At 69.3% G+C, this 55596-nt stretch carries 57 protein-coding genes (1 of these 57 only partly in view); 26 read left to right on the top strand and 31 right to left on the bottom strand.

Going from position 1 to position 55596, the window contains the following annotated elements:
* Positions 1-712 carry the 3' portion of a R2-like ligand-binding oxidase gene (locus QMK34_RS25270; RefSeq protein WP_326416824.1) on the top strand. 263 nt of this gene lie to the left of the window's left edge, so 712 of the gene's 975 nt are visible here — the last part of the coding sequence; the start codon falls outside the window, past its left edge; the stop codon is at positions 710-712.
* A gap of 78 nt (positions 713-790) precedes the next feature.
* Here the strand turns inward: QMK34_RS25270 and QMK34_RS25265 are convergent, their stop codons facing one another.
* The gene (locus QMK34_RS25265; RefSeq protein WP_326416823.1) at positions 791-2449 is read right to left on the bottom strand and encodes an AMP-binding protein; all 1659 of its coding nucleotides are present in this window, start codon (positions 2447-2449) and stop codon (positions 791-793) included.
* A gap of 119 nt (positions 2450-2568) precedes the next feature.
* On the opposite strand from QMK34_RS25265, the gene QMK34_RS25260 reads away from it, so the two are divergent.
* Positions 2569-3315 carry an ESX secretion-associated protein EspG gene (locus QMK34_RS25260; RefSeq protein WP_326416822.1) on the top strand — a complete coding sequence of 249 codons (747 nt, stop codon included), beginning with the start codon at positions 2569-2571 and terminating at the stop codon, positions 3313-3315.
* Here the strand turns inward: QMK34_RS25260 and QMK34_RS25255 are convergent.
* On the bottom strand, positions 3312-3563 hold the full coding sequence (locus QMK34_RS25255) for a hypothetical protein (RefSeq protein ID WP_326416821.1): 252 nt from the start codon (positions 3561-3563) through the stop codon (positions 3312-3314). The genes QMK34_RS25260 and QMK34_RS25255 overlap by 4 nt on opposite strands.
* A gap of 320 nt (positions 3564-3883) precedes the next feature.
* On the opposite strand from QMK34_RS25255, the gene QMK34_RS25250 reads away from it, so the two are divergent.
* From QMK34_RS25250 to QMK34_RS25230, 5 genes are all read left to right on the top strand, one after another.
* Positions 3884-4426 (top strand): DUF3558 family protein, encoded by a 543-nt coding sequence (locus tag QMK34_RS25250; RefSeq protein WP_326416819.1) that lies wholly within the window; start codon positions 3884-3886, stop codon positions 4424-4426.
* A gap of 103 nt (positions 4427-4529) precedes the next feature.
* Positions 4530-5015, top strand: a complete 486-nt coding sequence (locus QMK34_RS25245) for a hypothetical protein (RefSeq protein WP_326416817.1) — start codon at positions 4530-4532, stop codon at positions 5013-5015.
* Between the two features lie 35 nt (positions 5016-5050).
* Positions 5051-6538: a hypothetical protein gene (locus QMK34_RS25240; protein ID WP_326416816.1), complete on the top strand. Its 1488-nt coding sequence runs from the start codon at positions 5051-5053 to the stop codon at positions 6536-6538.
* A gap of 64 nt (positions 6539-6602) precedes the next feature.
* Positions 6603-7364: a PhzF family phenazine biosynthesis protein gene (locus QMK34_RS25235; RefSeq protein ID WP_326416815.1), complete on the top strand. Its 762-nt coding sequence runs from the start codon at positions 6603-6605 to the stop codon at positions 7362-7364.
* Positions 7364-7738: a YccF domain-containing protein gene (locus tag QMK34_RS25230; protein WP_326416814.1), complete on the top strand. Its 375-nt coding sequence runs from the start codon at positions 7364-7366 to the stop codon at positions 7736-7738. Before QMK34_RS25235 ends, QMK34_RS25230 begins: the two co-directional genes overlap by 1 nt.
* A 1-nt stretch (position 7739) precedes the next feature.
* On the opposite strand, the gene QMK34_RS25225 is transcribed toward QMK34_RS25230, so the two are convergent.
* The 7 genes from QMK34_RS25225 to QMK34_RS25195 are packed head-to-tail and all read right to left on the bottom strand — an operon-like array spanning position 7740 to position 12986.
* Positions 7740-8546, bottom strand: a complete 807-nt coding sequence (locus QMK34_RS25225; protein WP_326416813.1) for a metallophosphoesterase family protein — start codon at positions 8544-8546, stop codon at positions 7740-7742.
* A 37-nt stretch (positions 8547-8583) separates the two neighbouring features.
* Positions 8584-9378 (bottom strand): HAD-IIA family hydrolase, encoded by a 795-nt coding sequence (locus QMK34_RS25220; protein WP_326416811.1) that lies wholly within the window; start codon positions 9376-9378, stop codon positions 8584-8586.
* Between the two features lie 9 nt (positions 9379-9387).
* Positions 9388-10467, bottom strand: a complete 1080-nt coding sequence (locus QMK34_RS25215; RefSeq protein ID WP_326416810.1) for a sulfate/molybdate ABC transporter ATP-binding protein — start codon at positions 10465-10467, stop codon at positions 9388-9390.
* Positions 10464-11231, bottom strand: a complete 768-nt coding sequence (locus QMK34_RS25210) for an ABC transporter permease (RefSeq protein ID WP_326416809.1) — start codon at positions 11229-11231, stop codon at positions 10464-10466. Before QMK34_RS25210 ends, QMK34_RS25215 begins: the two co-directional genes overlap by 4 nt.
* 46 nt (positions 11232-11277) lie before the next feature.
* A complete protein-coding gene (modA, locus tag QMK34_RS25205) occupies positions 11278-12072 on the bottom strand; it encodes a molybdate ABC transporter substrate-binding protein (RefSeq protein ID WP_326416808.1) in 795 nt (264 codons plus the stop codon).
* Complete coding sequence (locus QMK34_RS25200; protein WP_326416806.1) at positions 12069-12473, bottom strand: TOBE domain-containing protein; 405 nt, start codon at positions 12471-12473, stop codon at positions 12069-12071. Before QMK34_RS25200 ends, modA begins: the two co-directional genes overlap by 4 nt.
* A 33-nt stretch (positions 12474-12506) precedes the next feature.
* Positions 12507-12986 carry a MarR family winged helix-turn-helix transcriptional regulator gene (locus tag QMK34_RS25195; protein ID WP_326416834.1) on the bottom strand — a complete coding sequence of 160 codons (480 nt, stop codon included), beginning with the start codon at positions 12984-12986 and terminating at the stop codon, positions 12507-12509.
* 119 nt (positions 12987-13105) lie between these two features.
* On the opposite strand from QMK34_RS25195, the gene moaA reads away from it, so the two are divergent.
* The 4 genes from moaA (at position 13106) to QMK34_RS25175 (ending at position 16536) form a co-directional block, all read left to right on the top strand.
* The gene (moaA, locus tag QMK34_RS25190; RefSeq protein ID WP_326416805.1) at positions 13106-14170 is read left to right on the top strand and encodes a GTP 3',8-cyclase MoaA; all 1065 of its coding nucleotides are present in this window, start codon (positions 13106-13108) and stop codon (positions 14168-14170) included.
* A gap of 3 nt (positions 14171-14173) precedes the next feature.
* Positions 14174-14434 carry a MoaD/ThiS family protein gene (locus tag QMK34_RS25185; RefSeq protein WP_326416804.1) on the top strand — a complete coding sequence of 87 codons (261 nt, stop codon included), beginning with the start codon at positions 14174-14176 and terminating at the stop codon, positions 14432-14434.
* A gap of 137 nt (positions 14435-14571) precedes the next feature.
* Positions 14572-15444, top strand: a complete 873-nt coding sequence (locus QMK34_RS25180; RefSeq protein WP_326416803.1) for a phosphatidylinositol-specific phospholipase C/glycerophosphodiester phosphodiesterase family protein — start codon at positions 14572-14574, stop codon at positions 15442-15444.
* A 456-nt stretch (positions 15445-15900) separates the two neighbouring features.
* Positions 15901-16536, top strand: a complete 636-nt coding sequence (locus tag QMK34_RS25175) for a transglycosylase family protein (RefSeq protein WP_326416801.1) — start codon at positions 15901-15903, stop codon at positions 16534-16536.
* Positions 16537-16643: 107 nt separating this feature from the next.
* Here the strand turns inward: QMK34_RS25175 and QMK34_RS25170 are convergent, their stop codons facing one another.
* On the bottom strand, positions 16644-17567 hold the full coding sequence (locus QMK34_RS25170; RefSeq protein WP_326416800.1) for a molybdenum cofactor biosynthesis protein MoaE: 924 nt from the start codon (positions 17565-17567) through the stop codon (positions 16644-16646).
* Positions 17564-18040, bottom strand: a complete 477-nt coding sequence (gene moaC, locus QMK34_RS25165) for a cyclic pyranopterin monophosphate synthase MoaC (protein WP_326416799.1) — start codon at positions 18038-18040, stop codon at positions 17564-17566. Before moaC ends, QMK34_RS25170 begins: the two co-directional genes overlap by 4 nt.
* Before the next feature lie 82 nt (positions 18041-18122).
* On the opposite strand from moaC, the gene QMK34_RS25160 reads away from it, so the two are divergent.
* A complete protein-coding gene (locus QMK34_RS25160) occupies positions 18123-18389 on the top strand; it encodes a type II toxin-antitoxin system Phd/YefM family antitoxin (RefSeq protein ID WP_326416798.1) in 267 nt (88 codons plus the stop codon).
* A complete protein-coding gene (locus tag QMK34_RS25155) occupies positions 18377-18787 on the top strand; it encodes a PIN domain-containing protein (protein ID WP_326416797.1) in 411 nt (136 codons plus the stop codon). Before QMK34_RS25160 ends, QMK34_RS25155 begins: the two co-directional genes overlap by 13 nt.
* 75 nt (positions 18788-18862) lie before the next feature.
* On the opposite strand, the gene QMK34_RS25150 is transcribed toward QMK34_RS25155, so the two are convergent.
* Both QMK34_RS25150 and QMK34_RS25145 read right to left on the bottom strand, forming a co-directional pair.
* Complete coding sequence (locus QMK34_RS25150; RefSeq protein ID WP_326416796.1) at positions 18863-20254, bottom strand: NAD-dependent malic enzyme; 1392 nt, start codon at positions 20252-20254, stop codon at positions 18863-18865.
* A gap of 100 nt (positions 20255-20354) precedes the next feature.
* A complete protein-coding gene (locus QMK34_RS25145; protein WP_326416794.1) occupies positions 20355-20537 on the bottom strand; it encodes a hypothetical protein in 183 nt (60 codons plus the stop codon).
* A 91-nt stretch (positions 20538-20628) separates the two neighbouring features.
* Here QMK34_RS25145 and QMK34_RS25140 point away from each other — a divergent pair, with 91 nt between their 5' ends.
* Complete coding sequence (locus tag QMK34_RS25140; RefSeq protein ID WP_326416792.1) at positions 20629-22869, top strand: helicase-associated domain-containing protein; 2241 nt, start codon at positions 20629-20631, stop codon at positions 22867-22869.
* A gap of 426 nt (positions 22870-23295) precedes the next feature.
* Here the strand turns inward: QMK34_RS25140 and QMK34_RS47910 are convergent, their stop codons facing one another.
* The 6 genes from QMK34_RS47910 to QMK34_RS25110 form a co-directional block, all read right to left on the bottom strand.
* Entirely contained in the window at positions 23296-23889 is a 594-nt protein-coding gene (locus QMK34_RS47910; RefSeq protein ID WP_442785210.1) for a DUF742 domain-containing protein, read from the bottom strand.
* 408 nt (positions 23890-24297) lie between these two features.
* Positions 24298-24720, bottom strand: coding sequence for a roadblock/LC7 domain-containing protein (locus QMK34_RS25130; RefSeq protein ID WP_326416790.1), 423 nt, complete (start codon positions 24718-24720; stop codon positions 24298-24300).
* A gap of 387 nt (positions 24721-25107) precedes the next feature.
* On the bottom strand, positions 25108-25713 hold the full coding sequence (locus QMK34_RS25125; RefSeq protein ID WP_326416788.1) for a GTP-binding protein: 606 nt from the start codon (positions 25711-25713) through the stop codon (positions 25108-25110).
* Positions 25694-26470 carry a DUF742 domain-containing protein gene (locus QMK34_RS25120; RefSeq protein ID WP_326416787.1) on the bottom strand — a complete coding sequence of 259 codons (777 nt, stop codon included), beginning with the start codon at positions 26468-26470 and terminating at the stop codon, positions 25694-25696. Before QMK34_RS25120 ends, QMK34_RS25125 begins: the two co-directional genes overlap by 20 nt.
* A gap of 24 nt (positions 26471-26494) precedes the next feature.
* Positions 26495-26959, bottom strand: coding sequence for a roadblock/LC7 domain-containing protein (locus QMK34_RS25115; protein WP_326416786.1), 465 nt, complete (start codon positions 26957-26959; stop codon positions 26495-26497).
* Between the two features lie 2 nt (positions 26960-26961).
* On the bottom strand, positions 26962-30102 hold the full coding sequence (locus QMK34_RS25110) for a sensor histidine kinase (RefSeq protein WP_326416784.1): 3141 nt from the start codon (positions 30100-30102) through the stop codon (positions 26962-26964).
* A gap of 659 nt (positions 30103-30761) precedes the next feature.
* Here QMK34_RS25110 and QMK34_RS25105 point away from each other — a divergent pair.
* The 5 genes from QMK34_RS25105 to QMK34_RS25085 are packed head-to-tail and all read left to right on the top strand — an operon-like array spanning position 30762 to position 34736.
* Positions 30762-31784, top strand: coding sequence for an ABC transporter substrate-binding protein (locus QMK34_RS25105; protein ID WP_442785207.1), 1023 nt, complete (start codon positions 30762-30764; stop codon positions 31782-31784).
* Position 31785: 1 nt separating this feature from the next.
* On the top strand, positions 31786-32553 hold the full coding sequence (locus QMK34_RS25100) for an ABC transporter permease (protein WP_326416782.1): 768 nt from the start codon (positions 31786-31788) through the stop codon (positions 32551-32553).
* A complete protein-coding gene (locus tag QMK34_RS25095) occupies positions 32553-33371 on the top strand; it encodes an ABC transporter permease (RefSeq protein ID WP_326416781.1) in 819 nt (272 codons plus the stop codon). Before QMK34_RS25100 ends, QMK34_RS25095 begins: the two co-directional genes overlap by 1 nt.
* 16 nt (positions 33372-33387) lie before the next feature.
* Positions 33388-34245, top strand: a complete 858-nt coding sequence (locus QMK34_RS25090) for an ABC transporter ATP-binding protein (protein WP_326416780.1) — start codon at positions 33388-33390, stop codon at positions 34243-34245.
* 56 nt (positions 34246-34301) lie between these two features.
* Positions 34302-34736 carry a VOC family protein gene (locus tag QMK34_RS25085; protein WP_326416779.1) on the top strand — a complete coding sequence of 145 codons (435 nt, stop codon included), beginning with the start codon at positions 34302-34304 and terminating at the stop codon, positions 34734-34736.
* Between the two features lie 21 nt (positions 34737-34757).
* On the opposite strand, the gene mdlC is transcribed toward QMK34_RS25085, so the two are convergent.
* From mdlC to QMK34_RS25070, 3 genes are read right to left on the bottom strand one after another with little or no spacing between them, the layout of a single operon-like run.
* Positions 34758-36347: a benzoylformate decarboxylase gene (gene mdlC, locus QMK34_RS25080; RefSeq protein WP_326416778.1), complete on the bottom strand. Its 1590-nt coding sequence runs from the start codon at positions 36345-36347 to the stop codon at positions 34758-34760.
* A gap of 20 nt (positions 36348-36367) precedes the next feature.
* On the bottom strand, positions 36368-36547 hold the full coding sequence (locus tag QMK34_RS25075; protein ID WP_326416777.1) for a DUF397 domain-containing protein: 180 nt from the start codon (positions 36545-36547) through the stop codon (positions 36368-36370).
* Entirely contained in the window at positions 36544-37392 is an 849-nt protein-coding gene (locus QMK34_RS25070; RefSeq protein ID WP_326416775.1) for a helix-turn-helix domain-containing protein, read from the bottom strand. The genes QMK34_RS25075 and QMK34_RS25070 overlap by 4 nt, the downstream gene beginning before the upstream one ends.
* A gap of 88 nt (positions 37393-37480) precedes the next feature.
* On the opposite strand from QMK34_RS25070, the gene QMK34_RS25065 reads away from it, so the two are divergent.
* Positions 37481-37891 (top strand): hypothetical protein, encoded by a 411-nt coding sequence (locus tag QMK34_RS25065; RefSeq protein WP_326416774.1) that lies wholly within the window; start codon positions 37481-37483, stop codon positions 37889-37891.
* Here the strand turns inward: QMK34_RS25065 and QMK34_RS25060 are convergent.
* Both QMK34_RS25060 and QMK34_RS25055 read right to left on the bottom strand, forming a co-directional pair.
* Positions 37881-38555, bottom strand: coding sequence for a copper homeostasis protein CutC (locus QMK34_RS25060; protein WP_326416773.1), 675 nt, complete (start codon positions 38553-38555; stop codon positions 37881-37883). The genes QMK34_RS25065 and QMK34_RS25060 overlap by 11 nt on opposite strands.
* Positions 38556-38602: 47 nt before the next feature.
* On the bottom strand, positions 38603-41473 hold the full coding sequence (locus QMK34_RS25055; RefSeq protein WP_326416772.1) for a sensor histidine kinase: 2871 nt from the start codon (positions 41471-41473) through the stop codon (positions 38603-38605).
* A 201-nt stretch (positions 41474-41674) separates the two neighbouring features.
* Between QMK34_RS25055 and QMK34_RS25050 the strand changes: the two genes are divergently transcribed.
* Positions 41675-42634, top strand: coding sequence for an ABC transporter substrate-binding protein (locus QMK34_RS25050; protein WP_326416771.1), 960 nt, complete (start codon positions 41675-41677; stop codon positions 42632-42634).
* Positions 42635-42680: 46 nt separating this feature from the next.
* Positions 42681-44120, top strand: a complete 1440-nt coding sequence (locus QMK34_RS25045; protein ID WP_326416770.1) for an FAD-dependent oxidoreductase — start codon at positions 42681-42683, stop codon at positions 44118-44120.
* Positions 44121-44174: 54 nt separating this feature from the next.
* Here the strand turns inward: QMK34_RS25045 and QMK34_RS25040 are convergent, their stop codons facing one another.
* Entirely contained in the window at positions 44175-44852 is a 678-nt protein-coding gene (locus tag QMK34_RS25040) for an LppU/SCO3897 family protein (protein ID WP_326416769.1), read from the bottom strand.
* 85 nt (positions 44853-44937) lie between these two features.
* Here QMK34_RS25040 and QMK34_RS25035 point away from each other — a divergent pair, with 85 nt between their 5' ends.
* Entirely contained in the window at positions 44938-46596 is a 1659-nt protein-coding gene (locus tag QMK34_RS25035) for a DNA repair helicase XPB (RefSeq protein ID WP_326416768.1), read from the top strand.
* A gap of 129 nt (positions 46597-46725) precedes the next feature.
* Here the strand turns inward: QMK34_RS25035 and QMK34_RS25030 are convergent, their stop codons facing one another.
* Positions 46726-47571, bottom strand: a complete 846-nt coding sequence (locus QMK34_RS25030) for a patatin-like phospholipase family protein (protein WP_326416767.1) — start codon at positions 47569-47571, stop codon at positions 46726-46728.
* Between the two features lie 154 nt (positions 47572-47725).
* Between QMK34_RS25030 and QMK34_RS25025 the strand changes: the two genes are divergently transcribed.
* On the top strand, positions 47726-48487 hold the full coding sequence (locus tag QMK34_RS25025) for a DUF4253 domain-containing protein (RefSeq protein ID WP_326416765.1): 762 nt from the start codon (positions 47726-47728) through the stop codon (positions 48485-48487).
* Positions 48488-48903: 416 nt separating this feature from the next.
* Here QMK34_RS25025 and QMK34_RS25020 read toward each other — a convergent pair whose 3' ends face one another.
* The gene (locus QMK34_RS25020; protein ID WP_326416764.1) at positions 48904-49107 is read right to left on the bottom strand and encodes a hypothetical protein; all 204 of its coding nucleotides are present in this window, start codon (positions 49105-49107) and stop codon (positions 48904-48906) included.
* A gap of 47 nt (positions 49108-49154) precedes the next feature.
* Positions 49155-51719 (bottom strand): AfsR/SARP family transcriptional regulator, encoded by a 2565-nt coding sequence (locus QMK34_RS25015; RefSeq protein ID WP_326416763.1) that lies wholly within the window; start codon positions 51717-51719, stop codon positions 49155-49157.
* Positions 51720-51795: 76 nt separating this feature from the next.
* Here QMK34_RS25015 and QMK34_RS25010 point away from each other — a divergent pair, with 76 nt between their 5' ends.
* Positions 51796-52734 (top strand): o-succinylbenzoate synthase, encoded by a 939-nt coding sequence (locus QMK34_RS25010; protein ID WP_326416762.1) that lies wholly within the window; start codon positions 51796-51798, stop codon positions 52732-52734.
* A gap of 68 nt (positions 52735-52802) precedes the next feature.
* On the opposite strand, the gene QMK34_RS25005 is transcribed toward QMK34_RS25010, so the two are convergent.
* From QMK34_RS25005 to QMK34_RS24995, 3 genes are all read right to left on the bottom strand, one after another.
* Positions 52803-53693 (bottom strand): M23 family metallopeptidase, encoded by an 891-nt coding sequence (locus QMK34_RS25005; RefSeq protein WP_442785209.1) that lies wholly within the window; start codon positions 53691-53693, stop codon positions 52803-52805.
* An 83-nt stretch (positions 53694-53776) separates the two neighbouring features.
* A complete protein-coding gene (locus tag QMK34_RS25000; protein WP_326416759.1) occupies positions 53777-54577 on the bottom strand; it encodes a transporter substrate-binding domain-containing protein in 801 nt (266 codons plus the stop codon).
* Positions 54577-55344 (bottom strand): nucleotidyltransferase domain-containing protein, encoded by a 768-nt coding sequence (locus QMK34_RS24995; RefSeq protein WP_326416758.1) that lies wholly within the window; start codon positions 55342-55344, stop codon positions 54577-54579. The genes QMK34_RS25000 and QMK34_RS24995 overlap by 1 nt, the downstream gene beginning before the upstream one ends.
* A gap of 102 nt (positions 55345-55446) precedes the next feature.
* Between QMK34_RS24995 and QMK34_RS24990 the strand changes: the two genes are divergently transcribed.
* Positions 55447-55596, top strand: a 150-nt coding sequence (locus tag QMK34_RS24990) for a PspC domain-containing protein (protein WP_442785208.1), incomplete at its 3' end; no start/stop codon positions are given.

Genomic DNA, 55596 nt, shown 5'->3' with positions numbered 1-55596 from the left:
GATGGCCGCCACCGGGCGGTTCGGCGACGAGATGTACCTGAGCCAGTTCTGTTTCGAGGAGGCCAAGCACTGCGAGGTGTTCCGGCGCTGGATGGACGCCGTCGGGCTGACCGACGACCTGCATTCCTACGTGGCCGACAACCCGCACTACCGCAAGCTCTTCTACGAGGAGCTGCCCGAGTCGCTCGGCATCCTGGAGTCCGATCCCAGCCCGCTCAACCAGATCCGGGCGAGCGTCACGTACAACCATGTCGTCGAGGGCAGTCTCGCGCTCACCGGGTACTACTCGTGGCAGATGATCTGCTCGGAGAAGCAGATCCTGCCGGGCATGCAGGAGCTCGTGAAGCGCATCAGCGACGACGAACGCCGGCACATGGCGTGGGGCACGTTCACCTGCCGCCGGCACGTGGCCGCGGACGACTCGATGTGGGACGCCGTGCAGCAGCGGATGGGCGAGCTGATGCCGCACGCGCTCGGGATGATCCAGTGGGTGCAGGACCAGTTCGACGAGGTGCCGTTCGACAACGACCCGCAGGAGATCATCCAGTATGCCGCCGACCGCGCGCAGCGACGGCTCGGCGCGATCGAGTCGGCGCGGGGGATGCCCGTCGAGCAGATCGACCTCGACTACACCCCCGAGCACCTGGAGGAGACCTTCGGCGAAGAGGACGCGAAGGCGTTCGCCGAGGCCGCCGCCAAAGCCACGAGCTGATTCGGAAGTCCCTGAAGGCCACCATGACGGCGTTTAACGCCGTCATGGTGGCCTTCAGGGACCAGCAGGCATGGGCCGTCAGGCGTGCTGGGTGGAAGCGGCCGTTTCGAGGCCGAGGATGGTGATCGACTTCTCGCGCATCTCGATCTTGCGGACCTTGCCGGTGACCGTCATCGGGAATTCGTCCACGACGTGGACGTACCGCGGGATCTTGTAGTGCGCGAGCTTGCCGGTGCAGAACTCCCGCACAGCCTCGGTGGTCAGCGCGGCCGCGCCGTCGCGCATCCGGATCCAGGCCATCAGCTCTTCGCCGTACTTTGTGTCCGGGACGCCGATGACCTGGGCGTCGAGGATGTCCGGATGCGTGTAGAGGAACTCCTCGATCTCCCGCGGGTAGAGGTTCTCGCCGCCGCGGATGACCATGTCCTTGATGCGGCCGGTGATGTTGACGTACCCGTCGGTGTCCATCACCGCGAGGTCGCCGGTGTGCATCCACCGGGCGGCGTCGATGGCCTCGGCCGTCTTCTCCGGCTGCTCCCAGTACCCGAGCATCACGGAGTAACCCCGCGTGCACAGCTCGCCCGGCTCGCCGCGCGGCATCGTCTGCCCGGTCTCGGGGTCGACGACCTTGACCTCCAGATGCGGCCCGACCCGGCCCACGGTGGACACGCGCCGCTCGATGGAATCGTCAGCGCGCGTCTGGGTGGACACCGGCGACGTCTCGGTCATGCCGTAGCAGATCGACACCTCCGCCATCCCCATCCGGTCGATGACCTGCTTCATCACCTCGACCGGGCAGGGCGAGCCCGCCATGATGCCGGTCCGTAGCGAGGACAGGTCGTGCTCGGCGAAACTCGGGTCGGCCAGCTCGGCGATGAACATCGTCGGCACCCCGTACAGCGAGGTGCACCGCTCGGCGGCCACAGCCTCCAGCGTCGCCTTCGGGTCGAAACCCGGCGCGGGGATGACCATGCACGCGCCGTGGCTGGTGCAGGCGAGATTTCCCATCACCATGCCGAAGCAGTGGTAGAAGGGAACCGGGATGCACACGCGGTCGGCTTCGGTGTAATTGCACAGTTCGCCGACGAAGAAACCGTTGTTGAGGATGTTGTGGTGACTCAGCGTCGCGCCCTTGGGAAACCCGGTGGTCCCGGACGTGTACTGAATGTTGATCGGATCGTCCGCGCTCAGCGTTCCGGCCACCTCGGCCAACAAAGCGGGGTCACCCTTGCGCCCGGTCTCAAGCAGCGAAGTCCACTTCTCGCCGCCGAGTAGCACGACGTGCTCCAGCCCAGGGGACTTCGGCCGCGCCTGCTCGATCATCCCGGCGTAGTCGGAGGTCTTGAAGCTCTCGGCGGCCACGATCAGCCGGATCCCGGCCTGGTTGAGCACGAACTCCAGCTCGTGGGAGCGGTAGGCCGGGTTGATGTTGACCAGCACCGCCCCGATCTTGGCGGTGGCGTACTGGGTGAACGTCCACTCCGCCCGGTTCGGCGCCCAGATGCCGACCCGGTCGCCCTTGCCGATCCCGGCGTCGAGCAACCCCAGCGCCAGCGCGTCCACCTCAGCGGCGAGCTCCCGGTAGGTCCACCGTTGCCCGGCGGCCCGGTCCACCAGCGCGTCCCGGTCCCCGAAGGCGGCGACCGTCCGGTCGAAGTTGTCGCCGATGGTGTCCCCGAGCAGGGGAACGTCGGAGATTCCCGAGGCGTAACCGGGAACGACGGGCGCGTCAGGCATGGTGCCTCCTGAAGTCGGCGGTGACTGCGCCCGAGTCTAAGCGCGGCCGGATGCCGAAACAGGAGTAGCGGTTCGGCTACGCTCGACTTCGGGATACGGGTCACGGAGGGAAGCAAGGCGTGCCGGAGGAATTCTCCCTGAGCTTGACCGAGGTGGACGCCGTCGCCGAGCGTGCCGGCCTACCCAGAAACTGGCACCCGTTCGAGGTACCCAGCGTCGGCACGACCCTGGTCGACCACGAACGCGCGGTGACCACGGCCTGGGACTCGCTCCGCGCCCGGGGGCTCGCCAGGCAGGACAAACTGGACCTCGAAGTCGCCGAGGCACTGGAGACCTGGACCCGTCCCGAGGTGCTGATCATCGTCCGCGCGGTGGAGATCGAGGACAACCTCAAGGTCTTCTACCGAGCGGCGGCATCCGGCAGCGTCGGCGTCTTCTCCGAGCTGGCCGCCGACGACATCCGCTTCCTCCAGCTCCGAGCGGATCGCCTGGTCAACACGGTAATCGGCATGCTCCCGCCCTACGTCCCGGTCCCACTGGCCCCCCTGACGATCACCCGCGGCGGCCGCCCCGACGCCCCGGAAGACTTCTCCGCGATGGCGTCCCAGCGCAGGGCGAACGAGAAAGCCCTGGCCAAGTTCTCGACCTGGCCACCCCACCGCCACGGCACGGTGGAGCTGTCCGTCCGCACGTCCGGCAGGCTCCGCCCGGTGGGCACGGTGAACTTCCTCGACACCGACGGCGGCCGCTTCCTGACGTTCACCGAGCAGCTCCCCGGCGGCGAGACGCGGTACCGGTTCGTTCCCTCGGACGGGTCACACCTGCGCCGCTGGCTACACGAGAGCATCACCGAAGCCCGGAGTTAACCGGCAGGCATCGCTATGGCCTCGATGGTGAACTCGACCGTCGAATCGTGGCGACGCACCGGCAGATTGCCATGGCTCGACCAGTACATCCGGGCCTTCGAACGCCTTCGGGCCGCCGCGCTCGAGCCGGAAGACTCCCGTGATCTCATCGCTATCCCAGCAAACCGCCGCCCCTTCAGCGAGCCGAAAGCCGTGCCGTTCAGCGTGGGCGACGGGCTGGCTTGCCTGATCAACTTCGGCAGCAGCATGCAGTCCCCGCTGACATTCGAGTCCGGGCGCACCTCCGTGGAGATGACTGGCTGGTCGCTCCAGAACTTGAGGGACAACCGCTATCCGGGTCTACACCACTGTCGCGAAACGGCCGCGATGAGACTCGCCGTCAATAAGACTGACACTTCGGCAACGTCCCGCGTGCGTCCTGGCAGGCCAGGACGCCTCGCCACTACAGTGGGCGCACAGGCACACACGGTGGCCAAAAAGGGGCAAAGGCAGGGGAATGAGCACACAGCAAGCACCAGAGGCCACGGGTGAACGACGCTCGTTTCGTGCCCGACCAAGTGGTACCAGCATGACGACCCGCCGCCGTCCGGCCACCCTCACCCTGGCCGCGCTGGCTCTCACTTTGACCGCGTGCAGCTCCGCCGTCGGCGGCTCAGCCACCCCCGCCACTACCCCACCCCCCACCAGCGCCTCCCCCACAAGCCCCACAGACCCCTTCCTCAACTCGAACCCCTGCACCATCCTCGACCAAGCCCTTGCCGGTGAGGGCTACCCCACCGCCGTCCCCAGCAGCGCTGACCCCAAACACGCCTGCAGCTTCAACAAGCCCACATATGGCACGGTTGGCCTCCTGCTTCAAGCAGGCCAGACCATCGACGAAGGCATCCCTGATCCCAGCAAAGCCCGCACCGGCCACGTCAAGGACCGCAGAGCCATCCAAGTACGCGAAAACGTCGGTGCCAAAGGCGACTGCATGAACAAAATTGAGGTCAAACCGAACTCACGTGCCATCGTCGTCGTTACCCTCGTCAGCAGAGACACCGACGAGGCCTGCACCTACGCGAATCAGGCATCCGCCAAGATCGAGATGTTTCTACCCAAGACCGGGTGACCTGCCGCACAAAGCCTCGGTTGGCACGAACCGCTGACAAGCATGTTCCGTCTGGTTACAGTGGTTATGCGAACACGCATGGTACTGAACAGGGGCAGGGGCTATGAGCGACGACGTTGAGTTCGGCAATCAGCCGCCGAGCACGCCCGCAGCAGGTGACGCCGGAAGTAGTTTCTTGTCCGACATGCTCAACGCACCCCTGGACGGCGCAGGCGCCGCCCGGGTCGACCAGGGAGGCCAGCAGCTCAAGGCGCTCGCCGAGAGTGGCGGGTTCGCCATCAACGAGGCCGGATTCCAACGCTATCTCAAAGCCTGCGACCGGTTCCTGCACGAGTACCCGGATCACCTATTCGAGCTGAACGTCCTCACACAGGCAGCCCAGATGGGGTCCCACAAGTATGGCGGCAAGGTCGCGGCCTTCAACGTCGAGGTTGCCAACGGTGGCCCGCAGTCGCTGATCCCCAACCTCGAACTCATGGCGGACGGCATCAAGAAGGCCCGTGAGGCGCTGGTGATCGCGCGTGCCAACTACCGCGAGACTGAGGAAGCCCACAGTCAGTCCTTCGCCAAGATCAACAACGGTCTGTGACACCGTCCGAAGCGAGCTGAGAGGGGAGCTCAGTCGTGAGCCAGCCAAACCACCGGGCCGAACAGCGACAGTACGAGGCCGACTACTACGCCCAGACCCAGCAGAAGCTCCAGCAGGGCAACAGTCACTTCGGCGCCGAAGACCGACCCGACGTCGACCAGGGTACGAAGGCGCAGACCGAGAAGTCCGCCGCCGACTACTCCGTGTCACAAGGCGATCATCTCCTTCAGGGCCAGACCACCCGAGGCGACGCACCGGCACCCGAGGACAACTACCCCAGCAAGCCCCATCAAGAGCTGTACAACATGGTGCACACCGGGCTCGACACCGGCGACATCGACGCCAGGGGCCGGGTGTCGAACGAGTTCGCGAACTGGCTTGCGGGCGTGTCGAACGACTTCACCGACGCCGCCGGCGCGTCCGACTCCCTGTGGCAGGGCTCGGCTGCGGGCAACGCCAACAACTACTTCCAGAACACCGCAGGCCACGCCGAGCAGACCGGCAGCGCCCTGCAGCTGACGTCCAACCGCTACTCCCAGCAGTCAGCGGCGGCGCACTACGCGAAGACGAACATGCCCGAGCCCACCCATTTCGACCAGAACGCCGAGATGGACAAGGCAGTCAAGCAGTTCGCCGCTGGTGACCTCGTCAGCTCGACGAACACGATGAACGCGATCTCGGGCAAGCAGCAGAAGGCCGACGCCGATCATCAGCAGGCGGTGCAGATCATGCAGGGCCTGGACAACACCTACCACGGCACCGCCACGACGCAACCGACGTACAACCCGCCGCAGCAGCCTGGGCAGCACAACGACAGCACCTCGGCCAGCAGCTTCAACCCGGGCAGCGTGAGTGGCACCACGGGCGGCCCCGGTTCCGGGATGCCGGGTGGCAGTGGCTTCACGCCGACGCCGGGAACCCAGGCAGGCGTCCCCGGGGCGCTTCAGCCGGGTGCCGGTGGTCAGCCGCCGACCTACGGGGGCGGCGGCAGCGGCACGTACCTGCCGCCCGGGTCGAGCACTAGCGGCGGGACGCCGGGCCTCGGCGGCGGGGCGACCAGGATGCCCGGGGGCAACCTCGGGGGCGGGATGCCGCGGCTCGGGCCGGACGGCATGGCCATCTCCGGTGGCGGCGGCGTCGGCGGAGCAGGTGGCGACACGGTGCGCGGCGGACGGTCCGGGCCGGGCGGTGGCGGACGCGGGTTCGCCGGGTCGCGGGTCTCCGGTGGCGGTTACACGTCCGGTAAGACCGGTGGCGCCGAGAGCGAGCCCGGTAAGGGCAGCGGGAGTGGTAGCGGCAAGTCGGCCGGGGAGCGGATCGCGCGGGGTGGGGTCGCCGCCGCGAACGCCAAGGGCGCTGGTGGTGCGGGTGCCGCCGGTGCCGGCGCTGGCAAGAAGAAGGAAGAGGACAAGGAGCACAAGAACAAGACGCCGACGCAGGAGGATCCGGACGAGGTGTTCGAAGCCCGGCCGGAGTACGGGGCTGACGGGCAGAAGGCCACGACGCCGGTCATCGGCGCCTGAGTCCGGGGCCGTATCGGGGTAAACCCGGAGGCCCGGCACCCCACGACGTGGCTAGGTTGGAAGCATGCGCTTCTACCTCGTCGACGCCTTCACCGCTGACGCCTTCGCGGGGAACACCGCCACTGTCGTCCTGCTCGACTCCCCCGCGGAGCCGGGCTGGATGCAGGCGGTGGCAGCGGAGTTCAAGCACTCCGAGACCGCCTTCGTCGTCACGAGCGGCGAAGGGCCGAAGTCGCTTCGGTGGTTCACTCCGGCGGCCGAGGTTGATCTTTGCGGACACGCGACGCTGGCGACGACGCACGTGCTCGGTGGGGAGCAGGTTTTCGCCACTCGAAGCGGTGAGCTGAGCTGCCGTGCCGAGGGCGGCTGGGTGGGGATGGACTTTCCGGTCGATCCGCCCGTCGAGTCCGACGACGACCTCTCGGGCATTCTGCCCGGGGTCGAGATCCAGTACGTGGGGCGAAGCCGCGAGAACCTCTTCGCCGTCCTCGCCAAGGCTGACGACGTACGCGCGCTGCAGCCGGACCTTGACGCCCTCGCGGCCACATGGACCGGGCGGCTCATCGTGAGCGCCTTCGAGGGGAAGGGCGAGATCCACTTCGTCAGCCGGTTCTTCGCGCCGGGGGTGGGGATCGACGAGGACCCCGTGACCGGGTCGGCGCACTGCTCGCTGGCGCCGTACTGGGGCAAGCGGCTCGACGACAAGAAGCTGGCCGGTTACCAGGCTTCCGCGCGGGGTGGGCTCGTGCGGATGCAGCTTGACGGCGACCTGGTCAAGATCATCGGGCAGGCCGTCACCGTCGCCGAAGGGGAGCTGCACGTCTGATGCGATTCCTGCTCAACATCATCTGGCTGGTCCTGTGCGGCTTCTGGATGGCCATGGGTTACCTGCTCGCCGGGGTGGTCTGCTGCATCCTCATCGTGACCATCCCGTTCGGGCTGGCGTCGTTCCGGATCGCGAACTACGCCTTCTGGCCGTTCGGGCGGACCGTGGTCGATCGGCATGACGCCGGAGCGGGCTCGTGCCTTGGCAACGTGATCTGGTTCGTCTTCGCCGGGCTTTGGCTGGCCATCGGACACGCGCTCACCGGGGTGGCGCTGTGCGTCACGATCATCGGGATCCCGCTGGGCGTGGCGAACTTCAAGATGATCCCGATCTCGCTCATGCCGCTGGGCAAGGAGATCGTCGACCTGCCGTAGGTCAGGACTCCGGCTCGTACGGCAGCTCGGTGACCAGGCACGGCCCGCCGACGAACAGGCCGCCGTCGATGCCGAGCGCCTTGCCGCCCGCGTACAGGTACGGGCCGTCGATCTGCGCGGGGTGGATGCCCAGCTGATCGGCGATGACGCTGTGGCCGTGCACGATCCGCTCTCCGCCGAGCTGGTCGAGCAGCCGCTGCGCGACCTCGGGCCCGTCCGGGCCGCGGAAGGCGTAACGCGTGGTCATCCGGCGCCACACGTCCCACCACTCGGTGATGTCGCTGCCCTCGAGGATTTCCTTGACGTTCCCGTTGATCTCCTCGATGCCGTCACCCCAGTCGAGGTACTCGAGGGTGTCGGAGTGCATGAGCAGGTGGTCCGCGGCGAGCCCCAGCAGCGGTCGGGCGGTGAGCCACGCGATGTGCTCCGGCGTGAGCCTGTCCTGATCGGACAGCAGGCCGCCGTTGATCTCCCAGCTGCGCGCGAAACTGCGGGGACCGAAGTCCGAGGGCACGGCCGTGTCGCCGAAGTGGAACATGCCGAGCAGCAGGATCTCGTGGTTGCCGAGCAGGGTGTTGCATTCGCCGCCGGCTTCGGCGGCCTGGCTGTCCAGCTTCATCACCAGATCGATCACGCCGACGCCGTCGGGCCCGCGATCGGTGAAGTCGCCGAGGAACCAGAGGTGGTCGTGGGCACCGGACCAGTCGTCCTTGTCGTCGACGAGCCCGACGGCGCGCAGCGCCTCGGCCAGCTCGTCACGGTGGCCGTGCACATCGCCCACGACATAGGTGGACCGGTCCTCGCTCATCACCCGACGATAAGCCCTTCGTCGCACGTCACGGCGGTCAGCCTTCGCCGAAGGGGTCTTCGGTACGCCCGATCAGGTCGGCGATCGAGTCGATCACCAGTGTCGGCCGATACGGATAGCGTTCGGCCGACTCCCGGGTGGAGATGCCGGTGAGCACCAGGATGGTCTGCAGCCCGGCCTCGATTCCCGAGTGGACATCGGTGTCCATCCGGTCGCCGATCATCAGGGTGGACTCCGAATGCGCGCCGAGGCGCCGCAGCGCGCTGCGCATCATCAGCGGGTTCGGCTTGCCAACGTAATAAGGGGAACGCCCTGTCGCCTTCTCGATCAGCGCGGCGACCGAGCCGGTCGCGGGCATCGAGCCCTCCATGCTCGGGCCGGTCGCGTCCGGGTTGGTGGCGATGAACTTCGCCCCGGCTTCGATGAGCCGGATCGCCCGCGTGATCGCGCTGAAACTGTACGTGCGCGTCTCGCCGAGGACGACGTAATCCGGGTCGCGCTCTGTCAGCACGTAACCGACCTCGTGCAGCGCGGTGGTCAGCCCGGCCTCGCCGATCACGAACGCCGAGCCGTTCGGGCGCTGGGAGGCGAGGAACTTCGCGGTGGCCATGGCGGAGGTCCAGATCGACTCCTCCGGGATGTCCAGCCCGGTCCGCTCCAGCCGGGCCCGCAGGTCGCGCGGGGTGTAGATGGAGTTGTTGGTGAGCACCAGAAAGTCGATCCCGTTGGCCCGCAGCTCCTTGAGGAACTCGTCCGCGCCGGGGACGAGGTGCTCCTCCTTCGCCAGCACGCCATCCATGTCGGTCAGGTACGTCCAACGGCCCTTGCTCATGCCCCCACCCTATTGGTCGGCGACCGGATGGACAGCCACCGCGGCCGCCTTGACCGAAAGGGTGATCGGCGACCCCGGTTCGAGTGCCAGGTCGGCGACGGCCGCGGGGGTCAGGTCCGCGGTCAGCCCGTGTGCCCAGCCGTCGCCGCCCGCCCGCAGCCGGATCACCGGGCCGTGGGGTTCGAGCCCGGTGACGACGGCGTCGGCGGTGTTGCGCGGGCTGCCCCGGTGCTCGCCGTCCGGCACGTAGACGCTGACCGCGCTCGGCGGGAAGACGGCCACCGCGGCGTCCCCGCTGACGACGTCCCCGGCCGGGATGCCCGCGAGCACCTGGCCGCCGCCGGTGCGCAGCCCGTCCACCACGGCGACGCCGGTGACCAGGTTGAGCCCGGCGATCCGGGCGGTGAAGGCGGTGCGGGGCGCGGCCAGCACCTCGCGGGTCGGCCCGCGTTCGACGATCCGGCCACCGGCCAGCACCGCGACGTGGTCGGCCAGCGCGAGCGCGTCGAGCGGGTCGTGCGTGACCAGGACGGTGGTCGGCCCGGTGCGCAGTACCCGCCGGAGCAGGCCGCGGATGGCCGGGGCGGAGTCGACGTCCAGTGCGGCGAAGGGCTCGTCGAGCAGCAGCAACGCGGGTTCGGCGGCGAGCGCCCGCGCGATGGCGACGCGCTGGGCCTGCCCGCCGGACAGCTGGGCGGGCTTGCGGTCGGCGAACTCGGCGGCGTCCACTTCGGTCAGCCACTCGCGCGCGATCTCGCGGGAGCGCTGCCTGCTCGCACCGGTCGAACGCGGGGCGAAGGCGACGTTGTCCAATGCGGACAGATGCGGGAACAGCAGTGCGTCCTGGGACAGCAGGCCGATCCCCCGCGCGTGCGGCGGCAGGCCCGACCGGCTGTCCGAAAGGGTGCGCCCGGCCAGCGTGATCCGCGCGCGCTGTGCCTCCAGCAGCCCGGCGAGGCAGCCGAGCACGGACGACTTGCCCGAGCCGTTGGGGCCGAGCAGGGCCAGCACGGTCCCAGTCGGGACGGTGAACTCGACGTCGAGCTCAAAAGCGCCTCTGACCAGGCCGATCGTCGCTTCGAGGCTCACGCGCGGACCCCTTCGAGCGCCTTCGGCCTGGCCAGCGCGATGACGAGGATCGCGACGACGATCAGCAGCAGCGCGAGCGCGACGGCGCTGTCGGTGTCGACCTCGGCCTGCGTGTAGACCTCCAGCGGGAGCGTCCTGGTGACGTCCTCCAGGCTGCCCGCGAAGGTGATGGTCGCGCCGAACTCTCCCAGCGCCCTGGCGAAACTGAGCACGACGCCCGAACCGAGCGCGGGTATCAACAGCGGCAGGGTGACCCGGCGGAACACCGTCCAGGGGCGAGCACCCAGCGTCGCGGCGACGCGCTCGTAGCGGTCGCCGGAGCCGCGAAGGGCGCCTTCGAGGCTGACGACCAGGAACGGCATCGCGACGCACGACTGCGCGCTGACCACGGCCGCGGTGGTGAACGGCACCTGCTCGCCGGTCACCACGGTGATCAGGTAGCCGAGGAAACCCTTGCGGCCCAGCAGGTACAGCAGGGCGAGCCCGCCGACGACCGGCGGCAGCACGAGCGGGAGCAGCACCACCGCGCGCAGCACCCGGATGCCGCGCAGGCGCGAGCGGGCCAGCACCACGGCGAGCGGGACACCGAGCAGCACACAGGCCACTGTGGACAGTCCGGCGGTGATCAGCGACAGCCGCAACGCGTGCAGGGAGGACGACGTCGTGATCAGGCCGGGGAAACGGGAGAGGTCGGACCGCACCAGCAGCCCGACCACCGGGAGCACCACGAGAGCCAGCGCGAACACCGCGGGCACCCACAGCACCCAGGGGACTCGTGAGTGCCGGGGAGCCCCGGCACTCACGAAGCCGCTACTGAGCCGGGCCAAATCCGACCTTGGTCAGCTCGGCTTTGCCCTGCGCGCCGAGCACGAAGTCGGTGAACTCCTTCGCCAGCGCCGCCTGCGGAGCGTCCTTGACCACGGCGATCGGGTAGTTGTTGATCGCGCCCGAGGCCTCCGGGAAGTCGACCTTGTCCACCTTGGACGCGGCCGAGGTGGCGTCGGTGACGTAGACGAGCCCGGCGTCGGCGTCACCGGACTGGACCTTGGTGAGGACCGCCTTGACGTCCTGCTCCTCGCTCGCCGGCTTGAGCGTGACCTTCGTGTTCGTCTCGACCTTCTTGGCCGCCGCGCCGCACGGCACCTGCGGCGCGCAGACGACCACGATCGTGCCCGCCCTGGCGAGGTCGGCGAAGGCCTTGATGCCCTTCGGGTTGCCCTTGGCGACCGCGACGGTGAGCTTGTTGGTGGCGAACACGGCCGGCTGGCCGTCGATCACCTGCCCCTTGGTCGCCTTGTCCATGTTGGCCTGGTCCGCCGAGGCGAACACGTCGACCTTCGCGCCGTTGGTCAGCTGCTGCACCAGCGCGGAGGAGCCCGCGAAGTTGAACTTCACGGTGAGCCCGGGGTGGCTCGCCTCGAACTGCTTGCCCAGCGCACCGAACGACTCGGTGAGCGACGCGGCGGCGAACACGGTCAGCGTCTTCGCCTCGCCGCCGCCAGCGGCAGAGGGCGAGCCGGACGCCGTACTCGGGGTGTCCGAGGAACTACAGGCCGTGGCCAGCAGTGCGGTGGCCACGACGAAGACGAGGGCCAGCTTTCTCATTTGGTTCCTTCCGGGGTTTCCACCACGACGGTGGTCGCCTTGACGACGGCGACCGCGAGCACCCCGGGCCGGAGGCCGAGTTCGCGGACGGCTTCGGTACTCATCAGTGACACCACGCGGTGCGCCCCGCACTGCAGCTCGACCTGGGCCATCACCTTGTCGGAGATGACCTCGGTGACCAGCCCCACGAACCGGTTGCGGGCGGACCGGCCGACCGAAGACGGGTCCTCTGTGGTCTCGGCCTGCGCGCGGGCGAAACCCGCGAGTTCGGCGCCTTCGATGACCTTGCGCCCGGCCGCGTCGTCGGTCGCGGTGAGCTGACCGGCACGGACCCAGCGGCGGACGGTGTCGTCACTCACTCCGAGCAGACCAGCGGCCTCGGATAACCGGAATTGCGGCATGGGACGGAGGTTATAGCCGCAGATGAGGAAAAGCTATGCGGCCGGGCCTTTGCCGAGGATTTCCGCGCGTAACTCTTCAAGCATTGCGTTCTGATAACGCTCCAGCACTTCCCGTTCCGCCGGGGAAAACCCGCCCAACAGCCGCCGCATGCCGTCGAAGGCCGACTGGAACAGCGGCACGAAGCGGGTCATCGCTTCCGGGACGACCTCCACGAGGACCTTGCGGCGGTCCTCGGTGTCGCGGACCCGGCGGACCATCCCGGCCTTCTCCAGCCGGTCGATGACCCCGGTCACGGCGCCGGTCGAAAGGCCCGTGAGCTCGGCGATCCTGCCTGCCGTAAGGGGTCCGCCGGCCTGGCCGACCAGATCGAGTGCCTTGTGATCGGTGAACGAGAGGCCCATCTGCTCGGCGATGCGGGCGTGCCGCAGGACGGTCAGGGTGCTGCCTTCACGGCCGAGCCGGGCAAAGCGCGCGAGCTCGTCCGGCGGCACCGGATATGTCTTTCCCGCCACACTCGTCATGCCGGTAACCCTTTCACAAGCGCTGACCTGCTTCGCCACTGAGAGACTCCGGGACCGGAATCATTCCAGCCGCTCGGCTGGGCGGCATCTTCCGAGTTACCCTGGTGCCAATGACTGCGGTAGATCTTGGGTTTCCTCGCGTCCCCGGTACACGAGGGGTGCCGAGCGCGCCCAGGCCCGACACGCCAAAACTGGTGGACACGTTCGGCCGGGTCGCCACCGATCTCCGGGTCTCCCTCACCGACAAGTGCAATCTGCGCTGTACTTACTGCATGCCCGCCGAGGGCCTCGACTGGATGCCGGGCGAACAGGTCCTGTCCGACGAAGAGCTGATCCGCCTGATGCGGATCGCGGTCGAGACGCTGGGCGTCACCGACATCCGGCTGACCGGCGGGGAGCCGATGCTGCGCCCCGGGCTGGCCGGGCTCGTCTCGCAGATCACCGCGCTGACCCCGCGGCCGCGGGTTTCCATGACCACCAACGGGATCGGGCTGGCCAAACGGGCCGTCGCGCTGGCCGAGGCTGGGCTGGACCGGATCAACGTCTCGCTCGACACCGTCGACCGCGAGACGTTCGAGAAGATCACCCGCCGCGACAGGCTGCCCCAGGTGCTGGCCGGGATGTCCGCGGCGCGCGACGCCGGGCTGAACCCGGTCAAGGTCAACGCCGTGCTGATGCGCGGGATCAACGACGACCAGGCCGTCCCGCTGCTGAGCTACTGCCTGGAACAGGGCTACCACCTGCGGTTCATCGAGCAGATGCCGCTCGACGCCCAGCACGGCTGGGACCGCGGCCAGATGATCACCGCCGACGAGATCCTCGGGATGCTCGGCGAGGCGTTCACGCTCTCCCCGTTCCCGGCGAAGCGCGGCGGCGCGCCCGCCGAGCGCTGGCTGGTCGACGGCGGCCCCGGCGACGTCGGGGTGATCGGCTCGGTGACCCGGCCGTTCTGCGCGGCCTGCGAGCGCACCCGGCTGACCGCCGACGGCGCCGTCCGGTCCTGCCTGTTCAGCAACGACGAGACGGACCTGCGCTCGCTCCTGCGCTCGGGCGCGCCCGACGAAGAGGTGGCGGACGCCTGGCGGGCGACCATGTGGGGCAAACTCGCCGGACACGAGATCAACGAGGCCGGGTTCGCGCAGCCGATCCGGCCGATGAGCGCGATCGGCGGCTGAGGCATGCAGACGATCACCATCGTGGTGCGGTACTTCGCCTCGGCACGAGCCGCCGCGGGCGTCGACGAAGAGAAGGTGCAGCTGGTCGCCGGCGCGCGCGTTCGCGACGCCGTCGAGGAGCTGCGCTCGCTGCACCCCGGCCCGCTGCCCCGCGTCCTGGACGCGGTCAGCTTTCTGCTCGACGGGGTGGCGGTGCGCGACCTCGCCCGGCCGCTCACCGACGGCGCCGAGCTCGACGTCCTCCCGCCGTTCGCCGGCGGCTGACCACCCGCTCCGCCCAGAGTGTCATGAAAGGGTCTTTCCTGACACTTTTTGTCCGCAAAGACCCTTTCATGACACTTCGTATGCCCGCCTCGCGCCGTTCACCGGCCCGACGGCCGCCTCGCACAGGATGCGGCGGCATGAAGACCTCCCAACGCCTCATCGCCCTCCTGGCGGCCGCTGTGGCCGCCTGCGCGCTGCTGAGCTCCCCCGCTTCCGCGGCCACGGACCAGGCGGCCACAGACCACCACCACGGGGTCCGGCCGCTGCCGCAGGCCCACGCGCACAACGACTACGAGCACGCCAGACCCCTCTTCGACGCCCTCGACCAGGGCTTCACCAGCGTCGAAGCCGACATCTACCTGGTCGACGGCCAGTTGCTCGTCGGCCACAACGCCGAGGATCTCAAGCCCGAGCGCACGCTCGAGGCGCTCTACCTCGACCCGCTGCGCGACCGCGTCCTGCGCAACCACGGGGGCGTCTACCCGCGTCCGGCCGCGTTCCAGCTGCTCGTCGACGTCAAGAGCGAGTCCGTCAGTACCTATGCGGCGCTGGAGAAGCGGCTGCGTGACCCGCGCTACTCCTTCCTTTTCACCTCCTATTTCTTCGGCCATGTGCAGCGCCACGCCGTCACCGCGGTCCTGTCCGGCAACCGGCCGAAGGACGTCCTGCTCCGCGAGCGGTACCGGCTGGCCTTCTACGACGGCCGCATCCTCGACACGAGCGATCTGGGCCTCGGCTCGGACCCCCGGGTGACCCCGCTGGTCTCCGACAACTGGACCGGGCTGTTCACCTGGACGGGGGCGGGGCCGTTCCCGGCCGCCGAACGCGCCCGGCTCCACGAGCTCGTCGACCGGGCCCACGCGGCCGGGCAGCGGATCCGGTTCTGGGCGACGCCGGACGCTGCGGGGGCGTCTCGTGACGCTCTGTGGCGAGAACTGGCCGACGCCGGGGTCGACCATCTCAACACCGACGATCTTTCAGGTCTGGCGGTGTTCCTCCGGGGTCGCTAGAGTGCGCGTTTCGTTCGTTTCCGTGACGGCGCGAATGGGCCAGTCATGCCTTAATCCACGTGATGCAAGCCTCACGATCCGTGAATTATCTCGGCCAGGAAACGGTCCGATAACGGCCAGCTGACCTGCATAAACAGTCGAATCGTTATAGGTTGCGTGCCGTTACTGTGACGTAGGTCACGTACCGAATAATTTCCGATCACGCTCGTCGTTACGTACCGTCGCTTTTCGGTTGGCCCCGACCAACCAGCACGACCGGGAATCCGTAGCGCCCAGCCCTGTCCAACGGATTCCCGGACCCATACCCCGAGCGAAAGCATTTCTGGACAGGGGCGAGGGGACTGAGGCGACGCGTCGTGCGCCGCCGGAGTCAGCCGGGCCCGATACCCGGCCAGTTCCGCGAGGAGCTGACCCTCAGCTCAGGCTCGTAGGCGCAGGAAGACGAGATAGATTCACATGTCGTACCGAGGTAAGCACCGCAAGATGTCCGCTGCCACCCGCCACATCGCCCGCGTCGCCGTTGCCGGCATCGCGGTCGGCGCCCCCCTCGCCATCGCTGCGACCCCCGCGCACGCGACCGACTGGGACTCCATCGCGCAGTGTGAAAGCGGCGGCAACTGGAACACCAGCACCGGCAATGGCTACTACGGTGGCCTGCAGTTCTCGCAGAGCACCTGGAAGGCCTACGGCGGTACCGGCAGTGCGTCCGGCGCTTCGCGTGACCAGCAGATCGCTGTCGCCGAGCGTGTTCTGCAGGGCCAGGGCATCAACGCCTGGCCGGTCTGCGGCAAGAAGGGTGGCGGCTCGTCCAAGTCGTCGGCCCCGAAGGCCGCCAAGCAGCAGACTGCCCCGAAGACCACCAAGAAGGTCGCCCCGAAGACCGAGGCCCCGAAGCAGGCCGCTCCGGCCGCCTCCGGTGTCGCGGGCTCGAACCCGGCCGGTGACTACACCGTCGTCGCGGGTGACACCCTGTCGAAGATCGCCACCCAGTTCAACGTGCAGGGCGGCTACGCCAAGCTGCAGGAGATGAACAAGCAGTACGTGCCCGACGCGGACTTCATCGTCGTCGGCCAGAAGCTCGCCACCAAGTGATCTTCGCTCACTGAGAGCGACGGTCCGGCGCAGCAGCTGTGACCTGAAAAGGGCCCCACCGCGGTTTTCCCCTGGCGGTGGGGCCCTTTTCCGTCAAGTACCGGCAACTACGGCGAGTTGACCCATTCTTCGGTACCGTCTGCGAAGTGCTGATGCTTCCAGATGGGCAGGCGGGCCTTGACCTCGTCGACGAGCTCCGAACAGGCCGCGAAAGCCTGCGCGCGGTGCTCGGCGGCGACCGCGCAGGCCAGCGCCACGTCGCCGATCTCGAGCGCGCCCAAGCGGTGGCTGACGGCCACCGCGCGCACGCCCGTCCAGCCGGGCAAGAGCTCGGCCACGACCTCGGCCAGCACGTCGCTCGCGGTCGGATGCCCCTCGTAAGCCAGGTTGTGCACCGAACGGCCACCGTCGTGGTCGCGCACGACCCCGCCGAACGTCACCACCGCACCCGCGGCGGCATCGTCGACGAGCCGGGCGTGCTCGTCGACCGACAGCGGCTCCTCGGTCACGGCCAGCCGCGCCACCCGCACGGCGGTGACCGGCGCGGGCACCTGCCGGGGATGATCGCCACCGGCCAGCTGGTCCACCGCGTGGTCGATGATGCCCTCCAGGACGCCCAGGCCGTCCTTCACACCTCCGCGGGAGCCCGGCAGGTTCACCACCAGCGTCCGCCCGGCCACCCCGGCGACGCCGCGCGAGAGCACCGCTGTCGGCACCTCGGGCAGCCCAGCGGCCCGGACGGCGTCGGCCACACCGGGCAGCTCGTAGTCCAGCAGCGCTCGCGTGACGTCCGGGGTGCGGTCCGTCGGCGAGATGCCGGTGCCGCCCGTGGTGACCACGACCTGGACGGCCTCGGCCAGGCAGGCCCGCAGCGCTTCGCCGACGGGCGCCCCGTCCTCGACCACCAGCGGCGCGGGCACCTCGTACCCGCGGCCTGCCAGCCAGTCGACGATCACCGGCCCGGTCTTGTCCTCGTAGACGCCGTTCGCGGCCCGGTTCGACGCCACGATCACCCGCGCGCTCCGCGTCATGCCTGCTCCCTCGTCCACGTGCCGGACTTGCCGCCGTCCTTGCGGATCAGCCGGACCCCGTCGAGCGTCGCCGCCGGATCGACGGCCTTGATCATGTCGTGCAGCGTCAGCCCGGCCACCGCGACAGCCGTCAGCGCCTCCATCTCGACGCCGGTGACGTCGGTGGTCTTGGCGGTGGCGGTGATGTGCACGGCGGTTTCGGCCAGCTCGAACTCGACCTTGACCCCGGACAGCGCGATCTGATGGCACAGCGGGATCAGCTCGGGCACCCGCTTGGCCCCCATGATCCCGGCGATCCGCGCGGTCGCCAGCGCGTCCCCCTTGGGCAGTCCGTTCGACGCCAGCAGCCCGAGAACCTCGGCGGTGGTGTGCACGGTGCCACCGGCGAGCGCGGTGCGCGCCGTGGCCGTCTTACCGGAGACGTCGACCATGCGGGCCGCGCCCGTTTCGTCGACGTGGCTGAGTTCACTCACCTGCAGCAGGCTACTGCGGCACCCACGGCAGCACCGCTCGCGGTGGCAAGCTCAGAAAATCATAATCTGATAATCTGAGCCCATGAAGGAAATGAGTGCCTCGGAAGCCTCGCGGAACTTCTCCGCACTGCTTGACGAAGCGGAAAAGGGCGAGACCATCGTAGTGACGCGCAACGGTCACCGCGCGGCGCTCATCGTGCCCGCCCCTCGCGCCAACGGCGCGGCCCTGCTTTCGGTGTTCAGCGAGTGGGCAGGCAGGGCCGACCTGGACGACGCTTTCGCACAGTCCGTGGCCACGGTCAGGGAGACCGCCTCAGCCGAACTGGACGGCGACCCGTGGCAAGACTGATCCTCGACACCGGCGTCCTCATCGAGGGAGCCCGGCGGAGACTGCCACCCGGCGCCATCGGCGCCGAAGACGACGTGGTCATCCCTGCCGTGGCGGTGACCGAATACCGAGTGGACGTGCTGCTCGATCCCGATCCGGCCCGCCGCGCGAAACACACCGCGTTCCTGGAGCAAGCGCTCGAAGTCATGCCGATCGCCGAGTACACGGCAGCAGTTATCGAGCACCACGCCGCACTGCTCGCCCACGTGCGGATCAGCGGCCGCCCCCGGGGCGCACACGATCTCATCATCGCGGCAACCGCCAGAGCGACCGGGCGCGTGCTGGTGACGACGGACGCCCGCGCCTGCTTCGAAGAGCTCCCCGAGGTCGAGGTGCGGCCGCTAGAGCGCTCCAGCTGACGCCATGAACGGACCGTTTATGGCGAAAAACGCCATGAACGGTCCGTTCATCTCACTTGGTGAAGCTGAGCGGAGCTACTTCGTCTTGGAGCGCGCGGCCTTCTTCACGGCCTCCGCGACGGCCGGGGCCACCGCGCTGTCGAACACGCTCGGCACGATGAACGACGCGTTGAGCGTGCTCTCGTCCACCACGTCCGCGATCGCGTCGGCGGCGGCGAGCAGCATGTTGTCGTCGATGTGGCGGGCGTGCGCGTCCAGCAGGCCGCGGAACACGCCGGGGAACGCCAGCACGTTGTTGATCTGGTTGGGGAAGTCGCTGCGGCCGGTCGCGACGACGGCGGCGTGCTTCTGCGCCTCCATCGGGTCGACCTCGGGGTCCGGGTTGGCCAGCGCGAACACGATGGCGTCGGAGTTCATCGTCGCGACCTGCTCGGCCCCGAACAGGTTCGGCGCCGAGACGCCGATGAACACGTCCGCGCCGACCAGCGCCTCGTGCAGCGTGCCGGACACGTTCTGCTTGTTGGTCACCTCCGCGATCGAGGTCAGGTTGCCGTCGAGGTTGCCGCGCGCGGAGTGGACGATGCCGTCGATGTCGGCGGCCACGATGTCACCCGGGTTCTTGCGCAGCAGCAGCCGGATGATCGCGGACCCGGCCGCGCCGACGCCGCTGACCACGATCTTGCAGTCCTCGATGTTCTTGCCGACCACGCGCAGGGCGTTGCGCAGCGCGGCGACGACCACGATCGCGGTGCCGTGCTGGTCGTCGTGGAAGACCGGGATGTCGAGCTGCTCACGCAGCCGCGCCTCGATCTCGAAGCAGCGCGGCGCGGCGATGTCCTCGAGGTTGATACCCGCGTAGACCGGCGCGAGCGCCTTGACGATCATGATGATCTCTTCGGTGTCCTGGGTGTCCAGGCACACCGGCCACGCGTCGACGTCGGCGAACTTCTTGAACAGCGCCGCCTTGCCCTCCATCACCGGCAGCGCCGCGGCGGGGCCGATGTTGCCGAGGCCGAGCACGGCGGAGCCATCGGTGACCACCGCGACGGTGTTGCGCTTGATGGTCAGGCGCCGCGCGTCCTCGGGGTTCGCCGCGATCGCCTGGCAGACCCGCGCGACACCGGGGGTGTACGCGCGGGAGAGGTCGTCACGGTTGCGGAGCGCGACCTTGGGCGTGACCTCGATCTTGCCGCCGAGGTGGATCAGGAACGTCCGGTCCGAGACCTTGCGGACCTTGACGCCGGGCAGCGAGTCCAGCGTCTGCGTGATGTCCTGCGCGTGGTTCTCCGACAGGGCGTTGGCGCTGATGTCGACGACGATGGAGTCGGCGTGCGACTCCACGACGTCGAAAGCCGTCAGCACACCGCCGACACGCCCGACGGCCGTGGTGAGATCACCCGCCGCGGAGGACGAGGCCGGAGCCTCGACCCGGACGGTGATCGAATATCCGGGACCGGGAACCGGCATGGCACTACCCCCGCTGTGGGACTGGGTGGGACGGGGAAAACACTAGCGCCGTGATCGGCACCACCTGGGGCCGCCAGGGGTGACTGACCAGTAACAACAGCTACTTGTTGATCTCGGTCTCGGGGTGCACGTACGGCACCGCCTCCAGCGGGAACGTCAGATCCCCGAACGGGGACAAAGCGCCCTGCCGGTCCGACGCGAGCTCCGACACCGGGTGCTCACCCTCGGCCGCCGGCCAGGTGGGGTCGATGCCCTTGCGCTTGCCGTTCTCGCCCTTCGCCACAACGCCCTCCAAGACATGGTCAGCCGATTCCGCTCACAGTCTGCCGGAACGCGGGTTGGCACCTGGCACCCGCCCGGTATCCTGGACTTCTATGCCCGCGACCTCTCTGTCGGACTGGCTGCGCGCGGAGTCGGACGACGCCCTCGCAGCCTTGTTGCGCTCGCGTCGCGACCTCTCCACGCCGCCGCCCTCCGACACCACAGTGCTGGCCACGCGTGCCGGCACGCCCGGCTCCGTCGCGCGCGCTTGCGAAGACCTCGACACGTTCACCCTCGCGGTGCTCGACGCCCTGCTCCTGGCCGGTGCCGACACCGCTCCGGTGGACGTCGCGGAGGTCACCAAACTCGTCGAAACCGAGGTGACCGACGCACTGGCCCGGCTGCGGGCGCGGGCACTCGCGTGGGGCGACGAGGACGCGCTGCGCGTCCCGCCCGCCGCCCGCGACGCACTGGGTCCGTTCCCGGCAGGCCTGGGCGCGTCGTCCGCCGAGCTGGCGGACGCGGACATCGCGGCGAAGCTCGCCGAGATCGGCGAGGACGAGCGCGGCCTGCTGGCGACACTCGCCGCGGGTCCCCCGATCGGGCGAACCCGCGACGCCGGGGCCGAGGTCCCGCTGGAGCTCGCCGAGACGGCGGTACAGCGCCTGCTGGCGCGCGAGCTGCTGCTGCGGCGTGACGACCAGACCGTGGAACTGCCCCGCGAGCTGGGCATCGCCCTGCGCGGCGGCACCGTGTTCGCCCCGGGCTCCCTGCAGGAGCCGAAGCTCCCGGTCCATCCGCACAAGCCGTCCAGCGTCGACGAAACCGCCGCCGGCGAGGCGATGGAGTTCCTGCGGCAGACCGAGACGATGTTGCGTTCCTGGTCGCAGACGCCACCGCCGGTGCTGAAGTCCGGCGGCCTCGGTGTGCGTGAGCTGCGCAAGCTCGCCAAGGACCTGGAAGTCGACGAGACGCACGCCACGCTGCTGGCGGAGATCGCGGTCGGTGCCGGGCTGGTCGCGGACAGCGAGACGACCGCCCCCGAATGGGTGCCCACGATGCTTACCGATTCGTGGCTGGCCTCGCCCCCGGCGCAGCGCTGGATCACGATCGCCCAGTCGTGGCTGGAGCTGCCGAGGCTGCCCGGCCTCGCGGGGAGCCGCGACCCCAAGGACAAACCGATCGCACCGCTGTCGGACGAGCTGAGGCGTCCGCTCGCGCCCATCGTGCGACGCAGGGTGCTGGCGACGCTGGCGGGCCTGCCCGACGGCTCCGGGGTGAAGAGCACCGACGAACTGGTGGCGGTGCTGGCCTGGCGTGCGCCGAGGCGCGGCGGACGGCTGCGCGACGAGACGGTGCGCTGGACGATGTCCGAGGCGGCGGCGCTGGGCCTGACCGGGCTGGGCGCGATCACGACGGCGACCAGGGCCTTGCTGGTCGAGGACCGCGTCGAAGCAGTCCGCGCGATGACGGAGTCGTTGCCGAAGCCCATCGACCACGTACTGGTACAGGCGGACCTGACGGTCGTCGCGCCGGGCCCGCTGGAGCCCGAACTGGCGGCCGACATGTCCGCGGTGGCCGACATCGAGTCCTCCGGCCACGCGACGGTGTACCGCGTGACGGAGACCTCCGTCCGCCGCGCGCTGGACGCCGGGCGAACGGCGGGCGAGCTGCAAAACCTGTTCAAAACCAGGTCCGCGACACCGGTGCCCCAGTCACTGAGCTACCTGATCGACGACGTCGCCCGCCGCCACGGCCGCCTGCGCGGCGGCGCGGCCGAATCGTTCCTCCGCTGCGACGACGAAGTCCTGCTCGCCGAGGTGCTCCGCAACGCAGTCGCGTCCGAATACGACCTCCGGCTGATCGCGCCGACAGTGCTGATCAGCTCTTACCCCCTCGCGGAGGTCCTCGACGCCCTGCGCGGCGCGGGCTTCGCCCCGGCGGCCGAAGGCCCCGACGGCCGCGTGATGGACATCCGCCCCAGCGGCCGACGCATCCCGGCGAAAGCCCGCACGGTCCGCAGGGCGGCCACCGAACCGGCACTGCTCTCCGACGACCAAGCCGACCGCCTGGTCGCCCACGTCCGCGCGGGCGACCTGGCCTCGGCCCGTCGCCGCGGCGACACGGTCAGCGCCCCCGGCGGAGGCGGCGCGGACACCTCAGCCACCCTGGCCCTCCTGTCCCAAGCGACAATGGAGCGCCGAGACGTCTGGATCGGCTTCGTAGACTCCCGCGGAACAGCAAGCCAGCGAGTAGTCCGCCCAATCCGAGTAGGCGGCGGCGTTCTCCTCAGCGCCGACAACGACCGCTACCCCCTACACCGCATAACCTCCGCAGCCCTAGTAGAAGACTGACCCCAAAGCGTGCAAGCGGCCACCAAAGTTAGCAAGTCCGAACCCCGGCCTCACACACGTCCAAAGTGCGCCAAAGCCCAGCACCCCAACAACAACAACCCAGCCCCAGGGCCCACAACAAAACCCAGCCCCCACGGTTCGCCCCAACCACAGCGTCTCCCCGAGCCCTGCGAGGGGAGACTTCACCGCCGCGCGCCCTCTTTCAGGGCCGCCAGGCCCTCCCAACTCGCGACGGCAGGTCGCCCCCCTAAAAGCAAAACCCGCACTTACGTACATGGCCAGGGGCGACCTGGCGGCGCGAGTTTGTAAGCGCGCTGGCCAAAAACACAGGCTTCTAGCCGCACCTCACGACGCAACCAAAAAGCCCCTGAAGGCCACCATGACGGCGTTTAACGCCGTCATGGTGGCCTTCAGGGACCACAAAACCTAGAGGGCGCGGAGGCCTTGGAGTACCCGTTCCATGAACTCCCGCGAAGACCGGTCCCCGAGAATCAGCTCGGTCTGGTGAATAAGCACCAGCCCGGCATCAGCCATATCCCCGACAAGGACCTTCACCACGCCCAGCGGCAGCACCAGATAAGCCGCGATCTCCGCGACGGACCGGGTATCCAGGCACAGGTCGCAGATCCGCCGATGCTCGACGGACCGAACCCCCCGATACCGCCTGCCGTCTTCACTCGTGGAAACCAGCGCCTCCAGCGCGAGATCGTGCGCGGACCGCGTACGGCCACCAGTGCGCGCATACGGCCGCACCCGTGACCCGGTCGAAGGCACCGCGGCGGGATGGACGTATCCGGTCGGCGACGACGGCGGACGCTCCGGAGGCGGCGAGTAGATCCGGGACGGGGCGGTCACCACGGCCGAAGCCCGGACCGCCCGCTCGTCCTCGTACTCATACTGCTCGGCGTCGTACTCCGGCACCGCGCCGACGCGCGGCGAGAACTCCCGGACGGGGTAGTCCCCACCGGTGAAACCCTCGGCGAGGTAGTCCTGGGCCGAGTAGGCCCGCTCCTGTGACAGCGTTCCCTGTGACGGCGTTCCCTGAGAAAGCGTTCCCTGCGACGGGGTGTCGAGCGGCTGGTAGTCCCGATCCGAGTAGTCGACGTGCGCGTCGGCCGAAACGGGGTATCCGCGGGGGTCGTAGTCCTTCGCCGCGTACTCGCGCTCGGCGTAGTAGTCCGGCTCGACGTGGCCGCGGGCCGGGGCGAGGTCGAGGTGGCCGGAGTCGTAGCCCGTGTGGGGGTGGTCCGGGTCACGGTAGGTGGCCGGGGGTTCCGGCGGGACCTGGCGACGGGGCAGGACCGCCGAGATGGTGCTCAGCTCGAACCGGCTGGGCGAGTCGAAGCTCTCGCGCTCGGAACCGCGGTGCAGCGCCTCCCAGGCACCGCCCGACTCGGGTTCACTGATTCCCTTGATCTTCATCGACGGCTACCCACGCACCCCGCCCTGGAGCTGCGCGCGCAGCTCGGGGGTGAGCTGCTGGCCGACGCGCTCCACGAGCAGGGTCATCTCGTAGGCGACCGTGCCGATGTCGCAGGTGGGCGAAGCGAGCACCGCGAGCGAAGATCCGTCGCTGACCGACATGAGGAACAGGTAGCCGCGCTCCATCTCCACGACCGTCTGGTTGACGCCGCCGGCCTCGAAACAGCGGGCGGCGCCCATGGTCAGGCTGACGAGCCCCGAAGACACTGCGGACAGCTGCTCCGCACGGTCCTGCGGGAGCCCTTCGGACGGCGCGAGGAGCAGCCCGTCGGCCGAGACCAGCACGGCGTGCGCGGCACCGGGAACCCGGCGCACGAAGTCCGTGATGAGCCAGCCGAACGTGCCGTGCTGCTGGCCGGAAGCCGTCACTGCCCCTCCTTTACCCACCATCGATCGGACGCCTGTCGCCAACGGTGTGGGCGTCCTCTGCCAGCGTATTCGCCCCACCGATCGTGTCGACCCCATCATTTCGGGGCGGTGAGCACGGTAGGTGAACGAGCGGACGCGCATCGCGTCCACTTATGCCGAAACACGCATCCGTGGGTCACTCCGTGGTGGCGGTGACTACCCAACGCGGAGAACTGTCCGCGCAGGTCAGCCAGTGTCCTCACCGCCCGGTCGGGCGATATCGCGCCCTGCCGGGGCGAATCCGGACCACCCCGGCCTACTCCGGTCGGACGCACCACTCCCCGAAGTGGGTGAAGCCTGCCGAGTTCACTCCAACGGCCGCATCAACCCCGGGTTCCACCTTAAAAATCAGGCCGGAAGTGCCGAATCGTGCGCGATCGCGTGCTGCACGACCGAGATCAACACCTGCTTGGCCGATTCCCGCTCCCGAGCGTCACAGGCCATGATCGGCACCGAGGACGAGATCGTCAGCGCGTGGCGGACGTCCTCGATCTGGTGGTGCAGCAGCCGGTCGAAGCAGTTGATCGCGACGACGTAGGGCAGCTTCCGGTTCTCGAAGAAGTCGATCGACGGGAACGCGTCCGACAGCCGCCGGGTGTCCACCAGCACGACCGCGCCGATCGCGCCGACCGCCAGGTCGTCCCACATGAACCAGAACCGGTGCTGACCCGGCGTGCCGAACACGTACAGCACCAGGTCCGAGTCGAGCGAGATGCGGCCGAAGTCCATGGCGACCGTGGTGGTCGTCTTGTTGGGCGTCGCCGTCGTGTCGTCGACGTTGACGCTCGCCTCGGTCATCATGGCCTCGGTGGTCAGAGGATCGATCTCCGACACAGCCCCGACCATGGTCGTCTTCCCCGAACCGAACCCGCCGGCGACCACGATCTTGGCCGACGAAGTCGGACCGGTCACCTGCGGCGCGCATCCGTCGGAGTCAAATTCTCCGAAGCCCACTGAGCACCCTCTCCATGAACTCGATACTCGGCCGGTCGCCCACAGTGCTCGTACCGGTGTGCACCAGCACCAGCCCCAGGCCGGCCACGTCACCAATCAGCACCCGAACGACACCGAGCGGCAGGCGCAACAGCGCCGCGACCTCGGCCACCGAACGGGTGTCCAGGCACAAATCACAGATCGACCGGTGCTCGGGCACGTGCACCCGATCGAGCACCCGCCCCTGCTCACTGGTCGAAATCAGCGCTTCGATCGCCAGATCGTAGGTCGGTTTGGTCCGGCCACGGGTCCGGAAGTACGGCCGCACCAGCCCGGAGGACTCGACGTCGGCGAACTCGGGCTCGTCCACGAACTCAGTCTGCGCCTGCTGGGGCAGCGCGGCCGCCAGCGATTCCGCTTCCTGCTGTTCCTTGGCCAGGCCGAACGAAGCGAGCTCCGCCGAGTCGTACAGCGGCCCGCTCGAGCCGCCGAACAGCTCGGCGCCCGGGCCGCCCAGCAGCCGCTCGCGGAAGTCCGCGACGCTGAAGTCGGCCGGGCCCTGCCCGCCGTTCGTGTCGGTCAGCCAGCCGGAGGTCTCGTTCGGCGTCGCCGGGTCGCTGTCCGCGCCCTGCGTCCGCCTCGACCGCCATTCACGGTCGACTCGGTCCCGGAAGGACTTCCAGTCTTCACGCGCTTCGTCGGGTTCGGAACGTTCCGACCATCCTCCCGAGAAATCGTCACCGAGCCGGCCATCGCCCCTCAAGCGTCCGTCGTCCACGGCTCTCTCCTCGGTTCCCCGCCGCTAGCGGCGGACCGCCGCGCCCTGCAGCTGCGCGCGCATCTCCGGTGTCAACTGCTGTCCAACCCGCTCGACCAGCAAGGTCATCTCGTAGACGACCAGGCCGATGTCGCTCTCCGGCGAACCGAGCACGGCAAGACACGAACCATCCGACACCGCCATGATGAACAGGAACCCGTTCGCCATTTCGACGACTGTCTGCGCGACTGTGCCACCTTCGAACACCTTGGCCGCGCCGCGCGCCAGGCTGGTCAGCCCGGAGGCGACCGCCGCCAGCTGATCGGCCCGGTCCTTGGGCAGCCCACGCGAGGCCGCCAGCAGCAGACCGTCGGCGGAGACCACCACGGCGTGCGCCGCACCGGGCACCCGATGCACGAAATCGGTGATCAGCCACGCGAAGCTGCTTGTGGGGTGTCCGGTCTTGCCCTGCGCTTGGCCCCCCGGCTGAACTGCACCCGCCCGTGTCACTGTCACTCCTCACTGCTGTCGTCGGCATGACTGCGCCCACTGGAACGATAAGCCGAGCCGCCGCCGCTCACCGGAACACCTTCGCCTTCCGGTGGGCCGTCTTCGTCGGTGTGTTCCTTCAAAGCGTGCCGTCCAGACTTGTAACCCCGTTGGAAGCTTGCCATCCGGCTCCGTGCCGCTGTCGCCGAGCGGGTGATCGCACCCGTTCCCGGCAAGCCGGCCGTGGCGTCGGCGAACGCGTCCTGCTTCTCGCCGCCACTGACCGAGCCTGGCACAAGATAAGCGTTCGGCACCCGTTTGGGGAGACCCGCCGGGGTGATCACCTCGGACTTGGTCTCGAGCAGCGCCTGCGCGGCCTGCCAGCCGTTGTCCGACGCGCTGTACCAGCCGTCGTCCATCGAGACCTTCGGCTTGTCGAGCAACCCCTCCTCGTGGGCGCCGTTGTGGTGTTCCTCCTCAGCGACCGGCTGAGCGGTTTCCACCGGCTCGGCCGTCGGGAACGCTTCAGGAGTCTCCACCGCTTCGGGCTCTGGGAAGGGCTCAGAGACGCTCTCAGGCTCGGCGTAGGCGGCCAGCGTCTCGGCTGCTCCGCCGGACGCCGCCTCGTCGCCTTCGCTGAACCACCGCGACAGCACCGACTGGTATATCGGCAGCCGCCGGGTCGGGACGTCGTCGTCGAGCGCCGACGCGCCGCTGCCGCCGACTTCGTGCCTGCTGGGCTCGTCGGGGGTCACCGGGACGTACTTGGGCTCGCGCTTCGGCAGGACCAGCGGCGCGAACTGCGTGTCGGAGTGGCTGCTGGCGCCGTCACCATTGCCATTGCCATTGCCATTGCCACTGCCACTGCCACTGCCGTTGCTCGGCGCGAGGTCCTCGGCCGTCGGCCACGCCGGGGTGTCCGGGATGGATCTCGGCGGGCTGAGGAAGGCGTGGTTGCTGCCGCCGACGAGGTCGTCGAGGCTGATCGGCTGGTCCAGCGGGACCAGCCCGCCCACCTGCGGCTCGGGCTGCTTCGGCGGCGGAGGTGGAGTCGGGTTTTCCAGCTGCCGCTCGATCGGCGGCATGCTCGGCATCGACGTCTCCGCGCGGTTCACCGGCGGCGGGGTGTTCCGCGGCGCGGCGGTCCGCATCGGCGTGAGCAGCTCGGCGGGCACCAGGACACGGGCGATGACGCCGCCCTCGATGTCCTCGTTCTCCCGCAGCCGGACCTCGATGCCGTGGCGCTGCGCCAGGCGCGCGACCACGTACAGGCCCATCCGCCGGGTGACCGAGACGTCCAGGTCTGGCGGGTCGGCCAGGCGCTGGTTGACCTCGGCGAGGCGCTCCTCGGTCATCCCGACCCCGTGGTCGGTGACCTGGATCGCGAGCGCCTTCTTGCGGGTGATCACCGCGCGGACGGTGACCTTCGTCTCCGGCTCGGAGAAGTAGGTCGCGTTGTCCAGCAGCTCGGCGAGCACGTGCACGAGGTCGTGGATGGTCAGGCCCTGCACCGCGACGTCGGGCACCATGCCGACCTCGATGCGGGCGTATTGCTCGATCTCCGAAACCGCCGCGCCGATGACGTCGCCTGCGGGCACCGGCTTCGGCACCGACTTGGCCAGCCCGGCGCCCGAGAGCACCAGGAGGCTTTCACCGTTGCGCCGCAGCCGGGTGGCCAGGTGGTCGAGCTCGAACAGGCTCGCGAGGTGGTCGGGGTCCTGCTCGTCGGCCTCGAGCCGGTCGATGACGCCGAGCTGGCGTTCCACCAGCCGCTGCGAGCGCCGGGAGAGGTTCACGAAGATGCCGTTGACGTTCTCACGCAGGAGGGCCTGCTCGGCGGCCATCCGGATCGCCTGCTCGTGGACGACGTCGAACGAGCGCGCGACCTCGCCGAACTCGTCACGCGAGGTGATCGGCACGGGCTCGATGGCCCGTTTCGAGGCCCGGACCGGGTCCGGGTCATCGAGGATCGCCTGCACGGTTTCGGGCAGCCGGGTGTAGGCGACCTGGAGCGCGGTGCTCCGCAGGATCCGGAGCGGAAGCAGCATCAAGCGCGCCACGAAGAGCATGAGGCCGAGCGCGGCGGCGAGCGCGAGGAGCACGATCGCGGCGCCGATCCAGGCCGAGTTGATGGCCGCGGTGGCCAGGTCGTCGGCGCGCGTGCGCAGGGAGGTCAGCAGGTTGGTCTCGACGGCGCGGAGCCGGTCGGTGGCGAGCCCGCTGTCCTTGCCGAGGACGGCGGCGTCGACGTTCGGCGCCTGCGCCAGCTGGGCCAGCGCGAAGGCCGAGGTCTGGATGCGCCGCCGGTCGTCGATCTCGGGACCGCTGTAGGTGTCCGAGTAGAGCTGGCGCTGGTCGATCGTGGCGCTCGCGAGGAACGACGCGATCGCGGCGTCACCACTGGCCTGCGCGGCCCTGGTCTGGTCGAGCAGGTCGCCAGGAAAGCTGCCACGGAAGGCCGCGATCTGCAGCGAAGCGTCGCCGCGGGCGTAGAACTCCTTCGCCCTGCTGATCGCCTGGGTGCTCGTGCCGAGGCGGAGCACGTCGCGGTTGGTGACCGCCGTGGTCACTTCCTGGCCGAGCTGGATCAGGGAGTCGAGGATCGACGAGTAGGTGTTGAGCACCGCGACGTCTGAGTAGGAGGAGCTGCTGATGGCGCCGCGCAGCGGGCGCAGCGCGTCGAGCCGCTGCAAGCCCTGGCTGTAGCGGTCCTTGGTGGCCTGATCGTCGGTCGTCACCGTGCCCGCGGAGTTGCGCAGGTCGTCGACGACGCGATCGACCTTGGCGATCTGCGCGTCGAGGCCGGTCTGGCGCAGGCTGTCCTGTGACGAGACCCGGCCGATGGCGAGCGCGCGCTCGCCCTGCAGCTCGTGGACCACGGTGGTGATCTTGACCGCGAACCCGACCTGGTCGGCGGTCTGCTGGAACTGACCGGCCTGGCCGGCGTCGTCGACCACCCGCAACGCGCCCAGCGCGAGCGCGGTCAGCGTCGGGATGATCAGGACTGCCGCGAGTTTGGACCTCAGGCGCCAATGGCGCAGGCCAAAGAAGGAGCCCGTCCGCTCAGGACGCTCTCCGCTGCTGCTCGCAGGGGCCCCTCCAACCCCCGCGGTGTCTTCATTCGGCACCGCACCACCATCGTTGTCCGGACTCGATGAGCCCATCTTGGTGAAACTCTGATAAGAGTTGTCCGAGACCACTATCCACACACTCCCGGCCACCGGGTCGAGATCCGGTGGGCCGCGCTGCCGGGCCGAGCCGCATCACTGGGCAAAGCACGTGGCAGAGGGCAAGCGTGCATGCGGAATCGGTTCAGCTTTTGCATGACTTCGGTCCCTGCACTGGTAGATCACTGGTCCGTTCGGCCTAATCCACCAGCTCGCCGGACAGTGCCGGCCCTATGCCGAGCACTGCCGACGCTGTGCGGAGAGCTTCGCACCACCGAAAACGTCCGCTACTTTCGGCCATGCTGAGCACTCACTCTCACTACATCGGTGGTCCACACCTCACACTTGTAGGAGCAGAGGGTAGCGAACGCCGAGGCAAGATGTAACCCTTCCGTCCGCAGCTGCGGACAAGCACCAGGTGGCCCTTGACCTGACGCTGCCGATGCGCCGAAGGGTAAGCGGCGAACTACTGGGAGTGGAACCGTCACGGCTATCACCACCCGATTGGGTGATATACGCCACATCTGAATCGGTGCCGAACACCCGTTGTTAGGCGGCTGTACGTTCTCTACAGTAACCGCGTGACTCCGGACAATGAGCCACATCCCATCCGATTGGTCCACGACACCCGTGGCCTCGTTATCAAGGAGTAGGCCTTGCTCGGACTTGCCAAGAACAGCAGCTGGGGGCGCAGAAAGCGCGGCGTGCTCGGTCTTGCGCTGACCGCCGTCGTCCTGACCTCGGTGAGCGGCTGTGGCCTGCTCGGCGGATCGGACGACTCCGCGGCCTCTTCCGGCGCCGGTGGCGTGGAGAAGGCGAAGATCAAGGTCTCGACCCTGCCGACGATCGACCTGGCGCCGCTCTGGCTCGCCCAGGAGGGTGGTTATTTCAAGGCCGAGGGCCTCGAAGTCGAGACTGTCACCGCGGCCAGCGGCCAGGCCTCGATGACCAAGATGATCGGCGGTGAGGTCGACATCGCGTTCTCGACCTACGCACCGTTCTTCATCGCGAAGAGCCAGAACGCGGCCGACATCAAGATCATCGCCGACGCCTCCTCGGCCAGCCCGAAGAGCAACGAGATCGTCACGGTGCCGAACTCGCCGGTCAAGACCATCAACGACCTCGCGGGCAAGAGGATCGCGATCACCGCGAAGAACACCGCCTCGGACATCCTGACCCGCTCGGTCATGAAGGACCACGGCGTCGACTTCAGCAAGGTGCAGTGGGTCAGCCTCGCCCTGCCGAACATCGCCGCCGCCCTGCAGTCGGGCCAGGTCGACGCGGCCTACCTGCCGGAGCCGTTCCTCACCCAGGCCGCGAAGTCAGCGGGCGCCCTTCCCGTCGTGGACGCCGCGACCGGTGCCACCCAGGACTTCCCGCTGACCGGCTACGGCGCGACCGGCAAGTGGGTCTCGGAGAACCCGAAGACCCTCGCCGCCTTCCAGCGCGCCATGCAGAAGGCCACCCGCGACGCGGCCGACCGCGCGAAGATCGACCCGCTCGTGGTGAAGAACGCCAAGGTCGACGCGGACACCGCGGGGCTGCTGACGCTGCCCACCTTCGGGTCCACTTTGGACGCACGGCGACTGCAGCGCGTCCCCGACCTGCTGCAGCAGATGGGCGCCATCACCACCAAGATCGACGCGGCGCCGATGATCGCCCCCCAGGCAAACGGCTGACGTGAAGAGGGTTTTCCGGAGTCTGGCCGGTCTGGCCGTTTTCCTCCTGCTCTGGGAGGGAATCGTCCGGGCCGGCCTGGTTCGTCAAGAGTTCCTGCCACCACCCAGCGTCGTCTTCGCCACCTTGTTCCAGCTGCTCGGCGACGTCTCCTTCCTGCGTGACGTCATCGCGACCTTCCTCGCCTGGCTGATCGCCGTGCTCATTTCGGTCGCGATCGCGGTGCCCGCCGGGCTGCTGCTCGGCAGCATTCCCGGCCTGCGCGCGTCGACCGCGGTGATCATCGAGTTCCTCCGGCCGATCCCGGTGGCCGCGCTGATCCCGCTGATCCTCCTGCTGATCGGCAGCGGGCCGGACGCGAAGATCACCCTCGCGGTGTACGCCTCGCTGTGGCCGATCATGTTCAACACCATCTACGCGCTCGGCGAGATCGACCCGGTCCTGCTGGAAACCGCGCGGGCGTGCGGAACGAGCAAGACCCGCACGCTGTTCTCCGTGGCCCTGCCGCACACCGCGCCGTTCGTCTTCACCGGCATCCGGCTGTCCGCGACCATCGCGCTGATCGCGGTGGTGAGCACGGAGTTCCTGGCCGGGGCCGAACTCGGCATCGGCAACTTCATCCTCGAAGCCAGCACCGGTTCCACCCGCTTCGACCTCGTGCTGGCGGACACCATGGTGACCGGGATCCTCGGCTTCGCCATCAACGGAGGCCTGGAGCTGCTGGGCAGACGGCTGTTCCGCTGGAACACCGCCGATCGGGAGGCCGTCTGATGAGCGCCATCACGCTTTCGGGCCGCGTCGGCCGTGGAGTGTCCTCGATCCTGCGCACCTGGCTGCTGTTCATCGCGATCCTCGTGCTCTGGGAGATCGTCACGCGGGCCGCGGCGAACACCTTCTTCCCGCCGCCGAGCAAAATCGCGACCACCGCGGCGGGCCTGTGGTTCACCGGCCCGGCCGGGCACCTGTTCCTCACCGACACGGTGTTCGACAACGTGTTCCCGAGCCTGGGCCGCACCCTCGGCGGGTGGCTGATCGCGAGCGTCATCGGGATCGCGGTCGGCGTGCTGGTCGGCCGGTCCCGGACCGCGATGGACTACGTCGGCGCGCTGTTCGCGTTCTTCCGCGCGCTCCCGCCGCCCGCGCTGATCCCGATCTTCATCGTGCTGTTCGGCATCGGCCCCGGCATGCAGACCGGGTCGATCATCTTCGGCGCGGTGTGGCCGGTGCTGCTCAACACCGTCGACGGGGTCCGCTCGGTGGACTCGGTCAAGGTCGAAACCGCCCGCTCGTTCCGTACCCCCAAGGGGTATTGGCTGGCCATGGTGGTGCTGCCCGCCGCCGCGCCCAAGATCTTCGCCGGACTGCGGCTGAGCCTGTCCATCTCGTTGCTGCTGATGGTGGTCTCCGAGCTGGTCGGGCCGCCGAACGGGATCGGGATCTCCCTGCTGCAGGCGCAGCAGGCCTTCGACTTTCCCCTGATGTGGTCGTGGCTGGTCCTGCTCGGACTGCTCGGCTACGGGTTCAACGCGGTCTTCGTCGCGGTGGAACGCCGGGCGCTCGCCTGGCAGCCCACCGGCGGCCGCAACTAGCCTGAAGGAGCAAGTAATGTCGACCATGCTCGAGGTCTCCGGCCTCAATCACCGTTACGGCACGGGCGAAAAGGAACACATCGCGGTCAACGACCTGACGTTCACCGTCGAGGCCGGCCAGCTGGCCAGCATCGTCGGGCCGTCCGGCTGCGGGAAGTCGACGCTGCTGCGCTGCATCGCGGGGCTGATCAAGCCGACGTCGGGCACGGTCAGCCTGCACGGCGACCGGGTCGACGGCGTGCCGAGCGACCTGGCGGTCGTGTTCCAGGACTACAGCCGATCGCTGTTCCCGTGGCTTTCGGTGGCCAAGAACGTCGAGTTTCCCTTGCGCTGGGGCAGTTTGAGCAAGACCGACCGCCGAGAGCGGGCACAGGAGGCGCTCGACCAGGTCGGGCTTTCCGGCGTCGGCGGCAAGTTCCCGTGGCAGCTCTCAGGCGGTATGCAGCAGCGGGTGTCGATCGCCAGGGCGCTCGCCCGGCGTCCGGCGTTGCTGCTGATGGACGAGCCGTTCGCGTCGGTGGACGCGCAGACCCGGTTCGAGCTCGAGGACCTCACGCGGCGCGTGCAGCGTGATCACGGCAGCACGGTTCTGGTGGTGACCCACGACATCGACGAGAGCGTCTACCTGTCCGATCGGGTGCTGGTGCTGTCGAAGTCGCCCGCGTCGATCGTCGCGGACCTGACCGTGGGCCTGCCAGCCGAGCGCGACCAGATCACCACGCGCGAGTCGGCGGAGTTCGTCAGCATGCGCGGCGAGGTCGCCCGGCTGCTGCACGGCAAGGAAGCTGTCACCGCCGCGGGCGACGCGGCCGAGTGGGAACTGGCCGAGAAGTCCGCCACGGCCGACGTCGAAGCCGAGTCCAAGACGGGCTAGGGGCGCGTCCCCGATATCCGGTTTCGGCGCCCAGCACGCGCCGCTATGGTGGGCCGATGGCATCGGTCAAGCAGGTCCAAGTCACCTTCGACTGCGCGGAACCCGAACGCGTCGCACGTTTCTGGTGCGAGGTGCTCGGGTACGTCGTACCGCCGCCGCCGGAGGGGTTTGCCACTTGGGCCGAGTTCGATCGCTCGCTGCCGCCTGAGCAGCAGGGTTCGGCGTTCGCCTGCGGTGACCCCTCAGGAGTGGGCCCGCGACTGTTCTTCCAGCGCGTTCCCGAGGGCAAGGTCGTCAAGAACCGGGTGCATCTCGATGTGCGGGCAGGCACCGGGCTCGTGGGTGAAGAGCGCCTCGCCGTACTCGAAGCCGAGTGCGCACGGCTGGTCGCACTCGGCGCGGTCTGCGTGCAGGTACTGCGTGCCGATGGCGTCAACGAGTCGTGCATCTCGATGCAGGACATCGAGGGCCACGAGTTCTGTCTCGACTGACGGGCCGTCCTCTTCTGTTTGTCAGTAGAGCTTATGGAACGCCGAGTCGACGGTCACGTGCACGAGCGTCGGGCGCGAAGAGGCGAAGGCTGCTTCGAGCGCTCCCTTGAGCTCAGCCGCTTCGGAGACACTGGCCGCTTCGCAGCCCATACTCCTTGCCAGGCCGGGGAAATCGATGCCGCCGAGCTCGGCGCCCGGGATCTTTTCCGCGCCCATGGCGGCGCCCAGCGCACGAAGGGCGGCGTACTGCGAGTTGTCCAGGATCACGAACGTCACCGGCAGCCCGTGCTGCGCGGCCGTCCACAGGCCTTGGACGGAGTACATGCTCGACCCGTCCCCGAGCACGGCGACGACCGGCCTTTCCGGCGACGCGAGCGCCGCGCCGACAGCCGCGGGCAGCGCATAACCCAGCGTCCCACTGGCCATGGTGAGGAAACCGCCGTCGGTCGAGGTGATCGGCAGGTGGTTATGCAGATCGTTGCGGTGACTCGGCGCCTCTTCGACGACGATCGCGTTGTCCGGCAGCAACTCCGCGAGCACCGAGTAGACATAAGGCGCCGAGATCGGGCTCGTCTCCACCGGCCTTTCGGGCCGTGCCAACGGCTCCGGCGTGGCCCGCTCGACCTCGCCAACGGCCGCGTTCAGCGCACGGATCGCCAGCCTTTGCGTCGAGCGGATCGCGACGCCCTCGGCAGGCCTCGCGAGCAGCTGCTCGTCGTCGCTGACCAGGTACAACGGCGGGAGTGAGAGCTCGGGCTCACCGTGATAGACGTGATAGGTGAAGGCGGGCGCGCCGAGCACGACGACGAGGTCGTGCGCCTGCAGCGCGGCGGTGATCAACTTGCGCTCGGGATGCAGGAACCCGAGGAACAGCGGGTGATCCTCGGGGAACGAGCAGCGCGCGGACATCGGCGACGCCCAGACCCCGGCGTTGAGCCGCTCGGCGAGCGCGACGACCTCGGGCACGACACCTTCGGCGTCGACGGCGGCACCGACCACCAGCCCGGGACGCTCACTGGCGTCCAGCGCGGCGGCGAGCTCGATGAGCGCGTCCGGATCCGGTGCGAACCCGGGGATCCGCGGCCGGGACACGATGGGCTTGCTGGTCTCGACGTCCCAGTCGTCGGACGGGACGGAGAGGAAAACGGGACCCTGCGGCTCCTGCGTGGCGATGTGGAAGGCCCGCGCGATCGCGCCGGGGACCTCCTCGGCGCTGGCGGGCTCGTGGCTCCACTTGACGTACGGCTTGGGGAAGTTCGCCGCCTCCGTCGCGCCGAGGTACGGCTCGTCCGGCAGCAGGTTGCGGAGCTGCTGACCAGCGATGATGACCATCGGCGTCCGGTTGCGGAAGGCGGTGAACACACTGCCGAGCGAGTGCCCGACCCCACCGGCGGAATGCAGGTTCACCAGCACCGGACGGCGCCCGGCCTGCGCGTACCCGTCGGCCATGGCGACCACGGTGGCCTCCTGCAGGCCGAGGACGTAGGTGAAGTCGTCGGGCCAGTCGGCGAGGAAGGCGAGTTCGGTGGACCCGGGATTGCCGAAGACGGTGGTCAGCCCGAGTTCCCTGAGCAGTTCACGGGTCGCGTCCCGTACCGTGCGATTTCCCATGGCCCCACGCTATCTGGTGGCTACGGGCGCGGTGCGGCGATGCCGCGTACGAACGCCGCCCAAGCGTTGGCGGGCAAGGCCAGTGCGCCACCGGTGCGGTCCTTGGTGTCGCGAATTCGCACCACCTGGGCGACAGCGACCTCGACACAGTTCACCTGAGTACCACTGTAGCTGGACTTGCACCAGGTGGTGATCGTCATGCCTGAACCTCCAGTTCGGTGAGCACCCCCCGGATGAACGTCACGGAATCCTGCTCGCTCAGTGCCAAGGTGGTCATCATCTTCGCGGCTGCCTGGTAGGCGGCCACCTGTTCATCATAGATGTAGGCGCAGCCTCGATGGTGTTCGACGAAGACGATGGGTTGCAGGTCGGCGAAGTCGTAAATGACGAAAGCGCCGCTGAGACCCGGGTGGAATCCTTCGCCAATGGGAACAATTCGCAGAGCGAGGTTCCTGAACTGTGAGACCGCAAGCAAGTGCCGAAGCTGCTCGGCCATGACAGCGTCACCACCAATCCGCTGACGCAGCGCGACCTCGCCCAGCAGCAAGCTGTACCCCATAGCATCGTGGCCGCTCAACACGTCTCGGCGGCCCAGCCGGATCATCAGCCACTGCTCGACCTCGGCGGGCTTCAATTTCTCATAGGCGAAGATCGCTCTCGCATAGTCGGCGGTCTGCAGCAATCCGGGGATCAGCATCGGCTCCCAAGCGAAGGCCGCCGCGGCATCACGCTCGTACTCGATGAAAGCGGTCAACGCCTGCGGCGCGTCGGGGTAACTCCGCTCGAACCAGTTCGGCTCGCGGGCGTTGCGGGCGAGGTCGAGCAGCCGCTGCTTTTCGTCGCCGGTGACCCGCAGGCACGCGAGGATCGCCGACACGTCCTCCACCTTGGGCAAGCGCGTCCCGCGTTCCCAGTGCGAAAGATCCGGCCCGGGGATCTCCAGCAGCCTGGCCAGCTCACCTTGCCCGAACTTGCGCGCCAGACGCGCTCTGCGCAGCGCACCACCCAGCGCTCTCGCCCGGGGTGTCGCTATGAGTGCCTTCATGTGCGCATTGTGTCACCGGCCACCGACTGAACCGTCCGGGCGATCGCCCGTTTGCCCTGCGTTTTTGCAAGACGGACCTTCGGCGACCATGGGCACAAGCGACTCCGAGGAGTCCCTGTACGACCGCATCCACGACCTCGCCGCGACGCTACCCGAAGACGCCCACTGGCTCACCGGTTCGGTGTCCCGCGCGGACGGCTGGCGCGACCTCGGCGAGCGGCTCGACGAACTCGGCTCGGCCCTGCGCGCCCACGCCGACGAACTCGACCGCGTCGCGGCCGGTCTCCTGCCCGAGCACGGCTGGATCCCGGAAGCGGGCCGACCGGCGGGGCGGCGCCGGGTCGCCCACTACGTCGGCAAGGGCGAACTGCGGCTCGGGCTCATCTACGTCTCGGCGTGCGGCACGCCGTGTTTCCCCCTCTACGGCCGGGATCGCACCGGCAAGACCGTCCGGCACGAACGATGCCGAGCCTGCGAAGCCGCAAGGATCAGGACTTGACGAGCTCGACCCACCGGCGGACGGCGTCGATGTCCACATCGGACTCCCAGCCACCCGGCCGGACCGCGCTGCCCACGTGGAACGCCCGGACGCCACCGGCGCGCAACAGGTGGACCTGCTCCGCGCGCAGGCCGCCGCCGACGAGCAGCTGCGGGCCGGGGCGCCGGACGAACTCCTGCAGCACCGAAAGTCCGCTGCCGACGCCGCTCGGGTGACCGGCGGCCAGCACCGTGTCGCAGCCGAGCTCGGCGAGCTGGCCGTAGGCCCGCAGGGGGTCGCGGGTGCGGTCGATCGCGCGGTGGAACGTCCAGGGCAGGCCGCCGAGCTCATCGGCGAGCGTGCGGACCGACTCGACGTCGATCTCGCTGTCCGCGTCCAGGAAGCCGAAGACGAACTCGCGTGCCCCGGCCTCCCTCAGCCGGACGGCCTCCTTGCGCAGGCCCTCCAGATCGCCTGCGGCGAAGGAACCGTTGTCCCGCAACATGATCCGTACCGGGAGATCGGTCGCCGACAACACGTCGCGGACCACTTCGGGTGCCGGGGTGAGCCCGTCCTGCGCCATGTCCGCGACCAGTTCGAGCCGGTCGGCACCGCCTGCCTGCGCGCGTTCCGCGTCGGCGGCGCCGAGCGCGATCACTTCCAGCAGACCGGTTTTCGAGCTCATGCCTCATCCATTCTCGACTGAAAAACAGCAGTGGTGACGTCCGGCCGTCAGGCGGGCGGAGCGTCGTCCCCCCGCGCGTGGCGGCCTCGCCGGACGCCGCCCTGCAGGCTCGTCATCCGTTCGCGCACCGCCTCGGGGGAAAGCGAGAGTATCGGCCGCTCCCCCGCGGCTTTCGAGGGACGGGGGTCGTCCGTCGAACGGGCAGGCGGTACCGCCCTCGGGAGGAACGGCCAGGTGTCCTCGGCGCCGTCCTCCTGCTCCAGCTCGATCGGAGTCGGCCAGCTCGGCTCCGGCTCCGCGACCGGCGCTTTCTCCGGCGGCGGGGCAGGCGCGGGCTCCGGTTTCGCCACGGGAACCAGCTTGGGCTCCGTAGGCGGCTCTATGGACGGCTCAGGCGGCGCGACAGGCTCGGGCGGTGGCGCGGGTGCGGGTTCCGGTTTCGCCACGGGAACCAGCTTGGGCTCCGTGGGCGGCTCGGGCGGCGTCACCGGCTCCGGCGGCGGCAGGACCACAGACGCGGGCGCGGAGGCGGGCTCAGGAACCGGTACGGGCTCCGGCACGGGCGCGGTTTCGAGCGTGGGCGGCAGGTGCGGCGCCGACGGGAGGGACGGGATCTCGCCGGATTCCCCCGCCTCGAACCACTGCGAAAGGACGTCGCGGAAGGCGGGCATCCGCTCGGTGGGCGCGTCGAACTCGAGGGCGTGCGCCTCTTCCTCGTCGGTCGGCCAGTCCGGGGTGGCGTCGCGTGCCACCACGGGCGCGCGCCGGAGCGGGCCGGGGTCGAGGACCGGCATGAACGGCGATTCCTCGTCGTTGTCCGGCTGCGGGTCGGGCTCCAGCGCGGGCAGCGGCGCGAGGGGCGCCAACAGGTCCGGGGACTCTTCGGCGAGGGCGGGCGCGGGTTCCGGCGGCAGCGGCGGCAACTCGACGGGCGGGGCGTCGACGATCAGCTCGGCGGGCACGACCACGCTGGCGGTGAGGCCGCCCTCGTCTGCGGGGTGCAGCCGGACGTCGATGTGGTGCCGCTTGGCCAGCGTCGCGACGACGTACAGACCCATCCGGCGCGACACCTCGACGTCGACGTCCGGCGGGTTCGCCAGCCGGAAGTTGGTCCGGTCGATCTCCGCCTGCGGCATGCCCGCGCCGCGGTCGGTGATGTTGATCCGCCATTCGCCGCCGGCGGTTTCGGCGCTGTCGACGCTCACCATGGTGTGCTCGCCGGAGTACCTCGTGGCGTTCTCCAGCAGCTCCGAAACCACGTGCACGAGGTCGTTCACCGCCGCGCCGCGCACGGCCAGCTGTGGCGCCGGGGCGAGCTCGATGCGCTGGTAGTGCTCGACTTCCGAGAGCGCGGCGCCGACGATCTCGTCGGCCACCACCGGCCCGGAGTCCTCCCGCACCAGGTCACTGCCGGAAAGCACCAGCAGGTTCTCGCTGTTGCGCCGCATCCGCGTCGCGAGGTGGTCGAGCTCGAACAGCCCGGCGAGGGTGTCCGGGTCCTGCTCGCCCGCCTCCATCCGGTCGAGCACGGACAGCTGCCGTTCGACCAGATCCTGACTGCGCTGCGAGAGGTTGACGAACATCGCGTTGACGTTCTCCCGCAGCATCGCCTGCTCGCCCGCGAGCCGCACGGCCTCCCCGTGCACCGCGTCGAAGGCCCTGGCGACCTGCCCGACCTCCTCGCGGCTGAACACCGGCACCGGCGCGATGGCGAGGCGCTTGCGCAGCTTCTCCGGCTCCGGTTCGGGATCGGTCAGCAGGCCTTGCACGGCGGCGGGCAGCCGGTGCTCGGCGACCTCCAGCGCGCTGCGGCGCAGGATCCGCAACGGCTTGAGCAGCGACCGCGCGATGATCACCGACAGCACCCCGGCGACGAGCAGCACCGCGAGCACGATGCCGCCGTCCCAGATCGCGGACATCCTGGCCCGCGCGGCGAGCCTGTCCGTGCTCTCCTGCAGCTGGACCAGCAGCGCCTGCTGCACCTGGTGGGCCAGGTTGACCGTGTAGGTGGCGGCGGTGTCCCACTGGTTGGGATCGAGCCCGGCGAGACCCTGGTCGTTCTCGGCGCGGGTCAGCGCGGACTCGACCATGTCGTTGCCGATGTCGACGACCAGCCCGATCACCGTGTCGTCGTACATCCGCTCCTGGTCAGGGGTGGCGAAGGTGCGGTAGTCGTTCTGCGCGGCGGCGAGCTCGGCCTCGGCGCCCAGCAGCGCTCGCGTGCGGTCGCGGCCGAGGTCCCCCTGTGCCAGCGCCTCGGCCATGATCGCCCGCTTGACCGACATCTGGTCCTTGATCCTGGCCAGCGCGTTGCCCGCCAGGCGCAAGCGGGCGAGTTCCGGGGAGGTGACGTCGGCGGCGGTCGAGTCCCCGATGTCGAGCAGGCCGGAGATCATCTCGCTGTAGGAGCGCAGCACGGCGTCGGCGGGGAATGCCGAATGCTCCGCGGAGAACCGGAGCCCGCCCAGCACCCGCAGGCGATCGTCGGTCTGCTGCAGGCTCTTGGCCGCGTCCGCGGAAAGGCGGGAGCGGCTGTCGGCGAGGGTGCGCTCGAAGGTGCCGATCGACCCGTCGACCCGCTGGCGCTGGCTGAGCAGCTCCGCGATTTCGCCCTTGCGGTCACCGGCGACGTACCGGACGGTCAGGTCGCGTTCGCGCTGGAGCTGGTGCAGCACCTCGGCGGTCGTGCTGTCGACCCGGCCGCGGGTGGCGAACTCGGCGAGCTGCTGCGCGTCGCCCAGGTCGGTGTTGACGCGCAGGCCCACCAGCGCGATGACGGCCAGCCCCGGGATGAGCAGGACGGCGAAGAGCTTCGTGCGCAGCCGCCAGTTGCGCAGGCGCCAGTTCCCACCGGCGTTCTGACCGGCATGCGGATCCGCCGCGTCGCCCTGAGGGGGACGCTTGTCGCGACGGGTCACCTGGCTTCCTTTTCCACCGCGGGACCTCACCCGCGGCCGGCATTGGGGATCATCGACTCGAACCTACTGGACGGTAGTGACGTTCGAGAAGATTCGACAGCCGCTCTACTGTGGGACGGCGCTGACCGCGATCGTATGGGCAGCGGACCGTAAGCTCCAGCACACGGAGCACATTCTCTCGGTACGTGAGAGCTGGTGAACATGCGAAAACTGGCGATTCCGCTGGTAGTCGCCTTTCTGACCACCGCGGGGTGCGGACTGTTCTCCGGCGGCGACTCCACAGCGTCACCACCGCTCGAGCGAGCGACCCTGCGGGTCGGAGTGGGCAATCCCATCGACACGGCCCCGCTGCGGATCGCGGCGGCGAGCGGCCGGTTCGGCGCGGCGGGCCTGCGGGTGGAACTGGTCGAGCTCGGCTCCGGCGACGGCCTGGACAAGCTGGCGGCGGGCCAGGTCGACGTGGCCTTCGCGAGCGACGTCTCGATGTTCCGCGCGGCCGCGGCGGGGACGGCACTGCAGGTGCAGGGCGAGGCGTACACCTCGGGCAGCAACACCATGGCGCTCATCACCCTTCGCGGCTCGGACTACACGGACCCGGCGGCGAAGAAAGCGCCGAAGATCGCGGTGAACATGCTCGACGACGTGGGCGCGCTCGCCGCCCGCTCGGTGCTGGGCACCGCGGGCGTCGACCGGAGCCGGATCCAGTTCGTCCAGCGCCCGTTCGACCAGATGACGCAGGCGCTGCAGGCGGGTGACGCGGACGCGGCCTGGATGGTCGAGCCGTACATCACCCGCGCGGAGAAGGAACTCGGCGCGCACATCCTCGCCGACGGCGCGCGCGGCGCGACACTGGACTTCCCGATGTCGAGCTACGCGTCGACCGGGATCTTCGCGCAGACCAATCCCCGGACGCTGGCCGCGTTCCGCAAAGTGCTCGGACAGGCGCAGGCGAGCGCGGCCGACCCGGCCTTGGTGCGCGACGCGCTGCCGCAATTCTCCGACATCGACTCGACGACGTCGTCCTTGATCTCGCTCGGCTCGTATCCCGCGTCCCTCAACGGAATCCGGTTGCAGCGCGTGGCCGACCTGATGCACAACGCGAGCGTGCTGCCGGGTCGTCTCGACGTGCAGTCCCTGCTCCCCAGCGCGACCGGAAGCTAACAAACTCGCACTTGGTTGTTTTTTGCACTTGGTATACTTTTAGCTCATGAGCGAGGTACTGATCATCGGCGCCGGGCCGACCGGCCTGGCCACCGCAGCCGAACTGGCGCTGGCCGGAATCACCGTCACCGTCCTGGAGTCCCGAACCGGCCAGGACATCCCGAGACCCGTCGGCCTCCAGCCGAGAACGGCCGAACTGCTCGATCTCCGAGGCCTGATGGCCCGCCTACCGGACGGCGAAGGGCCGGTAGGGCACTTCGCCGGTCTGCCGGTCCCCTTGGACTACGAGGCCTGGGGAACGCGGCACCCGCGCGTCACACGCACCTCGCAGGCCCAGCTCGAGCGAGTGCTTGAGGACCAGGCGGTGAAACACGGCGCGGTGATCCTGCGCGGACGAGAGGTGACCGGCGTCGAACAGGACGAAACCGGGGTCACCGTCCGGGCCGGGAGGGAGTTCCGCAGCCGGTACCTGGTGGCCTGTGACGGCGGCCACAGCGCCGTCCGCAAGCTCCTCGGCCTCGAGTTCCCCGGCCGCACCGAAACCTACGTCGCGACCATGGCCCACCTCACCCTGGAAACGACGTCCGAACTGGTCCCGAAGCAGGCCAACCACTTCAGCGAGGTCACCCGCCAGGTACCAGGACACTGGGCGATGCTCACCCCGCTACCCGAAGGGGGTCACCGTTTCGTGTTCGGCTCGTCGACAGCGGACCAGCCGCGACGCGATGCCCCGATCACCGAGACAGAGGTCCGCACGGCCCTGACAGCGCTCTATGGCGACGAAACCCGGCTCGGCGAGGTCCACGCCGCCAGCCGCTTCAGCGACGCCACACGGCAGCTGGAGCACTACCGCCACCACCGCGTCCTGTTCGCGGGCGACGCGGCCCACATCCACCCGCCACTCGGCGGCCAGGGCCTCAACCTGGGCGTGCAGGACGCTTTCAACCTGAGCTGGAAACTGGCCGCGACCCTCCACGGCACCGCCCCCACCGGCCTGCTGGACACCTACGAAACCGAGCGCCACCCGGCGGCCGCCCGCACGCTGCACCACACGGCGGCCCAGCGGGTCTTCACCGCGCCAAACCGCACCGAGAACACCGAGGCGCTACGAGAAATCTTCATAGACCTACTACGCGGGCCGGAAGCCAACCGGCACATCACGGGCCTCCTGTCCGGCCTGGACCTCCGCCACCCCATGCCCACAGCGCCGGACCACCCGCTCCTCGGCCTCCGTATGCCCGACCTCGACCTGGCCACGGGCCCCTTGTCAGCCCTCATGCACGACGGCCGCCCCCTGCTTCTGGACCTGGGCAACCACGAAATCCCCCAGGGCTACCAGGACCGCGTAAACCACATCCGCACCACAACCACGACCCACCACGACCTCTACCTGATCCGCCCCGACGGCCACCTCAGCTGGGCGGGCCACACAAACCCCACCCCGGCCCTGGCCCACTGGTTCGGCGCCCCAGCCAAATGCCCCTGAAGGCCACCTTCACGGCGTAAAACGCCGTGAAGGTGGCCTTCAGGGGCAGTCAAACTAGATGTTCTCGCCGGTGGGCAGCAAACAGACGGTCCGTTCCGGCGGCCCGGCGTAGACCAGCGGGACATCCCTCTCCCCGCAAACGGTCTCCCGGCTCACTCCGTCATGAACAGTCACCCGGGCCTCGGCGTTGGCACTCCCGCAACCCACCTTGGCGACCGAGGTCTCGTCATCAACGTGCGTCAGACAATCCCCGGTCCGCACATTCAGCGCCAGGCAAAGACTGGACGTGGGCCGGTTGCGGCTGTCATAGATCCGAAACCGCACGTAGTCCGACCCGATACAGGACGTATACGCCCCCTGAACGTTGTCGACCCGGTAAGTCGCCCGGTCGTCCTCGCAGCTCAGCTTGTGAAACGTCTGAGAGTCGCTACCGGCATCGGACAGATACAGGCAGCTGCCACTGCTCGGCCCACTCCCCAGCGTCCCCAGCGCGGCGACGCCGAACGCGCTCAGCGAGCCGACCCCCAGCGCCACGGCGAGGCCGACGCCGATCCAGACCTTCGCGGCGGTGCCCACCCGGCGCACGGGCGGCGGCGCCGGAACGGGCGGCATGGCCATGGGGTAGCCGCCGGTGGTGGTGAACTGCGGCACCGCCGGACTGGCCGTCTCGAAGTCCGGCGCGCGGAACGGATTGTCCTCGCGCGGTGGCTCTTCGGGCGTAGGTGTGGTCAAGATGCCCCCTCCAGTTGCGCCCCACATCTTTCCACCAGTGGCACCGAGGTGGGAGGGTCCGCCCCGCGGAACGTATAAAGGGATGGTGACCGATGGCCCCTTGATCGTCCAATCCGACAAGACCGTGCTCCTCGAGGTCGACCACCGACAGGCCGAAGACGCGCGGATCGCCATCGCGCCGTTCGCCGAACTCGAGCGTGCGCCAGAGCACATCCACACCTATCGGATCACGCCGCTGGCCTTGTGGAACGCGCGTGCGGCAGGGCACGACGCCGAGCAGGTCGTCGACGCGCTGACCAGCTATTCGCGGTTCCCGGTGCCGCAGCCGCTGCTGATCGACATCGTCGACACGATGGGCCGGTTCGGCAGGCTCCAGATCGCCAACCACCCCGCGCACGGGCTGGTGATGTCCACCACCGACCGCGCGGTGCTCGAAGAGATCCTCCGGCACAAGAAGATCAGCCCGATGCTGGGCGACCGGATCGACCCGGACACGGTGATCGTTCACCCGTCCGAGCGCGGGCGGCTCAAGCAGGCGCTGCTGAAGGTCGGCTGGCCCGCGGAGGACCTCGCCGGGTACGTCGACGGCGAAGCGCACCCGATCTCGCTCGACGAGAGCGACTGGACGCTGCGTGAGTACCAGCGCCAAGCCGCGCAGGCGTTCTGGGCGGGCGGCTCCGGCGTCGTCGTGCTGCCGTGTGGCGCGGGCAAGACGATGGTGGGCGCGGCGGCCATGGCGCAGGCGCAGGCCACGACGTTGATCCTGGTGACCAACACCGTCGCGGGACGGCAGTGGAAGCGCGAGCTCATCGCGCGGACGTCGCTGACCGAGGAGGAGATCGGCGAGTACTCCGGCGAGCGCAAGGAGATCCGGCCGGTCACCATCGCCACCTACCAGGTGATCACCCGCCGCACCAAGGGCGAGTACCGCCACCTCGAGCTGTTCGACTCCCGTGACTGGGGCCTGGTGGTCTACGACGAGGTCCACCTCCTGCCCGCGCCGGTGTTCCGGATGACCGCGGACCTGCAGTCCCGCCGACGGCTCGGCCTCACCGCCACGCTGGTGCGCGAGGACGGCCGCGAGGGCGACGTGTTCTCCCTCATCGGCCCGAAGCGCTACGACGTCCCGTGGCGCGACATCGAGGCACAGGGCTGGATCGCACCCGCCGAGTGCACCGAGGTCCGCGTGACACTGACCGACAACGAGCGCCTCCAGTACGCGACGGCCGAAGCCGAGGAGCGGTACAAGCTGGCCGCGACGGCGTACACGAAGACCAAGGTGATCAAGTCGATCGTCGAGAAGCACAAGGGCGAGCCGACGCTGGTCATCGGCGCGTACCTCGACCAGCTGGAGATGCTCGGCGACGAGCTCGACGCCCCGGTCATCCAGGGCTCCACCCGCAACAAGGAACGCGAGGAGCTGTTCGACAAGTTCCGCCGCGGCGAGGTCACCACGCTGGTGGTGTCCAAGGTGGCCAACTTCTCGATCGACCTGCCGGAGGCCTCGGTGGCCGTCCAGGTCTCCGGGACGTTCGGCTCACGCCAGGAGGAGGCCCAGCGCCTCGGACGCCTCCTGCGCCCCAAGGGTGACGGCCGCCAGGCGCACTTCTACTCGGTCGTCTCCCGCGACACGGTGGACACCGAGTACGCCGCCCACCGCCAGCGCTTCCTCGCCGAGCAGGGCTACGCGTACCGGATCGTCGACGCCGACGACCTGATGCGCCCCCTCCCGCCCACCGAGTGAGACCCCGCGTCGACGGTCCCCGAAGGCCACTGTCTTCTAAGGCCCGTCGCCTCGTCGGCGACGGGCCTGACGGCGTCTAACGCCGTGAAGGCTCCCTTCAGGGACTTGGGCGATCACTGAAGGGAGCCTTCACGGCGCGTCGCCGAGCGTCAAACCCCGCCCCTGCGCCCGCCCGGCCTCGGCGGCCGGAAGCCGCGTGCCGGGGTCGAGCGGGTTCGGGCCGATGGCGGCGACAGAAGCCTCGTCCGGCACCACGAGAGTCACTTTCGCACCGCCCGCACGCAGCTCGTCGGCGAGGACGTCCAACGGCTTGTCCGCCGGGAAGGGTGCGTCGACGCCCATCGGCGCGATCACCACGATCTCCGCCGCCCCGGCCGCGTAGTCGAGGTTGTGGGGCGAGCGGACACCGCCGTCGACGTAGCGCTCGCCGCCGATCGTCACCGGCGGCCAGATGCCTGGCACCGCGCAGCTCGCGGCCACCGCGTCGATCAGGGCGACCCCGGAAGTCTTGTCGAACAGGCGGGGCTCGCCCGTCCTCGCGTCGACGGCGACCAGGATCATCCGCCGCTCCGGCCACTCCGGCGAGGGCAGCCGCGTCGCGACCGCGGCCCGGCGATCCGCTTCGGGCACTGTGTCGGCGGCGAGCGCGAAGGCGCCGACACGACGACGCATTTCGTCCACCGAGGTCACGCCCTCGAGCGCCGTGCCGAATGCCGCGGCGAAGTCCTCCAGGTCGAGTTCGGCCGGGATTTCCTTGGCCTGTAAGGAAGGTTCGGTCTGGCGGGCGAACAGCTCGTCGAGGGAGAGGCCGCTGCCGAGCTGCGCGGCGACCGCCGCCCCCGCCGAGGTGCCGATGAGCAGATCCGCGCCGGTGACGTCCTGGCCGCCCTCGGCGAGGCCGGCCAGCAGCCCCGTCGTCCACGCGATCCCGGCGACCCCGCCGCCGCCGAGCACCAACGCCTGTCCTTCGAGCACCACTGCCTCCTCGCCCTCGACTAATTCTTCTGGGTGAAAGTCTCCAGGAAGAACGGCATGCCCGCCCCTCCCCCGGCCCGAACGACGTTGAAACTGTCGGACCCTCGAACTACTGTTCGAAGAACGCTACCGAACACCAGTTCGAGGGGAAGACATGACCATCGCACCGTTCCGCCCGGGTACCCCACCGGTCCAGACCCTGCCGCCGGGGCGGTGGCACGGCCGGATCTGGGTGTCCGACGAGCCGCTCAGCCAGCCGGGCAGGTACCTGACCTGCGTCGCCGAGTTCGAGCGCTCCGGCCTGTGGCCGGTGCTCATCCCGCACGACCAGCGCTTCGCCGCGAACGGCGAGGACTGGATCGACGACAGGGGCAGGCTCGCCCCCGCGGAGCACAAGGTCGCCTCGGTGGAGCCGGGAGCGGCGCTCGAGCGCTGGTGGGACGTCTCCTGCTGTGACGGCGCGTGCCTGCGGCCGTTCGGCGCCCAGTTCCCCGGCCTGGCGCGCAGGCCCTCGTCCTCGCGCAAGGCGGATCCGCTGGCAGAGGCGGGCAACACCGGCTCGATACTGGCCGCCCGCGCGCCGCACCGGCTCGGCCTTGTCCAGACCGAGCGCCCCGCCGACATCCCGGCGCTCCTGGGCTGGACGGGCATGATCAAGTCGACCGACCGGGTGGCCGAGCTGTCCGCGGTGCTGCGCAGCTGGGAGGAACGCTTCGGCGCGACGCTGATCGTGCTGGGCTTCGACACCCTCGAGCTCTCCGTTTCGGCGCCGCCGCGCAGCCAGGCCCGCGCGCTGGCGGTGGCCGCCGAGCACCGAGCGTTCAGCCTGCCGACGTTCACCAACCAGCCCGGAAACCTGCGCGAGTTCGCCTCGGGGCTGGTCCAGGCCCGGCATTGGCGGTTCTCATGGGCCTGAGAACCCGGCTCGGCCTTGCGCGGGGGCACCTCGCAAAGCCGAGCTCAACGGATCCTCGTGACCAGGCACCAGAAAGAGCTCTGTCGCTGCTTCGCGAATGGTTGCGGGGAAACGGCCCTGAACGAGTGGACGTCGAAGATCGTCGCCCGGCGTTGGAACGGTTGGCGGAGTCGCTACGTCTACTTCGACGACGCCAAGGCAAGGGCGCCACGGGACGCGGTGTCCCTGGTGCACAAGCCCGGCGTCAGCCCGCCAAACGCCGGATCGTGATCGCTCGATCACAAGCTGAGCAAGCGCTTACTGATTACAGTCAGCGGCCAGTGAGCGGGGTTCGGTTGAGTACTGGTGCGGGCGCAGGCGGCCCGCGCGCTGTCACTGGGGGTCAGCGCGCCGGCCGCCCGCTTGAGCCCCGGAGCTCAGGCCGGGCCTGCCACGAGGGCGGCGAGTTTCGCGCGGACCTCGTCGGCGTAGGGATGCGAAAGTTCGGTCAGCAGCCGGACGGCACGCAGCCAGTGCTCCCTGGCCAGCACCGGGCTGCCCAGGCGGAGGTGGTTGGTGCCGAGCTGCGTCAGCACGGAAGCGGCCTCGTAGAGCTCGCTGCGGGCGAAGTGCATTTCCACCGCCAGTTCCTCGCTGCGGATGCCCTCTTCGGCGCGGCCGAGCCCGATCAGCGCGCCCCCCCCCCCCCCCGCGTCTCCAGGCCGAATCGCACCGCTTCGCTGGCCCCGTCGCGCTCCCAGATGGCGAGCGCGCTGTCGACCAAATCGAGAGCCTGCACGAATTCGCCCTGCGCGACGCAGATGGCGCCGAGCCCTTGGAGCACGTCCGCCTCGAAGTTGCCCAGGTTCAGCTCCCGCACGATACGGAGCGCCTCGGTACCCCATTCGTGGGCGAGGGCGAAGTCCGCGTCGCTGTAGGCGGCCAGCGCGAGGTTGTAGAGCGCTCGCGCGGCCCCTTCGCGCTCGCCGAGTTCCAGCTGGATCTCCAGCACCTGCCGCAGATAGCGGATGGACTCGGTGAAAGCGCGGGCGACACCGTTCGCGACACCGAGGCTGCTGAGGATGGCGGCCTCGCCTGGCCGATTCCCGTCGGCGCGCGCGGCGAGCAGGGCCAGCTCACAGACCGAACGCCAGTCGTCCAGCCTGGTCCGGATCAGGAAGTAGGGCTGCAGCAGCCAGGCCAGCTGCCAGCAGACCTCGTACCGCCCATCCCGGTGGGCGAGGTGCACGGCGGCGACGAGGTTCGGGCTCTCTTCGTCGAGCCAGTCCAATGCCTGGTCGTAGCCGCCGAATCCCAGCCCCTCCGGGCCCTGGCGGTCGACGAGCCGGTAGTAGCGCTCCGGCCGCAGGATCCGCGAAGCATTCAGCGCGGAGGCCTGGTACCAGTCGAGCATGCCGTCGAGCGCCGCCCGCCGGTCGGCTTCGTCGTCGACGTGCTCCGAAAGCTCTCCGGCATAGGCCCGGATCAGGTCGTGGAACTGGAACCGGCCCGGCCGGGGTTGCCCGATCAGGTGGGCGGACGCGAGCTTCGCCAGGCTCAGCCGGGCCTGCGTGAGGTCCACACCCGCGACGGCGGCCGCCGCGGGCGCGCTGAAATCGACCCCGGTGGAGAGGCCGAGCAGCCGCAGCAGCCGGGCGGGTTCGGGCCGCAAGGCCTGGTAGGACGAGGCGAACACCGCCCGGATGTTGGTCTCGTCGCCATCGACGAGGTCGAACGAGCTGAGCCGGTCCTGGTCACGTTCAAGCCCGGAGACGAAGTCCGCCAGAGAAACGTCCGGGAACTGCGCGGCGCGCACGGCGAGGATGCGGATGGCCAGCGGCAGGCCGCCGCAGTACCGCACGAAACGCTCCGCGGCCGAACAGTCCCCGCTGACACGTTCCACCCCGATGGTCGAGACCAGCAGGGCGACGGCGTCCTCTTCGGCCAGCTCCTCCAGCGCGACGCGCCGCGCGCCGTGGGTGGCGACCAGCGCCCGCAGCTGCCAGCGGCTGGTCACCAGCACCAGGCAGCCGGGCCCCGGCAGCAGCGGCCGCACCTGTTCGGTGCTGTTGACGTTGTCGAGCAGGATCAGCAGCCGACGTCCCGCGCTGTGGGTGCGCCAGGCCGCCGCGCGGCCGTCGAGGTCGCCGGGGATCTGGTCGGCGGGCACGCCCAGCGAGGTGAGCATGTTCTCGAGCGCGGCCGCGGGCTCGACGGGCTCACCGGGGCCGTTGCCGCGCAGGTTGAGATACACGTGGCCGCCGGGGAAACGGTCCCCCACCTCGTGCGCGAAATGGACTCCGAGCGTCGTCTTCCCGATGCCACCCATACCTTCGATGGACGCGATCGGGGTCGAGGTCGTCGTGTCGAGCGCCTCGGGCACGAGTGCGTGCAGCGCCTTGAGATCGAGCTCCCGCCCGGTGAAGGCGCGCAGATCGGCGGGCAGCTGCCGCGGGGTCAGCGGCTCGGCGCCGAGCCGGTAGCGGGCCAGCCCGGCGTCGACGGCGACCTCGCTCGGCTCCTGCCCGGTGAGGATCGACTGGCGCGAGCGCTGCAGCGAAGGCCCCGGGTCAAGGCCCAGTTCGCCATTCAGCACGGAGCTGATCTCCTGGTAGACGGCCAGCGCCTCGACCTGCCTGCCGGTCCGGTGCAGCGCGATCATCAGCTGCTCGTGGAGGCGCTCGCGCAACGGGTTCTCGCGGCTCAGCCGGGTCAGCTCGGGAATCACGGTGGCGTAGTCGCCCAGCGCGAGCTGCGTGCCCGCCCACTGCTCACGCACCCGCAGCCGCTCTTCGGCCAGCTGGCCGGCTTCGTCGAGCAGCAGCGTGTCGGAGTCGACGTTCAGCAGCACCGGGCCCCGCCACTCGGCCAGCGCCGAGGCGAAGAGGCTCGCACCGTGGCGCAGCTCTCCCCGCTCGACTGCGTGGCGCCCCTGCGCCGCGAAAGCACGGAAGCGGGTCAGGTCCAGGGAGCTCTCATCAAGTTCGAGCAGGTAGCCACCGCGTTCGGTGCGGATCACCACCTCGTCGCCGAGCGCCCGCCGCACGCGCAGCATGTAGGTCTGCAGCGCGCCCTTGGACCGGCGCGAGTCGTCGCCCCACAGCCAGCGGCCGAGTTCGTCGACGGACACGACCTGGTTGGTACGCAGCAGAAGTCCCGCCAGCACGATCAGGGGCCGGCTGCCCCCGAGGGGCACCGGCTGTCCATCGGCCAGCACTTCGGCCGGGCCCAGCACGTGGAAGTCGAGCGCCACAACCCCCATTCTGCTGGTTGCCCGCCGAATCGGCACCCGAATACCAGAGTCCGCCGAAGTGGCATGATCGGTGGTGATGAACGTCTACGCGATCGGCATGCGCACACGGTTCCGTGAGATCACCGTCCGTGAGGGAATTCTGCTCCATGGCGAAGCGGGCTGGGGTGAGTTTTGCCCGTTCGCGGACTATTCCGACACCGAGAGCGCGCCCTGGCTCGCCTCGGCGCTCGAAGCGAGCGAGCGCGGCTGGCCGTCGCCGGTCCGCGACCGGGTGGAGATCAACGCGACAGTGCCGATCGTCGACCCCGAGCGGGCGTACGAGCTGGTGAAGGACTCGGGTTGCCGGACGGCGAAGGTCAAGGTCGCCGACAAACGGGCGACGCTGGCCGAGGACTGTGCCCGGGTCGAGGCCGTTCGAGACGCGCTGGGCCCGAGCGGCGCGATCAGGGTGGACGCCAACGCTGCCTGGGACGTCGAAACGGCACTGCGCGCGATCGCCGACCTGGACAAGGCCGCGGGCGGGCTGGAGTACGTCGAGCAGCCGTGCGTCACCATCGAGGAACTGGCCGCCGTGCGCCGGCGCGCCGGCGTGCGGATCGCCGCCGACGAGTCGATCCGCCGCGCCGAGGACCCGCTGAAGGTCGCCGTGGCCGGCGCCGCCGACATCGCGGTCCTCAAGGTCGCCCCGCTCGGCGGCGTGCGCCGCGCACTGGAGGTCGCCGAGGCGTGCGGGTTGCCGTGCGTCGTGTCCTCGGCGGTCGAGACCAGCGTCGGCCTGGCCGCGGGCCTGGCGCTCGCCGGTGCCCTGCCGGAGCTGGACTACGCCTGTGGGCTCGGCACGCTTTCCTTGCTGAACGAGGATGTCAGCACCAGTTCACTGTCCCCTGTGGACGGTTACCTGCCGGTCCCGGCCCGCGCGCCCGAGCCCGACCTCTACGGCTACGTCGCCGCGGACGCCGACACCCGAGCCCGCTGGCTCGACCGCTTGAGCCGCGTCCGCGCGCACCTCCGCTGACCCACGACTCGTCGACGAATCGTGGTCTCTCACGCGCAAGAGACCGCAATTCGTCGACGAGTTGCGTACTAACCGCAGTGCTCGAACGGGCTCTCGTAGGTGGCCGAGCCCGCGGAGCCACCCCACTTGACGCACTTGCTGCCCGCCGCCGCGCTGACCGGCCCGGCGTAGTAGTCGAAGCTGCCCGTGTCGGCCTTGCGTGCTGCTCCCTGGACCTCGAGGAACGCCGAAACCGCGCTGGCCGTGCCGACCGAGGTGCTCTTGATGGTCGTGACGCAGTTGGCGGCGGTGCCACTGTTGTAGAGCAGGTACGCCGTCCCCGCCGAGCCCAGCGCCGCCGAGTCGATCACCTTGAAGCCGCTGCCGCAGACCTCGACGGCGTCGTACGGGTTGGTGTTCCCGCCGCCGCCACAGGTGTTGTGGGAGGTGACGTTCTGGATCGGGTAGCCGAAGGTCGTGCCGTTGAAGACCGCCTTCTGCGTGTTGTCCGGGTACGCCTGGTCGGTGGTGCGGACCTCGTAGTGCAGGTGCGGCGTGATGTTGTTGCCCGGCTTGGAGGTGTTGCCGAGCTCGCCGATCTTCTGCCCCTGCGAGACCTGGGCGCCGAGAGCGACCGACCGCGCGCGCAGGTGGGCGTAGTAGGTCGACCAGCCGCCACCGTGGTCGATCTTCACCAGGTTGCCGTACCCGTTCACCGAACCCTGGTTCGCCGAGATGACGACCTTGCCCGCCGCGGCCGCGACCACGGTGTCCCCGAGGTCGGCGGTCGGCGTGCTGCCCCGGTTGAAGTCGATCTCCCAGCCGACGTGCGCGCTCGAGTTGCTGTTGTTGCCGTTCCACACCTGGTTGCAGGGGAACGGCAGCTGGAAGTTGGGCCGCGGCCCGGCGGCACTCGCCGGCGAAGCCGCCGCGAGCACCCCGGCCAGGCCGAGCGCCAGCGTCGCCACCACGGTGGCCATGCGCCTGATTGTCATGCGAAGTCCTTTCTCACCTGCTTCAGGCCCAGCGTCCGGTATGGGTGTACAAGCGAGATACAAACGGTTCAGCCGAGCCAGGGCTTCGCGATCCGCGCGTAGGTGCCGTCGTTGAGGACGAGGTGCAGCCACTGGTCCACCCACTCCTGCAGCACGACGTCGCCGCGCGGCAGCAGGTACGCCTTCTCGGCGAAGGTGAACGGCTGATCGGGATGCACCGCGCAGAGCTCGGGGTGCTGGTTGGCCTGCCAGCGGGTCTCGGTCGCGTCGGTGATCATCAGGTCCGCCCGCCCGGCAAGGATCTCGTCGAAGATCGTGTTGTTGTCCGGGTGCCGCACGATCGTCGCCTGGTGCAGGTTCGCGGCGGCGAACTGCTCGTTCGTGCCGCCGGGGTTGACGACCACGCGCACCCCCGGCTGGTCGATCTGGGCCAGGGTCCCGAACCGCTGGACGTTCTCGCACCGGGTGATCGGCGTCTTCCCGTCCTTCATGATCGGTGCGGTGAAGAACGCCTTCTTCGCGCGGTCCAGCGTCACCGAGATCCCGCCCATCGCGAGGTCACACCGGGTGCCGACGTCGTCGGTGAGCGCCTTCCACGTCGTCTGCACGAGGGTGAGCCGCACCCCGAGCCGCTGCGCGAGGTCCGCGGCGAGTTCGATGTCGACACCGCTCCACTTCCCGGCCGCGTCGCGGTAGGTCAGTGGCCGGTAGTCCCCGGTGCCGCAGACCCGGACCTCGCCGCGGGCGGTGATCGTGTCCAACCTGCTCCGCGCGTCTTGCCCGCTGTCCGGCGCGGCGCTGGCGGTGCCGATACCCAGCACCGCCAGCAGCGCGATTCCCAGTGAAGCCACCTTCGCGTTGATCGTCATCAGGTCATCTTCCACGCCCTTTGGTGCGCCCGCACCAGCCATTGGTCGGCCCACTCGGCGTCGGGACGCTCACGCAGCGGGGACGTCGTCTGCAGCCTCTCGAGCTTGTCCTCCAGCTCCACGACTGCGTCCAGCGCCTCACCCTGGGTGTGCCGCCCCTGCCGCAGTTCGACCAGCCAGGTGCGCCACGGCTCGGCCATCGGCAGCGTCATCCGGCCCGTCTCCAGCAGCTCGACGCCCTGGACGCCCAGCCGGACCATGTGCATCGCGTACTTCGTGTCGAAGCCGTACTTCTCGATCAGTTCCGGCCTGGCAGGCATGCCGCGCCGCACAAGCAGGTTCCCCCGCTGCGCGCGGCAGTAGCCCAGAAACCGGGCGGCCGCCTGACGCGAAATGATCCGGTCCGCGTGCGCCCTCAGCTCGTGCCCGAGCTCCTCGACCCGCACGAGTTCGCTTTCCGGCGCGAACAGGGGCAGCAGCACGGTCGGGTTTCCGTTCAGCGCCAGCCGCATCCACTTGCGCAGCGAGTAGACGATCAGGTCGAGGTCGCCGACGCCCGACCGGCCGCCTTCCGGCTGGGACCGGAAGACGTACTGGTCGAACCGTTTCAGCCCGGCGACGTACTCGGGCGGCTCGACGCAGATGCCCATCTCGTCACGGTCACCCTGCTCGGTCACGGCGGTCCCGTGCAGACCGGAGCCGATCTGGCAGCGCAGGATCGTGCCGCCCTCGGCCAGCGCGGCGAACTCGGGAGTCTCGTGGTCCATGCGCTTGTTCTACTTTCCCGGCCCACTCCACGCACCTCGTTTTCGCGACCCCGAGTGCCGTCTCAGGGTCGGATTCCGGGGTTGGCTCCGGGCCGTTCCCGGATGTGCCCAGGGTCGGTTCCGGGCGAATATTCGTCCATGACGAACAGCGCGAACGCCACGGAGACCACCATGAAGCTCCGCCGCAGCCGGACCGACAAGATGCTCACCGGCGTCAGCGGCGGCTGGGCCGACTACCTCGGTGTGGAGCCC

This window comes from Amycolatopsis sp. H20-H5, from assembly GCF_035828755.1.
Taxonomy (GTDB): domain Bacteria; phylum Actinomycetota; class Actinomycetes; order Mycobacteriales; family Pseudonocardiaceae; genus Amycolatopsis.
Note: the sequence above shows the minus strand (reverse complement) of the source record. Positions and strands in the feature narration are given on the sequence as shown.

What these genes read in the sequence shown, in the direction of transcription:
- QMK34_RS25265 (WP_326416823.1), bottom strand. Translation starts at nt 2,449, where the DNA reads ATGCCTGACGCGCCCGTCGTTCCCGGTTACGCCTCGGGAATCTCCGAC.
- QMK34_RS25255 (WP_326416821.1), bottom strand. Translation starts at nt 3,563, where the DNA reads ATGCTGCTGCCGAAGTTGATCAGGCAAGCCAGCCCGTCGCCCACGCTG.
- QMK34_RS25250 (WP_326416819.1), top strand. Translation starts at nt 3,884, where the DNA reads ATGACGACCCGCCGCCGTCCGGCCACCCTCACCCTGGCCGCGCTGGCT.
- QMK34_RS25245 (WP_326416817.1), top strand. Translation starts at nt 4,530, where the DNA reads ATGAGCGACGACGTTGAGTTCGGCAATCAGCCGCCGAGCACGCCCGCA.
- QMK34_RS25235 (WP_326416815.1), top strand. Translation starts at nt 6,603, where the DNA reads ATGCGCTTCTACCTCGTCGACGCCTTCACCGCTGACGCCTTCGCGGGG.
- QMK34_RS25230 (WP_326416814.1), top strand. Translation starts at nt 7,364, where the DNA reads ATGCGATTCCTGCTCAACATCATCTGGCTGGTCCTGTGCGGCTTCTGG.
- QMK34_RS25225 (WP_326416813.1), bottom strand. Translation starts at nt 8,546, where the DNA reads ATGAGCGAGGACCGGTCCACCTATGTCGTGGGCGATGTGCACGGCCAC.
- QMK34_RS25220 (WP_326416811.1), bottom strand. Translation starts at nt 9,378, where the DNA reads ATGAGCAAGGGCCGTTGGACGTACCTGACCGACATGGATGGCGTGCTG.
- modA (WP_326416808.1), bottom strand. Translation starts at nt 12,072, where the DNA reads ATGAGAAAGCTGGCCCTCGTCTTCGTCGTGGCCACCGCACTGCTGGCC.
- QMK34_RS25200 (WP_326416806.1), bottom strand. Translation starts at nt 12,473, where the DNA reads ATGCCGCAATTCCGGTTATCCGAGGCCGCTGGTCTGCTCGGAGTGAGT.
- moaA (WP_326416805.1), top strand. Translation starts at nt 13,106, where the DNA reads ATGACTGCGGTAGATCTTGGGTTTCCTCGCGTCCCCGGTACACGAGGG.
- QMK34_RS25185 (WP_326416804.1), top strand. Translation starts at nt 14,174, where the DNA reads ATGCAGACGATCACCATCGTGGTGCGGTACTTCGCCTCGGCACGAGCC.
- QMK34_RS25180 (WP_326416803.1), top strand. Translation starts at nt 14,572, where the DNA reads ATGAAGACCTCCCAACGCCTCATCGCCCTCCTGGCGGCCGCTGTGGCC.
- QMK34_RS25175 (WP_326416801.1), top strand. Translation starts at nt 15,901, where the DNA reads ATGTCGTACCGAGGTAAGCACCGCAAGATGTCCGCTGCCACCCGCCAC.
- QMK34_RS25170 (WP_326416800.1), bottom strand. Translation starts at nt 17,567, where the DNA reads ATGACGCGGAGCGCGCGGGTGATCGTGGCGTCGAACCGGGCCGCGAAC.
- QMK34_RS25160 (WP_326416798.1), top strand. Translation starts at nt 18,123, where the DNA reads ATGAAGGAAATGAGTGCCTCGGAAGCCTCGCGGAACTTCTCCGCACTG.
- QMK34_RS25150 (WP_326416796.1), bottom strand. Translation starts at nt 20,254, where the DNA reads ATGCCGGTTCCCGGTCCCGGATATTCGATCACCGTCCGGGTCGAGGCT.
- QMK34_RS25140 (WP_326416792.1), top strand. Translation starts at nt 20,629, where the DNA reads ATGCCCGCGACCTCTCTGTCGGACTGGCTGCGCGCGGAGTCGGACGAC.
- QMK34_RS25110 (WP_326416784.1), bottom strand. Translation starts at nt 30,102, where the DNA reads ATGGGCTCATCGAGTCCGGACAACGATGGTGGTGCGGTGCCGAATGAA.
- QMK34_RS25095 (WP_326416781.1), top strand. Translation starts at nt 32,553, where the DNA reads ATGAGCGCCATCACGCTTTCGGGCCGCGTCGGCCGTGGAGTGTCCTCG.
- QMK34_RS25090 (WP_326416780.1), top strand. Translation starts at nt 33,388, where the DNA reads ATGTCGACCATGCTCGAGGTCTCCGGCCTCAATCACCGTTACGGCACG.
- QMK34_RS25085 (WP_326416779.1), top strand. Translation starts at nt 34,302, where the DNA reads ATGGCATCGGTCAAGCAGGTCCAAGTCACCTTCGACTGCGCGGAACCC.
- mdlC (WP_326416778.1), bottom strand. Translation starts at nt 36,347, where the DNA reads ATGGGAAATCGCACGGTACGGGACGCGACCCGTGAACTGCTCAGGGAA.
- QMK34_RS25075 (WP_326416777.1), bottom strand. Translation starts at nt 36,547, where the DNA reads ATGACGATCACCACCTGGTGCAAGTCCAGCTACAGTGGTACTCAGGTG.
- QMK34_RS25070 (WP_326416775.1), bottom strand. Translation starts at nt 37,392, where the DNA reads ATGAAGGCACTCATAGCGACACCCCGGGCGAGAGCGCTGGGTGGTGCG.
- QMK34_RS25065 (WP_326416774.1), top strand. Translation starts at nt 37,481, where the DNA reads ATGGGCACAAGCGACTCCGAGGAGTCCCTGTACGACCGCATCCACGAC.
- QMK34_RS25060 (WP_326416773.1), bottom strand. Translation starts at nt 38,555, where the DNA reads ATGAGCTCGAAAACCGGTCTGCTGGAAGTGATCGCGCTCGGCGCCGCC.
- QMK34_RS25050 (WP_326416771.1), top strand. Translation starts at nt 41,675, where the DNA reads ATGCGAAAACTGGCGATTCCGCTGGTAGTCGCCTTTCTGACCACCGCG.
- QMK34_RS25045 (WP_326416770.1), top strand. Translation starts at nt 42,681, where the DNA reads ATGAGCGAGGTACTGATCATCGGCGCCGGGCCGACCGGCCTGGCCACC.
- QMK34_RS25025 (WP_326416765.1), top strand. Translation starts at nt 47,726, where the DNA reads ATGACCATCGCACCGTTCCGCCCGGGTACCCCACCGGTCCAGACCCTG.
- QMK34_RS25010 (WP_326416762.1), top strand. Translation starts at nt 51,796, where the DNA reads ATGAACGTCTACGCGATCGGCATGCGCACACGGTTCCGTGAGATCACC.
- QMK34_RS25005 (WP_442785209.1), bottom strand. Translation starts at nt 53,693, where the DNA reads ATGGCCACCGTGGTGGCGACGCTGGCGCTCGGCCTGGCCGGGGTGCTC.
- QMK34_RS25000 (WP_326416759.1), bottom strand. Translation starts at nt 54,577, where the DNA reads ATGACGATCAACGCGAAGGTGGCTTCACTGGGAATCGCGCTGCTGGCG.
- QMK34_RS24995 (WP_326416758.1), bottom strand. Translation starts at nt 55,344, where the DNA reads ATGGACCACGAGACTCCCGAGTTCGCCGCGCTGGCCGAGGGCGGCACG.